The sequence below is a fragment of the Saccharothrix lopnurensis genome, from assembly GCF_042658445.1.
GTDB classification, from domain to species: domain Bacteria; phylum Actinomycetota; class Actinomycetes; order Mycobacteriales; family Pseudonocardiaceae; genus Actinosynnema; species Actinosynnema lopnurensis.
In genome coordinates this window covers 287,313-344,015 of the sequence record NZ_JBHSQO010000001.1, presented here as the reverse complement: position 1 = coordinate 344,015, position 56,703 = coordinate 287,313, and the positions used below count along the sequence as shown (strand labels likewise).

The following is a 56,703-nucleotide window of genomic DNA, read 5'->3' as shown; positions in this document are numbered from 1 at the left end:
CGGCGTCCCGACCAGGCTGGTCGCGGTCGCGGAGAACCAGCTCACGGCCGTGCTCACCTCCGCCGCCGCGGCCGGCGACCTGCCCGACGTGATCGGCTCGATCTCGCTGCCGATCATGAGCCGGCTGCGCACCGACGACCTGCTGGACACCGATGCCGCGGCGCAGGTCGTGGACGCGCTGGGCGCCGGCACGTTCGCGCCGCAGGCGCTGGAGCTGACCCGCCAGGGGGACACCCAGCTCGTCGTGCCCAGCGACGGCTGGGCCCAGCTGCTGTTCTACCGCAAGGACCTCTTCGCCGAGGCCGGGCTGGCGCCGCCCACGTCGTTCGACGCGATCCGCGCCGCCGCCGGACGGCTCGACCGGGGCGAGGTCACGGGCATCACCGCGAGCACGACCCCGGCCGACGTGTTCACCCACCAGACGTTCGAGCACCTCGCCCTCGCCAACGGCTGCGAGCTGGTCGCCGACGACGGGCGGGTGGCGCTGGACAGCCCGGCGTGCGTGGCGGCGTTCCGGTTCTACGCCGACCTCGTCACCGAGCACTCCGCCTCCGGCGACCAGGACGTCGACACCACCCGGGCCACCTACTTCGCGGGCCGGTCGGCCATGGTCGTCTGGTCCTCCTACCTGCTCGACGAGCTCGCGGGGCTGCGGGACGACGCGCTGCCGACGTGCCCCCCGTGCCGGGACGACCCCGCGTTCCTGGCCAGGAACACCGGTGTCGTCGCCGGGCTCACCGGACCGGACGGCGACGAGCCGACCACCTTCGGCGAGACCGCGTCGTTCGCGCTGCTCAAGGACGCCGCGACGGAGGACGCGAAGCGGCTGGTCGAGTACCTGATGGGTGAGGGCTACCGGGACTGGCTCGCCATCGCGCCCGAGGGCAGGGTGCCGGTGCGCGCGGGCACCGCGCGGGAGCCGCGGGCGTACGTCGAGGCGTGGCGCGGGCTGGACGTCGGCGTCGACACCAGGGCCCCGCTGTCCCGGTTCTACGACGCGGAGACGCTGCGGGTCGTGGAGGAGAGCCCGCACAGCTTCCGCCGGTGGGGCTTCGCCGAGGGCCGGGGCGAGCTCGCGGGCGCGGTCGCCGGCCAGCTCGTCGTGCCCAGGGCGCTGGCCGAGCTGGTCAACGGCTCCGGGGACGCGGCGGACGCGGCGCGCTCGGCCCAGGAGCAGGCCCTCGACATCGCCGACGAGATCGGCGGGTAGGCGGTGCGCGCGCCGACCGGGCCACCCCGCACGCTCAAGCAGCGCGACGCGCGCACCGGGGTGCTGCTGCTGACCCCGTCGCTGGTGATCGTCGTCGCGGTGGTGCTGGTGCCGCTGGCCTGGTCGCTGCTGCTGGCGTTCCAGCGGGTCCGGCTGATCGACGTCGGGCGCGCGGACGTGTTCCAGGGCCTGACGCTCGACAACTTCGAGCGCGTGCTCGGCTCGGACGTGCTGTGGGAGAGCCTGCGCACCACGGTCGCCTACACGGTGGGGTCGACGGTCCTGACCATCGCGCTGGGCCTGGTCGCGGCGCTGGCGGTGCGCCGGCCGTTCCCCGGCCGGTCGTTCGTGCGCGCGGCGATGCTCATCCCCTACGTCGCGCCGGTCGTCGCGGTCGCGTTCGTCTGGCGGGTCCTGCTGAACCCGGAGTTCGGCGTGGTCAACAGCCTGGGCAGGCGGCTGTTCGGGTGGGACGACCCCATCGCGTTCCTGTCCCGGACGACCGACCGGGTGGACGTGCTCGGCCTGGACGTGCCGGTGCCGACCGCGCTGCTGACCGTCATCGCGTTCGAGGGCTGGCGCTACTTCCCGTTCGCGTTCCTGTTCCTGCTGGCCCGGCTGTCGGCCCTGCCGCCCGACCTGGAGGAGGCCGCGACCGTCGACGGCGCGACGCCGACCCAGCGGTTCCGGCACGTCGTGCTGCCGCGGCTGATGCCCGTCATCGCGGTGCTCATGGTGCTGCGCGCCATCTGGACGTTCAACGAGTTCGACGACGTCTTCCTGCTGACCGGCGGGGCGGCGGGCACCCGGGTGGTCAGCGTGCGGGTCTACGAGCTGCTCACCGTGCAGCGCAACGTGGGCGCCGCGGCCGCGCAGTCCGTGCTGCTCGCCGTCGTGCTGGCCGTGCTGCTCGGCGCGTACCTGCGGCTGCTGCGCCGTCGGGAAGGGGACAGGCCGTGAACCGCGCCGCACCGCCGTGGACGCGCGACCGCGTGGAACGGGCCGTGCTCGCCGTCCTGCGGCCGGTGGTCATCGTGTTCTTCCTGGTCGCCACCCTGCTGCCGTTCTACTACATGGTCCTGCTCTCGCTGCGGCCCATCGAGGACCTGCTGCTGCGGCCCGACTCGCTGCTGCCCGACCCGGGCGCGCTGACCCTGGCCACCTACGCCGACGTGCTGCGCCCGGTGGTCGAGGGCGGCCAGGGGTTCCTGGAGCTGCTGGGCAACAGCGCCGCGGTGGCGGGCGCGTCGGTGGTGGTGGCGCTGGGGATCGCCGTTCCCGGCGCGTACGCGGTGAGCAGGCTGGAGTTCTTCGGCAGGCGGCAGGTCAGCGCGCTGTTCCTGCTCGTGTACCTGTTCCCCGGCATCGTGCTGGCGATCCCGCTGTTCGCCCTGCTCACCCAGGTGCAACTGCGCGGCTCGCTGGTCGGCCTGGTGCTGGTCTACATCGCGCAGACGGTGCCGGTGGCCCTCTACATGCTGAAGAACCACTTCGCGACGATCCCGGAGGGCGTCGAGGAGGCCGGCCTGGTCGACGGGCTGAGCCGGGTCGGCGTGATCCGGCGGATCAGCCTGCCGCTGGCCGTGCCCTCGCTGGTCGCGACCGGGATCTTCGTGTTCGTGATCGCGTGGAACGAGTTCCTGTTCGCGCTGCTGTTCCTCGTCGAGCGGCGGGACCGGTGGACCGTCTCGCTCGGGCTGGCGCAGCTGTCGGGCAGCGTCGAGGTGCCCACCACCGTGCTCATGGCCGGGTCGGTGGTCATCACGCTGCCCGTCGTGCTGCTGTTCCTCCTCACCGAGCGGCTGCTCTCGCAGGGCCTGACCAGCGGCGCGGAGAAGGGCTGACCCGGTGACGGCGCGCAGCGGGTTCACCACGTCGCCCGGCGAGATCCTGGTGCTCATCCGGTCCGGGCGGGTCCGGACCCGGCGGGAGCTGCGGGACCTGACCGGGCTGTCCCGCTCGACGGTGGCGCTGCGGGTCGACCGGCTCGTCTCCGCGGGCTACCTGCGGGTCGTCGAGCAGCGGCGCGGCGGCGCGGGCAGGCCCACCGAGGTGCTGTCGTTCGACGAGACCGACAAGCTCGTCCTGGCCGCCGACCTGGGCGCGACGCACGCGCGCTTCGCGTTGACCGACGCGGGTGGGCGCGCGCTGGCCGAGCGCGCCGAGGACCTGGACGCGGCGCAGGACCCGGACGTCGTGCTCAAGACCGTGGTCCGCCGGTTCCGCGACCTGCTCCGGGAGGCGGGCCGGGACCGGTCGGAGGTCGTCGGGGTCGGCGTCGGCCTGCCCGCCCCGGTCGACTTCCGCACCGGACGACCCGTGCGGCCGCCGATCCTGCCCGGCTGGCACGACGTGCCCGTGGCCAGGACCCTCGCCGACGCCCTGGGCTGCCCGGCGTTCGTGGACAACGACGCGAACCTGCTGGGCCTGGGCGAGGTCCGGGAGCGCTACCCCGACGTGGACGGCCTGCTGTTCGTGAAGGTCGGCACCGGCATCGGCGCGGGCGTGGTGCTGGGCGGGCGGCCCGAGCGGGGCGCGACCGGCCAGGGCGGCGACATCGGCCACGTCCGCCTCGCCCGGCCGGTCGACGACGCGCGGTGCCGCTGCGGCGCGACCGGGTGCCTGGCCGCGCACGCGAGCGGCGCGGCGCTGGCCCGCCGGCTCACCGAGCGCGGCATCCCGGCCGCGAGCAGCCGCGACGTGGTCCGCCTGGTGGGCGAGGGCGACCCGGACGCGATCTCGCTCGTCCGCGACGCCGGGCGGCTGCTGGGCGAGGTGCTGGCGACCGCGGTGGCCCTGCTGAACCCGACCGTGGTGGTGATCGGCGGCGACCTCGCGCTGACCCGCGAGCACCTCCTCGTCGGCGTCCGCGAGGGCCTGCACGAGCGGACCGTGCCCGCGCTGGCCAGCAGCCTGGCCGTGGTGGAGAGCCGGCTCGGCGACCGGGCCGGCGTGCACGGCGCCCGGCACCTGGTGGTCGACCAGGTCTTCTCGGCCGAGGCGGTGGACGCCCGGCTGGCGCCGGACCCGTGACCTGCTCCCCGTGCTCCCCCGCCGCCAACCCGAAGGAGGGCCGTGCCCGCCGATCCCGCGATCACGCGCACCACGTGCGCCGGACGACCGGCGTGGCTGCTGCGCACCGCCCACAGCGCGATGCTGCTGTCCGTCGCGGACGGCCGGGCGCTGCTGCTCGACCACTGGGGCGGTGACGGCGGGGGCCTGGGCGGGAACTCCTACCTGCCGCACGTGCCGTGGAACCGGCCGTCGCAGGCACACTTCCTCGACGGCGTCCCGCTGGCCCACACCGCCTACGGCGACCCCGCGTACAAGGAACCGGGCCTGGTCGTCGCCCGCGCGGACGGCTCGGCGGTGTCGCGCCTGACCTGGCGCGACGACCGCGTGGAGGACGACGTCCTGGTGCTCGCCTTCGAGGACGCCGCGACGGGCCTGGTGGTGGAGCACCGGTTCGCGGTGCGGGCCGACCACGGCATCGTCGTGCGGGACGCGCGGGTGGTCAACCGGGGCACCCGCCCGCTGCGCGTCGAACGCCTCGCCAGCGCGGTGCTCGGCCTGCCCCCGGCGCGCTACGAGTCGTGGACGCTGCACGGCCGGTGGGGCGACGAGTACCGGCTGACCCGGCGCGGGCTGCCGCCGGGCAAGGTCGTGCTGGAGAGCCGGCGGGGCTTCACCAGCCACGAGGCCAACCCCTGGTTCGCGCTCGCGCGGGTCGGCGAGGAGGGACCGGTCTGGTTCGGCGCGCTGGCGTGGAGCGGCAACTGGTCGATCGTGCTGGAGACCGAGCGCAACGACGCGCTGCACGTGGTCGCGGGCCCGCACCCGTTCGACTCCACCTGGCACCTCGACCCCGGCGAGGACTACCGCACCCCGCCCCTGGTGTGCGGCTACACCGACGAGGGGCTGGACGGGGCCGCCCGGCTCCTGCACCGCCACCAGCGCGACCACGTCCTGCCCGCCCGGCACCGCGGCACGCCGCCCCCGGTGCACTACAACACCTGGCTCTCGACCTCCTTCGACGTCCGCTTCGACCACCAGGTGGCGCTCGCGCGGCGGGCCGCCGAACTCGGCGTCGAGCTGTTCGTGGTGGACGACGGCTGGTTCACCGGCCGCGACGACGACCGCGCGGGACTGGGCGACTGGGTGGTGGACCCGGCGAAGTTCCCCGACGGCCTGGCCCCGCTCGTGGCCGAGGTGCACCGGCTGGGCATGGGGTTCGGGATCTGGCTGGAACCCGAGATGGTCAACCCGGACAGCGACCTGTTCCGCGCCCACCCCGACCGGGTGCTGCACCTGCCCGACCGCGAGCCCACGCCGTCGCGCCACCAGCTGGTGCTCAACTTCGCGCGCGAGGACGTGCGGGAGGACGTGTTCGCCCGGGTCCGCCGGCTGCTGGCCGAGCAGCCGATCGACTTCGTCAAGTGGGACCACAACCGCCCCTACACCGAGGTGGGGTGGCCGCAGGCGCCGGAGCACCGGCGGCGCGAGGTGTGGGTGCGCCACGTCCGGGGCGTGTACGAGGTCATCGGGCGGTTGCGGGCCGAGTTCCCCGACCTGATGATCGAGACCTGCGCGGGCGGCGGCGGCCGGGTGGACCTGGGCATCCTGGGGCTGGCGGACCTCGCGCAGGTCAGCGACAACACCGACCCGGCCGACCGGCTGCGGGTGCAGTACGGGTTCACCCGCGCCTACGCGCCCCGGGCGATGGTCGGCTGGGTGACCGACGCGCCGGAGGCGACCACCGGTCGCACCACCCCGCTGGAGTTCCGCTTCCACGTCGCCATGCAGGGCGTGCTGGGCATCTCCGGCGACGTGCTGGGGTGGGACGAGGACGAGCGGGCGCGGGCGCGGGAGCTGATCGCCGAGTACAAGCGGCTGCGGCCCACCCTCCAGGACGGCGACCAGCACTGGCTGGTGCCGCCGTCGGACACCGGGCCCTGCGCCGTGCAGTACGTCTCCCGCGACCGCCGCGAGACCGTGCTGTTCCTGTACCAGGTGCGCGGGGTCGCGGGCGAGGGCGCGCGCCGCGTCCGGCTGCGCGGGCTGGACGCCGACCGCCGCTACCGGCGGCACGCCGACGGGCTCGTCAGCACCGGGGCCGCCCTGATGGCCGCCGGCGTGCCCGCCGCGTTCCCGCCACCGCCGCCGCCCCGGCACACCGGCGACTGGCGCAGCCGGGTCGAGCTGTGGCGGGCCGCGGAGGTGGCCGGGTGAGGGCGGCGCTGGTCGGCACCGGCTACATCGCCGGGCGGCACGCGGAGGCGCTGACCGGCCTGGGGGTCGAGATCGTCGGTCACGTGGGCCGCGCCGCGCCCGAGCGGGCCGCGCGGTGGGGCGGTCGGCCCTACGCCACCACGGCCGGGCTGCTGGCCGCCGAGGAGGTGGACGCGGCCTGGGTCTGCGTGCCGCCCGACGCCCACGGCGACATCGAGTTCGCGCTCATCGGGCGCGGCGTCCCGTTCTACGTCGAGAAGCCCGTGGGCGTCGACCTGGCCACCCCGCGCCGGATCGCCGCCGCGCTGGCCGAGCGCGGCACCACCGCCTGCGCGGGCTACTACTGGCGCGCCGCGGAGGTGGTCCCCGAGCTGCGCCGGATGCTCGCCGAGACGCCACCGCACCTCGTGCGCGCCGCCTGGCACGGCTCCGTGCCGCCCGCGCCGTGGTGGCGGGTCGCGGCCCGCGGCGGGGGGCAGGTGGTCGAGCAGGCCACTCACCTGGTCGACCTGGCCCGGTTCCTGCTCGGGGAGGCCGAGGTGCTCCACGCCGTCTCCCGGCACTCGGCCCTGCCCGTCCACCCGGACCTGGACGTGGCCACGGTGAGCGCGGCGACGCTCCGGTTCGCCTCGGGGGCGGTGGGCACGTTCACCGCGACCCCCGTCCTGCACGCCACGGTGGACGCGGGCATCGAGTTCTGCTGCGAGGGCCGCAGGCTCACCCTGACCAACCGCGTGCTGCGCCGGGAGGACGCCTCCGGGGTGCACGAGGTCCCGATCGGCCGCGACCCGCTGGTGATCGCCGACGAGCGGTTCCTCGCCGCGGTGCGGCGGGGCGAGCCGGGGCTGGTGGTGTGCGACTACGCGGACGCGGTGCGCACGCAGGAGCTGTGCTGCCGGGTGCGGGACTTCGGGGCGCCCGGCGGGGAGGAGCCCGACCCGGTCTAGGTGTTCTCCGGGGACGGCCAGTGCCGTCCGCGCCGGTTGCGCTGGTGGCGGCCGCGGCGGGCAGCGGCGTCGGGCGGTTCCGCGCGGTCCGGGTGGAGCACCGCGAACTCGCGCGCGGTCATGGTCATGAGCACCAGGTACCTGAACTCGCCCTGCGACAGGTTCGGGTCGAGGAAGCGCTTCTCCTCCCGGAAGCCGAGACCGGCGTGCAGGATCAGGGAGGCGAAGTTGCTGCCGTAGATGCCGACCTCGCAGGTCCGGTAACCGCGCCCGAACATGAGCGCCAGCAGGACTGTCACGGCGTCGGCCGCGTAGCCGCACCGCCGGTGCCGGGGGCCGATCCCGATGCCGTAGCTGAACCGGTCGGAGGTGGCGTCGGACCGGACCGTGGACACCGACCCGACCAGCACCCCGCTGCGCAGCGCCTCGATGGCGAACTGGAGGTCCCCGCCGGGGTCGGGGGTGCGGGTCCGGTGGGCCCCCCAGTGCCGGTAACCGCCGGCCTCCGGCGCCCGGCGGTCGGCGCAGTCCCGGTCGAACCCCATCAGCGTGCGCCGGTCACCGGGGTGGATCTCGCGTAACCGCACCTTCCGCCCCGACCAGCTCGGCGAACCCGACGACGTCAGGTCGACGCGGGCCGGCAGGTCCGGGGGGCGAGTCTGCGGGATCATCGGCCCGGACCCTACCGGATCACGGTGACGCGTCGGCGCTCGCCGAGGCGTGGAACGCGGGTGGCGCCACCACCTGCGCCGACCCGTTCACCGGGGCCGCTCGACGCGTCGAGCGGCCCCGGTGGGCCCGGCTCAGCTCGCGACGCAGGACGCGGTGGGGCCGGTGTTCGTGGTGCGCGACGTGCCGGTGAACCCGAACGCCGTGGTGGCGCCGGCGGCGAGCGCGCCGTTGTGGCCCGCGTTGCGCGCGGTCACCGCCGAACCGCTGCTGGTCACCGAGGCGTTCCAGGCGTTGGTGATGGCCTGGCCGTCCGCGAAGGTCCAGCGGACCGTCCACCCCCTGATCGCCGAGGCGCCCGCGGTGACCCTGACCTCGCCCTGGAACCCGCCCGGCCACTGGTTCACGACCCGGTAGGTGGCGGTGCAGCCGGCCCCGCCGCCGGGCGGCGTGGTGGTGGTCGTGGTCGTCGTGGTGGTGGTCGTGCCACGACCGTAGATGGCGGCTTCCCGGGACGTGGCCCTGATCCCGTTGGCGCCGTTGAAGACGCGCTGGCCCCAGGTGGTGAGCCGGGTCGGGTCGAACTCGGTGGCCATGTCCAGGACCGGGTCGGTGTTGCCGCTCCACGACCAGGCCAGGTAACCCAGGCCCCGCTTCTCCGCCTCGCCCAGGATCGTCTCGTGGTCCACCTCGTTCGCGGCGAACCGCCAGCCGAACTCCCCGATGACCAGCGGCCACCCGTTGGCCCGGAACCGGTCGAGGTAGTCGACGATGCTCGCGGCGGTGTTGAACACCGAGTACATGTGGATCGACAGCACGGTGTTGCGCGCGCTGTCGGCGTCGAGGACCTCCTGCGCGTTGTCCCGCATCACGTACTGCCAGTCCTGGCCCCAGTTCGGCCCGTCGACCATCAGCAGGTGCTGGAACCCGTTGGCGCGCATCTTCCGGATCGCGGCGGCGGTCGCGTCCGTCCACTGGGCGGCGTCGACGTTGCCGATCGGCTCGTTGCCGATGTTGACCACGACGTGGTTCTCCTGGCCGACCAGGGCGCTCTTCTGGCTGATCCAGTAGTCGACCGCCTGGTCCAGCGACGCGGCCGCGGCCTCCTCGCCGTAACCGGTGGTGTCGTGCACCTCCAGCACGCAGATGAGCCGGTTCCGCTTGCACAGGTCGATCACGGCGGCCGTGTCGGTGGACGGGCCCCACCGCTGGCCCGAGCCCAGCACCACCCGCACGGTGTTCGCGCCCAACGCCTTGACGTCGGCGAACGCGCTCGTCCGGCCGGTGAACCAGACGTGCGGGTGGTTGACGCCGCGCATCACGAAGGGCTGCCCGTTGGCCTCGACGATCCTGGTCCCGCTGACGTGCAGGCCCACCGCCGCGCCGGCCTGCGGCAGGGACACCGCCACGAACCCGGCGGCGGAGAGCAGCGCGACACCGATCGCCGCGAGCGTTCGTCTCATGACCTTCCTCCAGTCGAACACCGTTGTCCAACAACGCTTCCGGTCCGATCAGGACCCGGGCGATCGTTGACGAGCCTGCTCGGTGAACGCGCGTTCGACAACCCGTCGAACGCTTCGACACGCACGTCCGGGTGAAAAGCTTCGAACGCCCGGTTCGAACGCCGTCGAATCCGGACGCCACCGTTGACCACCACCCCGGCGGCTGCCACAGTTCGTTCCACCGTCGTCGGGAACCGCACTTCCGCGCTTTCGCCGCAGCGCGCCGGAGAACGGGCGACGAAGCCCGGGGAAGAGTGTCGATGGTGAACAGGACGCGGTGGGCCGCGGTGGTGGTCGCGCTGGTCGGGCTCCTGGTGGGGAACGCGGGTTCGGCGCAGGCCGCGACCTGGTCCTCCACCGACAAGTGGGGCACCTGGTCCAACGGTGGGTACACGGTCCGCAACAACGTCTGGGGCAGCGGCACCGGCCCGCAGACGATCTGGGCCAACTCCTACGGCAACTGGGGCGTGTGGGCGAACCACCCGAACACCGGTGGCGTGAAGTCCTACCCGCACTCGGCCAGGAACGTCGGCCGCAAGCTCAGCGGGTTGAGCAGGCTGTCCAGTTCGTTCGACGTCACCCGCCCCGGCAGCGGCGCCTACGCGACCGCGTACGACATCTGGGCCGACAACCACGCCTACGAGGTCATGATCTGGGTCAACAAGCAGGGCGCGGTGGGCCCCATCGGGGCGCGCGAGACCACCGTCTCGGTGGGCGGCCACACCTGGGACGTGCACCGCGGCTCGAACGGGTCGAACCAGGTGTTCTCCTTCGTGCGCACGAGCAACACCAACTCCGGCACGGTCGACGTGCTGGCGGTGCTGCGCTGGATCGGCACCCGCGGGTGGTACGGGGACGTGACGATCGGGGACGTGCAGTTCGGCTTCGAGATCACCTCGTCCGCGGGCGGGATGGACTTCAGGTCCAACAGCTTCTCCATCACCACCTGACGGTCGCGGCCCCGGAGGGGGCCGGGAACGCGGGGGGAGGGCCGGCCCGATCGGCCGACCCTCCCCCAAACCGTCCACACAGGACGGTCGTTCACCACGTCAGCGGCGCTTCTTGCCCGCCTTCTCCAGGGTCGTGCGCAGGGCGTGGTAGGCCGGCTTGCGACCGAAGTCCTCGGTCATGACCGTGGCCGAGCCCTCCCCCTCGAAGAACACCGGGACCCACGAGTACCTGTCGGTGAAGCCCCAGATGGTGAAGGAGTTGCAGTCGTCCACCTTCAGGCAGGCGTCGAGCGTGCGCTGGTAGTAGTCCGCCTGCTGCGCCAGCTGGGCCTCGGTGGGCGTGCCGCTCTCCGGCAGGTCCATCCGCACGTCCAGCTCGGTGATCGCGGTCTCCAGCCGGAGGTCGTCGAAGCGCTGGAGGTTGACCTGGAGGTCACCCGGGAAGCCGTACCGCGTGCTCAGGTGCGCCTGGGCGGAGAACCCGTGCACGGGCACCCGCTGGGCGCGCAGCTCCTTGATGAGCGCCAGGTAGGCGTTGCTCTTGGCGTTGACGCTCTCCACGCCGTAGTCGTTGAAGAACAGCTTCGCCCTGGGGTCGGCCTGGTGGGCCCAGCGGAACGCGTCCGCGACGATGCCCGGACCCAGCTCCCTGATCCAGATGTTCTCGCCGCGCAGCTGGCCGGCCTCGTTGAAGATCTCGTTGGCCACGTCCCACTGCTGGATGCGGCCCTGGTAGCGGCCGACCACGGTGAGGATGTGCTCGCGCAGGATCTCGCGCAGCTCCTCCTTGGTGAAGCCGCCCTGCTCCAGCCAGGCCGGGTTCTGGCTGTGCCACAGCAGGGTGTGGCCGCGGACGACCTGCCCGTTCTGCCGGGCGAACTTGACGATCTTGTCCGCCATGCCGAAGTTGTAGGTGTCCCGGTCGGGGCGGAGGTAGTCCCACTTCATCTGGTTCTCGGGCGAGACCGAGCTGAACTCCGCGGCCAGCAGCTTGCGGTACTGCTGGTCCGAGGTGAACGGGTCGGGGTAGGGCTGCTCCTCGTGGTGACCGCCGCCGGCCGCGGCGGTGCCGATGTAGAAGCCCTTGGGGGCCGCCTCGCGCAGGGTGTCCTTCTTGGCGTGGCCCGGCTGGTGGGCGGCTGCCGGCGCGGCCGAGGCCACGAGCGTCAACGGCACCGACAGCGCCACCGCGGCGACTGCGGCGGTGACCAGGTGGGTCGACTTCATCAGGGTCTCTCGCTTCCTCGCGATGTCACTTCGAAACTTTCGTTGTACTGGTTGAAATATTTCGAGTTGCCGGACCCTAAGATGACGGGCGCATTACCGTCAAGGGTCGGTCCCGCGCAGGTCGCGGCCCGCACCGCACCGGGCCGCCGTCAAGAGGACTTGCGCAGGTGCTTTCGAGCCGAACGCGAGAGCCCTTCACCCAGAACCCGCCCGACCACCACGCCCACCGCCGCGACCAGCGCCGCGCGCGACGCCCGGACCACGGCGCCGCGGCCGGGCCCGTCGACCACGTCGAAGCACTTCGGCGCGGCGCGGTGGTCCGCGGCCACCGCGAAGGCCCGGCACCCCCGGCCGTGCGCGTGGCGGGCGTGGGCGAGCAGGGCGGCAGCCACCGCGCCGCGGCCGGGCGGCACCGCCCGGCTCGGCACGCCCAGCTCGGTGAGCGCGCTGCCCACCAGGTCCGGCCCCGGGCCCGCACCGGTGTAGCAGGCCAGCGCGTGGTGCACCGGCCCGGCCGCGCGCAGCACCGCCGCGACCCGCGCGCGCACCAGCTCCGGCCGCGGCGCGTCCGGTCCCACGACACCGTCCACGTCGATCAGCAGCACCCGGTCCGCGGCTCCCACGGCGTCGATCCTGGCGTCGGGCGGGCCGACCGGCCTGTTCCCCCATCGGGTGATCCGCACGGGACCTGAACTCGGCACCCGGCGCCCTCGCCCCTCGGCCCAGCCCTCGCACCTCGCACCCCGGGCATCGCACCTCGCACCTCGCGGTCCGGGCATCGCGGTCCGGGCATCGCGGTCCGCGGCCAGTCCGCGGCTCAGCGCACCCGCCCTCCACGCGCTCGGCGACGGCCGGCAGCAGGGGCGCGCGGGTGGTGGACGCGCGTTGGGCGAGTCCGGGCCGTGCCGGCACGTCGGCCATCCGCCGCTCGACCGCGACGCGCTCACCCCGGGGGTGGAAGCCGGTGACCGCGACGGGCGCGGCGTAGCCGGTGTAGCGCAGCCACGCCGCGGTGACCACCAGGTCGCGGTCCTCGGCGGGCACCGTGACCGACAGCTCCCGGGCCCGCGCCGCCACCGCCCGGGTGTGCCGCCACCGGTCCCCCGGGCCCGCCGACAGCCGTTCGGCCGGCTCGCCCGCAGCCGCCGGTCCGCACTCCCGCACTTCCCCCGCGATCACCCGACAGGACTGGCCGGTGAGCGGGTCCGGTGATCGAACGGCCGGTGAAATCCGGCGGCGAACCGGTGAACCCGCCCGGGGGCGGGTGTCCGGTGTGGAGCGACGGCGCTCAGGGCGGGCCGAGGTCGAGCGACAGCGCCGACAGGCACGCGGCGACCACCAGCGCCGCCACGGTCGGCGGCACGGCGGGGTCGACGGGCCCGGTCGCGCCCTGTCGGGACCGCGCGGCCACGGCCAGCACCACCGACGTGGCGGCGACGAGGACCGCGGGCAGGGTCGTCCACCCCCACCGCTGCCGGACCGCCACGTGGAGCAGCAGCAGGGCGCACGCCGCGGCCGCCATCGCGGTGCGCCGCCAGGCCAGGACCGTGCGCTCCGGCTGGAGGCCCGGATCGCGCTCCCGGCTCACGCGAACACGACCAGCACCGCCGCGAACCCGGCCAGCACGAGCACGGCCGCGGTGAGCACGACCAGCACGCGGTTGCGGGGCAGCGCGGCGCCCGACCGCATGGCCGCCTGCACCCGCCGCCACCGCGGGAAGCTCGTGCCCGCCACCAGCACCGCCAGCGCGAGGCACCCCACGGCCAGCGCGGTGGTCGCCCACGGCACCTCGAACGGCGGCACCAGCTGCCGCACCGCGACACCGGCCGCCAGCAGGCCCAGCGCGGTGCGGATCCAGGCCAGGAAGGTGCGCTCGTTGGCCAGGGTGAACCGGTAGTCCGGTTCGTGGTCGGTCTGTGGCCGTTCGGCCGCCATCGGCGCTCCTCGGGGTCGTGCCTGCCGCGCCGGGCCGTGCTCCGCCGGTCGCCCCGGGAACGCTATCGTCGCGGGGGGTCGGACCGCCTGATCGGCGCCGGTCGGACCACGGAAAGCGGAGGCGCGCGTGAACGGCTCGGGGAGGTGGCTGCCCGCCGGGGACCGTCCCGGGCGCGGCGCCTGGTTGGGGCCTCTCTCGCTGGGGTTGAGCCTGCTCAGCTGGCCGATCCCGGCGGGCGGCGCGGCGGTGGCGGTGGTGGCCGTGGGGTTCGGGGTGCTGTCGATGTCCACCCGGACCGAGTACCGGGTCGACTGGACCGCGGTCGTCGGCGTCTCCGTCGGCCTGCTCCAGCTGGCCCTGTCGCTGATGCTGCTGGTCATGGCCGCCAACGGGCACTGAGCGCGGGTCGTGGCGCACGGCGCGGGGATTGGGCGCCGGGGCGGTCGGGTACCCCACCACCGACAGCCATCGACAACCGGGAGGACGACATGATCGGGTTCATCGTCGCCGGCTTGGTCATCGGCGCGCTCGCCCGACTGATCAAACCCGGCAAGCAGCGCCTGGGCATCGTGGCGACGCTGCTGCTCGGGCTGGTCGGTTCGGTCATCGGCGGCACGATCGCCAACCTGCTCGGCACCGGCGGCGTCTTCGAGCTCAACGTCCTGGGCTTCATCGTCGCGGTGATCGCGTCCGTGCTGCTCATCGGCGTCGCGGAGGGCATCGCCGGCGGTCGCCGCACGAGCCCGCGGTAAGCGCCCACGCCACAACGACACCACGCGGTGTGCGGGAACCCCCGCACACCGCGTTTTCGGCTGCGCGAGCGGATGCGCCACGTGATCGGGTGAGCGCTAACAGCTACGGGTTTCAAGCTCTTGCCCGCGTTCGTGTTAGCGATAACATGCGGAGCGCACGCCGACTCGCGCACCGAAGGGCCGCCCGATGCTCCGCTACCCCCTGCTGCACCCGCCGCTGCTCTCCGCCCTGGCCACGGCCGGCCACGGCAGCCGGGTGCTGCTCGCGGACGCGAACTACGCGCACCGCACCAACGTCCACCACCGCGCCGAGCTGGTGCACCTCAACCTGCGCCCCGGCCTGCTCACCGTGGACCAGGTGCTGGAGCCGCTGCTCACCGCCGTCCCGGTCGAGGCCGTGCACACCATGCGCCCCGACGAGGGCGGCACTCCCCCGGCGTGGGCGGACTACGAGCGCCTGCTCGGCCCCGAGCTGCCCCTGCGACCGCTGGCGCGGCAGGACTTCTACGACGCCTGCCGCGGTCCCGAGCTGGCCGTGTGCGTGGCGACCGGTGACGGCCGCCTCTACGCCAACGTCCTGCTGACCATCGGCTTCGTGGCCTGACGCTCAGGCCCCGGCGTGCGGGGGCAGCACCGCGACCGGGCACGCCGCCCGGTCCACCACCGACTGGCTGACCGACCCGAACAGGGCTCGGCGCACCACCCCCGCCCCGTGGCTGCCGACCACCAGCAGCCCGGCGGTCCGGGCGGCCGCGAGCAGCACCTCCACCGGCGGCCCCGGGACGACCTCCACGCGGGCGCGGACCCCCGGGTGCAGGCGCGCGCACTCCGCCAGGTCGGCGTCCTCCTCGACCCGGTACGGGACCGCGCCGTCGGCCACCGCGTGCACCGCCAGGAGCCCCACCCCGGCGCGCTCGGCGAACTCGTGCGCGAACCGGAGCGCCCGACCGCCGATCGGCGAACCGTCGACCCCGACCACCACCGGACCGCCCTCACCGCGCGCCTCCCCGGCACCTCCCGGGGTACCGCCTTCCCCCGCGCCCTCTTCCCCGGCGCCCTCTTCCCCGGTGCCCTCTTCCCCGGCGCCCTCTCCCCCGGCGCCCCCTTCCCCGGCGCGCACCACCACCACCGGCCGGGCGCACGCCTGCACGACCTGCGCCGCGGTCGAGCCCAGCAGGACGCTCGTCACGCCACCGCCGTCCGAGTGCCCGACCACGACGAACGCCGCGCCCTCCGCCGCCCGCACCAGCACGTCCGCCGGATCGCCCGGCACCACCTCGGCCCGGACGTCCACCGCGCCGCGGGCCCGGCACCGCCGCGCCACGTCGTCGAGCAGGTCGCGCGCCCACTGCCGCATCGCCTCCTCCCCCGCGACGTCGACCGGCTGGTGCAGGTGGACCTGCTCGTAGAGCGGCCACCGCAACCCGTGGACCAGCAGCAGGGGCAGCCCCCACAGCGCCGCCCGCCGGGCCGCCCACTCGGCCGCCCGCGCGGCCCCGTCGGTGCCGTCGACCCCCACGACGACCTGCTCACCGGACATCGGCGTCTCCCTTCGGCCCTGGGCCCAGCGGGGTCCTGCCCACGGTTACCCGGTGTCAACCCGCAGCGGTGACCCCTTCGGCGCAACACGGTCCGCGCAAACGGCCGGTATCCCACCACCGGGTGGTTGCGGGTGCCGCTTCCCACGCCGTACGGTCGCGATGTCCACGCGACAGCGCTACGCGGAGCGACGAATCGGGTTGAACAGGGGCTCGGTTGCCGGTTCTCGTACCGACCGAGGAGTGCCGCTTGGGTGACATCACCACCACCACGACCGTCAGCACGGGCGACCGGTGGGGCGTGCCCGTGGTCGGGCTCGTCGGCGAGGTCGACATGGTCTGCGAGGTCCCCGCGCGGGCCGCCCTGGTCGAGCAGCTCGACCGCCGCCCCGCCGGACTGGTGCTGGACCTGACCGCCGTCGACTTCTTCGGCTCCACCGGGATCCGGCTGCTCGTCGAGGCGTGCGGGCGGGCCGAGCGCCACGGGACGGCCATCGCCGTGGCCACCAGCCGGCGCGCGGTCCTGCGCACCCTGGAGATGACGCTGGTCGACGAGCTGGTGGACGTCCACCCCACGGTGCCCGACGCCCTGGAGGCGCTGCGGGCCGCCGGCGTCCCGTTCCCCCGGCAGCCCGCCGCCTGCCGCTGAAGGACCCCCGCACGCCCCGGCGCCGACCACCGCGGTGCGGTCCGGCACCCCCGCGCCGACCGCGCCGGCGCGGTCCGGTCACCGGAACACCGAAAACGCCTTCCGCGAGGCCCCGACGGGGCTAGCCTGGTCGCCCGTCCACATCGTGGACACCTCCGGTCTTCTCGCTGAGAGGAGGTCTCGGTGGCCCCGCCGGACTTACCGAACTCGTCCCGCACCACCGCACCGACCGCTTCCTACGTCAACGTCGTCGCGCACCAGGACGACGACATCCTGTTCCTGAACCCGGACCTGGCGAACTCGATCGCCGCCGGGCGGCCCAACACCACCATCTACCTCACCGCCGGCGAGGCGACCCGGCCGCTCGGGTCCGGCCGGCCGGACGACCCGCCGTTCGACGAGTGCGGCAGCCGCGGCGACCTCGACCGCGAGGACTACGCCCGGTGCCGGCAGCTCGGCATCCGCGCCGCGTACGCGCACATGGCGGACGTGGCCGACGAGTGGACCGAGGACCTGCTGACCGCCGACATCGGCGACACCTCGTTCACCGTCGAGGTGCACACCCTGGTCGACCACCCTGACCTCAGGCTGGTGTTCCTCGACCTGCCGGAGTGGGGCAACCTCTCCGACGACGTCACCGTCCCCGAGGACGAGGGGCACACCCCGACCCACCGCGGCGCGAGCCTGTACCACCTCTGGTCCAACGAGCGCGGCGCGCGGACCATCGTGCCCAGCGGCTCGCTGCTGTACGACTCGGACACCCGCAACTGGTTCCCCGACCGGGACCACCTGATCTCGTTGCTGCGCCACCTGTTCGCCTGGCTGCGGCCGACCGTGGTCCGCACCCAGGACCCCGACCCGGACCCCCGGCACGAGGACCCCGCCTGGCTGCACGACCACAGCGACCACGTCAGCGGCGCCCGCTTCGCGACCGAGGCCGCGTTCGGCTACGACGGTCCCGACGGCCGCCCGGTGGCGCGGGTGGTGCCCTACCGCTGCTACAACATCCAGCACTCGCAGGTGAACCTGGACGCGGGCCGGCGGGCGGACAAGGCGGCCACCTTCTCCGCGTACGAGGGCTGGGACACCGACTCCGCCCTGGAGGGCATCTACGCGGCCTGGACGCAGCGGATGGTCTACCGCCACACCACCGGGACCACGTGGGCGGGGCTGAACGAGGACGGCCGGCCGCAGGTGTTCGCCGCGCAGGGCAACCGGCTGGTGACGTGGTGGCGGAAAGCCTCGGGCCAGTGGTCGGGGCCACTGGCCTACAAGGTGCCCGGCCCGCTCGCGCCGGGGGTGTCGGTCACGACGAACGAGGACGGCCGGCTCCAGGTCTTCGCCCGCAGGCTGGACGACCACGAGATCGTCACGACGTGGCAGGTGGCGGTGAACGGCGCCTTCGCCGGCTGGGCCGGGCTCGGCAACCCCAACGGGGGCACCGACCTGGCCGCCCAGGTGGGGACGCCGGTCGCGAAGCTGACCGCGGACGGCCGAATCCGGGTGTTCGTCAAGAACGGCGGCGGCGGGTTGAGCGTCCTGGCGCAGGCCGAGCCCGACGGCGCGTTCGAGGACTCGTGGCAGGACGCGGCCGGCTCGGGGTTGCAGGACGGCCTCGCGGTCGGGCTGGACCGCTCCGGCGGCGTCGACGTCTTCGGCTACGCGGTGCAGGACGGCGTCGGCCGCATCCGGCACTGGTCCGCGCCGCCGCCGGACGAGGACGGCCCCGTCGGTCCCTTCGCGCCCCGACCCGACCTGGTCTCGTTCGAGTCGTCCGGCCCGCCGTCGCTGGCCACCACCTGCGACGGCGAGCAGGACGTCTTCTACCGGCTGGCGGCCAACGACTCCGGCGACCTGGCCGGCTGGGTCGGCCACACCCGGCAGCTGCCCGACGGCGGCTGGACCGCGCTGGGCGAGACGACCTCCGGCCACGGCGGGGTGGGGCAGCCCGCCGTGGCGGACGCGCCCGGTCCCCTCCGGGAGGATGGGCGGATCGCCGTGTTCACCACGAACCGCGGCGGGGGCGTCAGCGCCACCCGGCTGACCGCGCCGGACGAGGAGCCCGAGCCGGAGTGGGCGGACCTGGGCGGCTTCATCATCGGCCAGCCCGCCGCCCTGGTCGACCAGGAGGGCCGGATCGCCGTGTTCGGGTTGACCGACGACGGGGGCGTGGTGGTCCGCGAGCAGTCGGAGGCGGGGCGCTCCGCGCCGTTCGACGAGTGGACCGCGCTGCCCGCGCCCTAGCCGCTCGGCCGCGACGGCGGCGGGCACCGCCGGCGCGACGGGTCGGCGCACCCGCGGGTGAACCTTGCGATCACCTTGCGACGGCGGCGGTGGCCGGTTCCGTGGGGGAGGATCGGGGGTGACATGGACTCCTCCCCCACCGAGCGCGACGCACCGCCGCCTGCCACCGCGCGCGCCACCGGCCGGCGGCCGGACCCCGACCGGTGAGGGGGGTGCACCGGTTCTCGCTGCGCTGGCGCGTGGCGATGGTGCTCGGCATCGGGTCGCTGCTGCTGACCAGCGTGCTCGCCCTGGTGGTGTGGAACCTGGCCTCGGGCTACATGCTGCGCCAGCGCGAGCAGAGCGCGGTGCGGCAGGCCGAGGTGAACGTGCGCCTGGTGGACGAGTCGCTGCGGACGGGCTCGCACGGGCTGGAGGAGCTGCTGACCGGGCTCACCGCGAGCCCGGACACCACGATCCTGCTGTTCCGCCCCGGCCGGGTGCTCACCAGCGGCAGGCAGGTCGACGCGTCCGTGCTGCCGCCCCCGCTGCTGCGGATGGGCCGCGAGGGCGTGCCCGCCGGCCAGCGGCTGATCGTGGACGGCATCCCGGTCTACGCGGTGACCCTGCCCATCACCAACGCCGAGGGCGTGTACGTGGAGATGGCGCCGATGGTGCAGCTGGACCGGACGTTCCGGTTCCTCAGCGCGGTGCTGGTGACCACGACCGTGGCCAGCGGCCTGCTCGGGGTCATGCTGGGTTCGTGGGCGAGCAGGCGCGCCCTGCGCCCGCTGACCGCGTTGACCGCCGCCGCGTCGCGCATCGCGGGCGGCGACCTCAAGGCCCGGCTGCCCGAGCAGTCCGACCCGGACCTGACGCCGCTGGCCACGACGTTCAACGCCACCGCCGACGCGCTGGAGCGGCGCGTGCTGCGCGACGCCCGGTTCGCCGGCGACGTCAGCCACGAGCTGCGCTCCCCCCTGACCACCATGGTCAACGCCGCCGAGGTGCTGCGCCGCCGCCGCACCGAGATCCCCGGCACCGCCGGACGGGCGCTGGACCTGCTCACCTCCGAGGTCGACCGGTTCGCCCGCATGGTGGTGGACCTGCTGGAGATCTCCCGCGCCGACCAGCAGGTGGACGACCCGACGCCGGAGCCGATCGACCTGGCCGCGCTGGTGACGAACGTGCTGGCGGCGCGGCCGGGCGCGCCGGTGCCGCTGGAGGCCGACGGGACCTCCCCGCACGTGCTGGGCGACCGCCGCAGGCTGGACCGGGTGGTGAGCAACCTGCTGGACAACGCCGCGCGCCACGCGGGCGGCGCGGTGCGGGTGGCGGTGCTGCGGCGGGCCGGGCAGGCGCGGCTGGAGGTGGACGACGAGGGGCCGGGGGTGCCGGTCGAGCTGCGCGAGCGGATCTTCGAGCGGTTCGACCGGGGCACGCGGGCGGGCAGCCGCGGCACCGACACCGGCAGCGGCCTGGGCCTGGCCCTGGTCGCCCAGCACGTGCAGCGCCACGGCGGCTCGGTCCGCGTCGAGGAGCGGCCCGGTGGCGGGGCCAGGTTCGTCGTGGAGATACCGGAGGCGCAGCTGTGACGACCCGACCGCGCGGGACCACGAGGGCGGCGCTGCTGCTGTGCGCGGCCGCGGTGGCGCTGCTGACCGGCTGCGGCGTCACCGCGCAGGACCAGCCGCAGCCGCTGGTGACCTCGCCGGTCAACCCGGCGCCGACGCCGACGCTCACCCAGCGGCCGGACCCGACCACCTCGTCCGCCGCCACCACCACGACGACGGCCACCACCTCCTCGACCTGACGACCCGGACGGCGGTGGGTCGATCGTCAGGGACTCGTCAGGTCGAACACCTGCGGCTTCCCGCAAGATGGAGGGACAACCAGGACAAACCGGGAGCAGCCGTGGTCAACCGTCACCAGCAGGACCCGTACCTCCGCCAAGCCGTGGACGAACTGACCGCCGAGTACCGCGGGCGGTTGCCGCGCAGCGTGGTCGCGCGCACCGTGCTCGGCGCGCGCCAGGACCTGGAGGGGCAGATCCAGCCGGAGGCGCTGGCCGAGATGCTGCACCGGCTCGCGCGCTACCGGCTCGACGCCACGATCCTCCCGCTGGTCGGGACCTGCTGACCCGGTCTCCGCGCACCCCGCCACGACCGGCGGGCACGCCCTGCTGGGCCGATCCGGTGGCCGGTCCGGGCAGCGCCCCTCCGGTGACCCCGCCCGTGGTCTGCTGTAGCGGGGTGAGGCGCCGAGGGTGCGGGGGCGGGGATGGACGAGCAGCGACCGGGCGAGGAAGAGCGAGGGGCCGAGCCGACGCCGCAGACCAGGCCGGCACCGCACGCCGGGCCGGCACCGGAGGTCGAGCCGGCGCGACGGGTCCGGCCAACACCGCCGACCGGATCAGCACCGCAGGCCGACCGGGTGGGCGGAACACCGGGCACCTGGTCACCGGACGGCGCGGACCGGCCCGAGGCCGTGGCGCGGCAGGAGTGGTTCGACGACACCCCGACCGACCCGAGGCTGCCCGTCCTGCCCCCACCGCCACCCGCGCGGTCGAGGGCCGCCGCCGTGCTGCTGAACCTCACCGGGATCGGGGTGGGGTACGCCTACCTGGGCCGTCGGGTGCGGGCGTGGGTGGCGGCCGTCGTCGCGGTGGCGCTGGTGCTCATCGCCTGCTCGATCGACGCGGCGGAGTCGCCCCGGCTGTGGCTCGCGGTCGCCGTGGTCTGGCTCGCGGCCCTGGCGCTCGACGCCCACCGGCTCGCCGCGCGGCACCCGCGCCCGCACGACCGGTCCGCCAGGACGGCCGCGGTGCTGGCCGGCGCGCTGGCCGGGGTGGTCGACGCGGGCGCGGACGCCGGGTACGGCCTGGCCGGGCGCGCCGCCCGCGACGACGCGACCGCGGCGCAGGCGGCCGGCGACTGCGCGACCGCCACCGCCGGGTTCGACGCGGTCACCGGCCCCTACCGGCTGGCCCCGGGCGCCGACGTGGCCGGGGCGAGGCGGGCGCGGGTCGAGTGCGAGGACTACCAGCGGGCCGTCGAGTCGCGGCAGGGCGACCGCCACCCCCGGGCGGTGGCCGGGTTCCTGCGGTTCCGGCAGGACCACCCGGACAGCGTGCTGGGACCGTTCGCCCGCGAGAACCTGGTCGAGTCCTACGCGGCCTGGGCCCGGGAGCTGACGGAGGACCAGCGGCTCGACGACGCCGTCGTCGTCTACCGCGACCTGGTCGAGGAGGAGCCGTCCTTCCGACCCGAGGCGGCCCGGACCTACCTGCTGCTGGCGCGCACCCCCTCGTCGACCGAACCGGTGGAGCGCGCCCGGGAAGCGGTGGGCGCGCTGCTGGTCGTCGTGGACGAGTTCGGGGACACGCCGGCCGCCGCCGAGGTGCCCGGCGCGCTCGACGCCGCCTACGCCGAGGCCGCCGCGCCTTACGCGCGCGGCGAGTTCTGCAACGCCCTGTCGCCGCTGGAGCACTTCGCGGAGCTGACCCACCAGGCCACCGGGAAGGTGGCGGGCGAGGCCCGGGACGCCCTGCCGCGCGCCGTGCTGGAGTGCGGGCTCGGGCAGCTGCGCGAGGGGCGGTCGGGGAACGCGGTCACCACGCTGGAGCGGTTCGTCACCGCCTACCCCGGGCACGGCGACGCCGCGCAGGCCCGGTCGGCGCTGATCTCGGCCAAGGTCGCGGTCGGCACCGGCGCGCGGTTGCCGGTGCCCGCGCCGCTGGGCGCCGCCGGTCCGGTGCGGGTGACGTTCTACAACGGCGTCAACGCGCCGGTCAGCGTGCGGGTGGCCGGGTCGACCGCGCACGAGTTCGACCTGCCCGCCTGCCCGAGCTGCCCGCCGTCGTTCGCACCGGGCACGGGCGGCGCCGCGTGCCCCTCGTTCGCCGGGCTGCCCGGCCACACCATGGGGCTGAACGCGGGCGAGCACCACGTGCTGGGCGAGTACCTGTCCGCGACGGACCTCGCCGAACCGCTCGACGCGGGCGGTGGGCCCGACCTGTACTGCCTCTACCTGGTGCGGGCGTCCTGACCGGCGGCGGGGTCAGTCGGGCAGGGCGACGCGCGGGCTCACCGCGCCCCGCAGGTCGAGCCACGCCGTGCCGGGACCCCGGTTGACCCTCGCGGGTCGTGGCCGAGCGCCACCAGGGCGTCGGCCACCACCTCCACGAACCCCGTCGGCCCGCAGGCGAAGCCGCCGTAGGAGTGGACCAGCGCGTGGTCGGCCGCGGTGTCCACGTCGGCAGGCAGGTGTCCGGGGAGACGCCCCGCCAGGTCGTACCCGGCTTGGACCACCGGGCGACGCAGTGGATGTCGGTGGTGGTCGACTCGGCGGGCAGGCCCGTCACCTCCCGCCACGACCAGCCGTGCTCCTCGCCCGTCTCGGTGGTGACGGTGAACCGCCACCGGTCCCGGTCCACGCGCGGGGTCGGGCCCGCCGACAGGACCGGGAAGTCCTCGGTCAGGTGCCGGCCGGGCGGGAGGTCCGCGGCCGCCCGACGCCTGCCGCGGAAGCCGGGCGAGAGGCGTTGTTCGCCCAGGAGGTCGCGGCGGTGGAGGCGCACTTCGCCCGGCGATGACCCGAGGTTCACCCGAACGTGGAATTGCCCCGCACCACACCCCTCCCCCGCGCCTATCGTCCGATCAGGACGAACGTGGAGGTGCGCGGTGCGGGTCCAACCGTTGCTGGTCCTGGCCCTGGTCGGCGGGTCGATGGGCGCGGACCAGGTGCGCGCCGACCAGGTGCGCGCCGACGAGGTGCGCGCCGACCGGGAGGCCACCGTCGAGGTGGTGACCAGGCGCAACCTGATGTCCGCGCCCGTGACCCCGGCGGTCGGCAGCGGCTTCGTCAGCGGCGGCGACCTGTTCGACGCCGGCGGGGACGACCGCGTCGGCGAGGGCTTCTCCCACTGCGGCGTCCTGGCGGTCACCACCGGCCTGCCGCCCTCGGTGACCGCGCACTGCACCTCGACGTTCCGCCTGCCCGACGGCGAATTGCACCTGTCCGGCCTGCGGGACTACCGGTCCATCGCGGGCGGCTTCGAGGACACCGCGGTGGCCGTCGTGGGCGGCACCGGCGCCTACGCGAACGCCCGCGGCGAGGGCCGGGCCACGCGGTCCGGCTCCGCCGACGTGGGGTACCGGTTCACCTTCACCATCACCACCGGTTGACCCGCGACCACCGACCACGGTTAGAGCGAGCCGCTGAACGACAGCGCGCCCACCGCCGCCCGCGCCACCTCGGCCAGCGCCCGGTGGTCGACCTTGTTGCGCGCGTTGCGCGGCAGCCGGTCCAGCACCCGCACCACCCGCGGCTGCTTGTACTGGGCCAGTTCCCGCCGCGCGTGCTCCCGCACCAGGCCGACCAGCCCGCGGTCGACACCGGTGGGGGTCACGAACGCCACCAGCGCGGTGACGCCGCACGCGTCGGGCACCCCCACCACGGCCACGTCCGCGACCGCCGGGAGGGCGCGCAGCACGGTCTCGACCTCGGTGGTGGCCACGTTGATCCCGTCCACCATGACCAGGTCGCGACCGCGCCCGTGGACCACGACGTGCCCGTCCGCGTCCAGGGTGGCGCGGTCGCCGGTGTGCGTCCAGCCGTCCCGCACGCCCTCGGCCTGCGCCACCGGGTCCTTCACGTAGAGGCAGCCCGAGGCGCCCCGCACGGCGAGCCGGCCCGGCCGGCCCACCGGCACCTCGTGGCCCTCGTCGTCCAGCACGCGCACCCGGAAGCCCGGCATGGCCCGGCCGAGGGTGTCGCGGCGGTGCGCCGCGCCCCGCGGCGTGCCGATCACCGGCGCCATCAGCTCGGTCGTGCCCAGGTGGTCCACCAGCGGCGCGCCGGTCGCCTCCAGCCAGCCGTCCCGGGTGCCCTGGTCCAGCTTCTCCCCGCCGCTCAGCGCGATCCGCAGGCCGGGCGGGACCGGCGCGCCGGTCCGCAGGCCCCGCCGGTACAGGCCGGGGGTGCTGGCGAACACCGTGGCCCGGTGGCGGTGCGCCGCGTCGAAGAAGGCGTCGAAGTCGTCGTCCTCCACGAACAGCGCCGCCGCGCCCCGGGTCAGCGGCGCCAGCACCAGCGCGCCCAGCAGGTAGCCGAAGGCGATGGACCCGTTGCTCGCCACCAGGTCGTCGGGCGCCAGGTCGAGCATCCGGTGGTGGTTGAGCGCGGCGAAGACCAGGTCCCGGTGCAGGTGCATGGCGCACTTGGGCGCGCCGGTCGACCCGGAGGTGAAGTCGACCACGGCGACGTCGTCGGCGCTGGTGCGCACCGGGGCGAACACGGCCGGGCCCGCGTCGACCTCGCGGCCGAACTCCGTGGGCTCCGCGCCGAACAGCAGCACGTCCACCCGCTGCGCCAACTCCGCCAGGTCCGCGGCGTACCGGGCGTCGGCGACGACGAGGTCCACCTCGGTCAGCTCGGCGATCGGCGCGACCTCCCGCGCCCGCACGCCCCACGGCACCGGCACGACCACGCCGCCCGCCCGGAGCACGCCGAGGTAGCAGGCCGCGTACCAGGGCGTGTTGGGCCCGTGGAGCAGCACCCGGTTGCCCGGCCGCAGCCCCCAGCGGCGCACCAGCGCGCCGGCGACCTGGTTGGCGCGGGCGAGCAGGTCGTCGTGGCTCCAGGTGCCCGAGTCGGTGACCAGGCAGCGCCGGCCGGCACCGCCCCGGACCGCGTCGTCGAGCACGCCGGCGGCGTTGAGCGGGCGCCGGTGGTCGGTTTCGGGCACGAGGTCGGGCGCGGGCGCGACGTCCAGCAGCCAGCCCCGGGTGGTGGTGTCCTCGTGGGCGCTCGGTGCTAGCTCCACGTGCCGATCACCTCCTTGACCGTGGTGAGCGCGGCGCAGTGCTCGGCCGCGTAGGTGAGGGCCATCAGGTGGTGGTCGGCCGAGAAGTCGCCGAGCGCGTCGGCGACCAGGAAGGTCTGCACGTCGTTGCTGAACGCCTCGACCGCGGTGATCAGCACGCCCGCGTGGGCGTAGACACCGCACAGCAGCAGCTGGTCGCGGCCCGCCGCGCGCAGCCGGGCGAGCAGGTCGGAGCGGAAGAACGCGCTGTAGCGCCACTTCGTGAACCGCCAGTCGTCCGGTTCGGGGTGCAGCTCGTCCACGATCCCCCGGTCCTCCGGCAGGCCCGTCATGCCCTCGCCCCAGAAGTCGCGGAACAGGCCCCGGTCCTCGGGGCTCATGTCGCCGGGCTGGGCGGTGTAGGCCACCGGCACGCCCGCGGCGGCGCAGCACTCGCGCAGCAGGGCGGCGTTGCGCACCACGTGGCCGCGCAGCGGCTCCGGCACCGGCCGCAGGAAGTAGCGCTGCATGTCGTGGACCAGCAGGACGGCCCGGCCCGGGTCAGGTGTCCACGCGACGGGACCCGGCGGCAGGTCGCCGGCCGCGGGCAGCGGGTACGGTTCGATCACGGGGATGCCTGACACGGTCGCTCTTTCCTCGGTGCGCCTGGGGCCTCACATCAACCCACACCCGTTCCCCGGTCGCCGCACGTCAAGACCGCGGCCGTGCGGAGTCCACCCGGATGAGCGACGATCGGGCCGCAGAGGTGTTCGAGCGGCGCGGACGCGGTCTGGCAGGCTGCACCGCGAGCGCCGCGCGGCGCGGTGCGCTGGGAGGACGGGCGACGTGGGTGCAGGGAACCGCCGCTGGGCTGACCGCGGTGACGCCATCGGGCACGGTCTGAGCTGGTTGGCGCGCTGGAGCACCCGCCTGGCGCTCGCCGCGGTCGGCTTCGTGATCGTGTCCTGGGTGATCGGCAAGCTCTGGGTGATCGTCATGCCGGTGCTGCTCGGCCTGCTGATCACCACCGTGCTGTGGCCGCCCACCCGGTGGCTGCGCTCGCGCGGCCTGCCGCCCGCGCTGGCCGCGACGGTGGTGCTGCTCGGCGGCCTGGGCGTGCTGGGCGGCGTGGTCGCGCTGATCACCACCTCGATCGCCTCGGGCGTCCCCGAGATCGCGGACAGCGCCACCCAGGCCCTCCAGCAGGCCCGCGAGTGGCTGGCCGGGCCGCCGCTCAACCTCGGCACCAGCCAGCTCAACGACCTGGTCGAGCAGGGCACCGACCAGCTCCAGTCCAGCGTCGGCTCGATCGCCAACGGCCTGCTCACCGGCGCGGGCCGGGTCACCTCGGGCGTGGTGACCGGGGTGGTCGCGCTGCTGCTGGCGTTCTTCTTCGTCAAGGACGGCCCGCGGTTCACCCCGTGGCTGCGCGGCGTGGTCGGCGAGCGCGCGGGCGCGCACCTGACGGTCGTGCTGGAGCGGGTGTGGGACACGCTGGGCGGCTTCATCCGGACCCAGGCCGTCGTCAGCCTGGTCGACGCGGTGCTGATCGGCCTGGGCCTGGTGGTGCTCGGGGTGCCGCTGGCCGCGCCGCTGGCGGCGCTGACGTTCCTCGGCGGGTTCGTGCCCATCGTCGGCGCGTTCGTCGCGGGCGCCCTGGCCGTGCTGGTCGCCCTGGTCAGCAACGGGCTGACCACCGCGATCATCATGCTGGCGATCGTCGTGGCGGTGCAGCAACTGGAGGGCAACGTGCTCCAGCCGATCCTCCAGTCCCGCAGCCTGCGCCTGCACGCCGCGGTGGTGCTGCTGGCGGTGACGGCGGGCAGCAGCCTGTACGGGATCGCGGGCGCGTTCCTGGCGGTGCCGGTGGTGGCCACGGCCGCGGTGGTGCTGCGCTACCTCAGCGAGGTCATCGACCGGCACAGCGGTGCGGAGGAGACGCCGCCGACGCCGCCGTCCTCGGAGCCGGAGGGCGCGTCCGCGCGGACGAAGGGCACGGCGGACGGAACCTCGCACGGCTGATCAGGTGGCCTGAGCAGGGGGCCCGGCCGGGGACGTCCCCGGCCGGGCCGACCTCTCAGGCCCGGTGGCGCGGCAGCGGCCCCACGTCGGCCCGGCCACAGCGCCGCGTCCGCTGACCGGGGCCCGGTCGACCGGCCGGGCGGTCGGCCACCACGCCGGTCGCGAACGCGTAGACCGACTTGTGCGGCACGTCGACGACCAGTTCACGGCGCGGCCACGTCCGGGGTGGCGCGCCGACACCGGTGGCGTTCTCCAGGATCTGGTCGTTGCTCAACCGCACGGCCGTGAACAGCGCGGAGGCCACCGGGCCCCGCATCCCCGCGTTGGCCATGAGCGACCGCACCACGCCCGCCACCGCGCCCGTTTCACCATGCCCTTTTCACCATGCTTTTCGGCTACCCCGGGTGAGCGCACCTACCCATGTCGTTCCTGTGTTCGAGGTCGCCCCCGTTCGGGTAACCCGACCGGGAATGCCCACGCGTCACGCTCCGTTGCACCAGGTGTCGCCCGACAAGGGCTCGGACGAGAGCCGCCGAAGCCGTCGCGGATCACCCGACAAGTACATCGCCGACACGTTCACCACTCCCCCGTGCCCTCAAGAGCGGGCCGACCCCAGAAGGAGAAGGCATGTCCTCGACCGCGACGAAGACCCGCCCCCAGCGCGCCGACACGTCGCGCCGGGAGTGGTCCCAGGACGCCGACCTGGTCGGCCACTACCTGCGCGAGGTCGGCGGCACACCGCTGCTGACCGCGGAGCAGGAGGTCGACCTGGCCCGGCGCATCGAGGCCGGCGTGTACGCCGCCGAGCTGGTGCGCGCCGCCGACGCCGGCGAGAGCCCGGCCATGGAGTTCGACCGGCGCCGCGCGCTGCGCGAGGTCGTGGCGGACGGCAGGCGCGCCAAGGACCACATGATCCGGGCCAACCTGCGCCTGGTGGTGTCGGTCGCCAAGAAGCACGCCTACCGCGGCCTGCCGTTCCTGGACGTGGTCCAGGAGGGCAACCTGGGCCTGATCCGCGCGGTGGAGAAGTTCGACTACGCCAAGGGCTACAAGTTCTCCACCTACGCGATCTGGTGGATTCGACAGGCGATCGAGCGCGGCGTGGCCGAGCAGACCCGGACCGTGCGGCTGCCCGTGCACGTGTTCGAGGAGCTGTCCAAGCTGCGCAAGGTCGAGCGCAAGCTGCGGCTGGAGCTGGACCGCGAGCCGACCCCCGAGGAGATCGCGAACGCCGCGGGCGCGCAGCTGCCCAGGGTGCTCGACCTGCTGGCCGCCGGCCGGTCCGCGATCAGCCTGGAGACCCCGGTCGGCGACGACGGCGGCACGTCCGTGGCCGACCTGATCGAGGACGCCGAGGCGGTGCAGGCGCACGAGGTGGTCGAGCACAACGGCATGGTGTCCGAGCTGCTCAGCCTGGTCGACACGCTGCCGCCGCGCCAGGCGCTGATCCTGACCCTGCGCTACGGCCTGACCGACGGCCGGCCGCGCACGCTCCAGGAGGTGGCCGCCGAGGTCGGGCTGACCCGGGAGCGCATCCGGCAGCTGGAGAAGGAGTCGCTGCGGCTGCTGCGCAGCCCGGAGCGCAGCCAGGCGCTGCTGGCCTGGACCGGCTGACCACCACCGGGGTCACTACCCAAGCCCACCACCCCGGGCCCACCACCCCGGGCCCACCACCCCGGGCCCACCACCCGGACTTACCCCCGAGGGCCCACCACCGGCCCCCGGGCCCGCCACCAGCCCAACCGGACCGGTCGGCGCGGATCGGCCCACGCGGCTGGTTCATGCCGACCGGTCCGTTTTGTCCCAGGGCCCTGACCTGGGACGTCCCGGGGTGCGGTTTGAATTTCCGCCCAGTGGCAAATCACCGCGCATGTCGATCGCCCGGAGCTTCGAACGCATCCGCATCGCCTACTCCAACGGAGAGCGGCGACCACTGGCCGGCTACCTGTCCGCGATGAGCACGTACGCGGGCCTGATCGGGACGGCCGTGCTGGTCGGCCGACGCACCGGGGCCCGGCTGCCCGACCGGGTGTCGGCGGGTGACGTGCTGCTGCTGTCGGTGGCCACCCACAAGGCGAGCCGGTTGCTGACCAAGAGCTCGATCACCGCCGCGCTGCGCGCCCCGTTCACCCGGTTCGAGGAGCCCGCCGGCGTGGCCGAGGTCAACGAGTCGGTGCGCGGCGAGGGTGTCCGGCACGCCGTCGGCGAGCTGGTGACCTGCCCGTTCTGCTCGGGCGTCTGGATCGCCACCGCCCTGACCGCCGGTCACGTGCTCGCGCCGCGCGCCACCCGGATCGGCATGACCACGCTGGTCGCGGTCGCCGCCTCCGACTGGCTGCACCTGGGCTACGAGGCCGCCAAGCAGCACCTCGCGAAGGGCTGAAACCCGGTCTCCGCCCGTATCGGCGGGCCCGCGGCGGGTAGCCCACCGCGCGAGGAGGGGACATGACCGAACAGCGAACGCGGACAGTGGTCGCCGAGGTGAGCCGGCCGGGCCGATCGACCCGGCCGGTTGGACCGACGCGACCGGACCGACCGTGACCGGGGAGCTGCCGCCGCCCGCGCCGCCGCGCAGCGCGCTGACCCTGCGGCTGTGGCTGGCGGGCTTCGGCATCGTGTTCAACGGGGTGGCCGCCGTGCTGGCGTGGCGGGCCGGGTTGACGTGGTTGGCGGTGCTGCTGGGCGTGCTCGTCGTCGTGCTGGTCGTCGACCTCGGCTGGGTGGTCCACCGCAAGCGGCGCGGCGACCCCGGCTGATCGCGGCGGCCGGCGGAGGTTCACGGCGCGGCGACCCCGGCTGATCGCGGAGCCTGCGGAAGTCCCCGCTCGACCCGGTACCCGGGAAGTGCCGGACCTCGGCACCCGGGAGGTGCCGAACCCCGGTGGCCTGGAGGATGCCGAACCCCGCTTCCCGGGAGGTGGGGGTCCCGATGGCGCAAGCCGTCCGGGGGCGGTTCGGCACCACATCGCGGGAGATGGCTCCCGCGCCCACCAGCCGAACCGCCCCCTGGCCGATCGCCCGCGCGGAGGGACGGGAAGCCGGCCAACCCCACGCCGACGACTCCCCGCCCGCGCTCCGCGCGCGACCGACCGGATCCGGAGCAGCGTCCACACGGGACAGGGTCCTCGCGGGTGACACCGCCGACAACGCGTCGCGGGCGGCCGACGCGTCCGGGTGGACCGGTTCTCCGTTGACGCAACGGGTTGCCGGACCGGCGTTCCGACTCCCTCCCGCCAGTGCGCCCCGGGGGCCCGCGGCGCCTCTGTCCCCTTGAGTGCAGCACAGTGGACGGTGTCCGTCCGGTCGAGAGGGCGCATCCGGCGCCATTCCACTCGTGTGAGTGACGAAACTCCCGCGCCGACGCGCTTCCCCTGTCCCGCAAGGGTCCCACCCCTCGGAACGGGACATCACACGATCGCGTGGATGATCTTCACGGCAGCCGCTCGATGGTCATTCGCACCCCTGCGGAGCTGCGAGCATGACCGGGCACGGTCCTCCAGCGAAAGCAGGCCCACCATGACGACGATGCCGGAATCCCGGGCCACTCCGGTCCACTGGACGTCGCGCCCGCTGCCCGTCCACCTGGTGGGTTCGCTGCCGCGACCGCTGTGCGAGGACGCGGGCACCGCGATGAGCTGGTTCCTCCGCCACCGCGACGGCGCGGAGCTGACCGCGCTGCCCTACGACCGGGACCCGCGCTGGATCATCGACTGGCTCGACCGGCTGGCCGCCGTGCCCGCGCTGGAGCAGGTGCGCGGGGGCGCGAGCCGCGGTTACGCCGACATGCCCTGCTACCGGGTCCGGCCGGGCCACCGGTTGACGCCCGGTGACGTCGCACCGGGCCGCACGGCGCAGGCCGAGGCGGCGTTCGCGGCGCTGGACGCGATCGGCGCCACCGACGTCCGGGTGCAGGTGGGCATCCCGCACGCGCTCGACCTGGCGCTGTTCGGCTCGGGCTCGGTGGAGGCGGCCCGCGACTGGCTACCGGCCGTGCAGGAGGCGGTGATCGGCGAGGTCGCCGCGCTGGCCGCCGCCTGGGGGGACCGCGTGCAGTTCCAGCTGGAGACGCCGGCCGTGCTGGTGGCCTACCACCGGACCGCGCGCGAGGCGTGGCCGCTGTTGACCCGCGACCTGAGCGGGCAGGTGTCGGAGGTGCTGCGGGCCGCGCCGCGGGGGTGCTGGGTGCTGCACCTGTGCTACGGCGACCTGGAGCACGTGCCGGTGTTCGCCCCGTCCGACCTGGAGTCCGCGGTCGAGTTCCTCAACGGGCTGGCCGACCTGCTCGCCCGGCTCCGCCTGCCGATGCCGACCGTCCACCTGCCGGTGACCAGCGGCGACGCCGCACCGCCCACGGACCCGTGGTTCTTCGCGGCGCTGCGGCGCCTGCGGCGGGGCGTGAACGTGATCGCGGGCGTGGTCGCCGAGGCGCACCCGGAGGAGACGAGGCGGGCGCTGCGGCTGACCGTGGAGGCGCTGGGCGCGCCGGTCGCCGGCGTGGCGGCGGCGTGCGGGCACGGCAGGCGGACGCCGGAGGAGGCGGTGGCCAACATGGAGCTGGCGGCCGCGCTGGCACGGGAGTGGAGCCCGCTGCTGACGCCGCGCGGGGAGGGCTGACGAGCCGCCCGACCCACACCGCCGGCCCAACCCACCCCCGCGTGATGCCGCCCGAGGGGCGGCATCACGCGGCCGGCGGCATCACCACCGGCGCTCTCACCCGACCAGCGCTCTCACCCAACGAACGTCCTCACCCACCCAGCGGCGTGTGGCCCGGGTCGACCGGCTCCCGCACCGGCCCCGGCGGCGTCCCGTCCCCGAACGGCCGACCACCCAGCGCCTCGCGCCCGTGCGGCGTCACCCACCCCGACAGGTCCGGTCCACCCGGCACGATCCCGTTCGGGTTCAGGTCGGTGTGCACGACGTAGTAGTGCCGCTTGATCTGCTGGAAGTCAACCGTGTCCCCGAACCCCGGCGTCTGGAACAGGTCCCGCGCGTACCCCCACAGCGCCGGCATCTCGACCAGCTTGTTCCGGTTGCACTTGAAGTGACCGTGGTAGACCGGGTCGAAGCGCACCAGCGTGGTGAACAGCCGCACGTCCGCCTCGGTGATCGTGTCCCCGACCAGGTACCGCTGCCCGCCCAGCCGCTCCTCCAACCAGTCCAGCGCCGTCCACAGGCGCGCGAACGCCTCGTCGTAAGCCTCCTGCCCACCCGCGAACCCGCACCGGTAGACGCCGTTGTTCACCTCGGTGAACACGCGCCGGTTCACCTCGTCCAGCTCGTCGCGGTGCGCCTCGGGCAGCAGGTCGGGCGCGCCCTCCCGATGGTGCGCCCGCCACTCGGTCGACAGGTCGAGGGTGATCCGGGCGAAGTCGTTGGTCACCACCGCGCCGGTCGTGGTGTCGACGAGGGCCGGCACCGTGATGCCGCGCGGGTACTCCGGGTCGCGCTTGAAGTACGCCTCCTGGAGGCGTTCGATGCCCAGCACCGGGTCCCGCCCACCGGGGTCGAGGTCGAAGGTCCACGACCGCTCGTCGTGCGTCGGGCCGGGAAGGCCGATCGACAGCGCGTCCTCCAGGCCGAGCAGCCGCCGCACGATGATCGCCCGGTTGGCCCACGGGCACGCGCGCGCCGCGACCAACCGGTACCGGCCCGCTTCGACGGGGAAGCCGTCCCGGCCGTCGGCGGTGATCCGCGTGGTGAGGTAGCGGGTGTCGCGGGTGTACTCCTTGCCCTTGACCGAGTAGGTGCCACCCCTGCCGTGCTCGGGGTTGGGGTCGGCGGCCGGGGCCTTCGAGGCGTCGTTCACACGGGTGAGCGTAGCTCGCGCCCAGGGCACCCGCCGCCCGCCGGAACCCCGCGCCAGGACCCGGTTCCCGTCCCGTGACCCGGCGCGTTCCGCCCGGCTAGTAGGGTTGTCCCATCCGCCGCGGCTCTGCCTTGACGACGGCCGCGCTGTGCGGCTGAACGGAGCACCGGGAGTGTCATGAGCAGCTGGTGGGGCCAGGAGCAACTGGTGGTCGACCACGGGCAGGACGGCGGCGAGGGCGTCGACGAGGCCGTCACCCGGTGCCGACGCGCGCTGCGGGACACCCCGGTCGCCCACCCCCGCCGGGCCCCCGGGGCCGAGGCGCTCGGCAACGCCCTGGCCAGGCGGTTCCACCTCGGCGACAACGCCGCGGACCTCAACGACGCGATCACCGCCTACCGGGACGCGCTCAAGGCGCCGAACGCCGACCAGGACTGGGACCGCACCGCCTGCCAGGTCGCGCTGGCCGACCTGGTGGGCCGCCGCTACGCCAGGACCGGTCGGCGCGCCGACCTGGACGAGGCGATCATCCGCTACCGCACCGCCGTCCGGCGGACCCCGCGCACCCGCCCGGCCCGCCGCACCTACCTGATCCGCTTAGCCGAGGCGCTCACCGTCCGCGGCAGGCTCACCGGCAGCACCCTGGACCTGGCCGAAGCCGCCGACGCCACCGCCGAGGCCGCCGCCTAGCCCACCCGCGAGTCGTACGTCCGGACCCACCGTGTCGTACGTCCAGGACCCCCGAACCACACGTTCGCAACCCCCGAAGTCGATCATCCACAGTGGACCGCACTGGGCCGACCGGGCGACCTGGGTGTGACCGGTGCGCCCGGTGGGAACAAGTCCCGTTGTCGATCGGCACCGGAGGCGATCATGCGCGTGCTCGTGCTCACCGCAACAGCGCTGCTGGCCACCTCGGGGTGCGGCGGGTTGGGCGACCGGCCGGGCGACGCCCCCAACGCCCTGGTCACCATGGGCTTCGGCCTCCCGGACGAGCACGCCACGGCCCGGGTGGAGGTGTTCCGCCGGGCCCACCCCGACATCGACCTGCGCATCAACGAGGGCGCGTTCGACGAGCAGCAGTTCCTGTCCGCCGTGGCCGCGGAGGACCCGCCCGACCTGGTCTACGCCGAACGCTCCAAGCTCGGCAGCTACGCGGCCCGCGGCGCGGTGCAACCGCTGGACGACTGCCTCGCCCGCCACGACGTCGACCTGGGCCAGTTCCGCGAGGCGGCCCTGCGCCAGGTCACCCACGACGACCGCGTCTACGGCGTGCCGGAGTTCTCCACCCTGCGGGTGATGATCATCAACAACCCGGTGGTGCGCGAGGCGGGCCTCGCCCCCGCCACCCTCACCACCGCCGACTGGTCCGCCCTGCCCTCGCTCACCGACCGGCTCGCCCGCGTCGACGGCGGCAGGATCCGGCGCATCGGCTTCGACCCCAAGGTGCCGGAGTTCCTGCCGCTGTGGGCCAAGGCCAACGGCGCGGAGCTGGCCGGCCCCGGCGCCCGCCTGGACGACCCGCGCGTGGTCGAGGCGGTCCGCGCCACCACCGACCTGGTCGACCGCCAGGGCGGCTGGGCGTCGTTCAAGGCGTTCCGCGACACCTTCGACCTGTTCGGCGCGGCCAACCACTACGCGACCGGTCAGCTGGCCGCGATGCCGATGGACTCCTGGTACCTCAACACGCTGGCCACCAACTCCCCCGACGTGGACGTGACGGTGGCGCCGTTCACCGACCGGGAGGGCAACCCGCTCACCGACTCCAACGGCTCGGCGTGGGCCATCCCGAAGGGCGCCCGGCACCCCGGCACGGCCTGCGACTTCATCGCCGCCGTGACCGCCCCGGACACCTGGGTCACCGCCGCGCGGGCCCGCCGCGACGCGCTGGCCACCGCCGGCAAGCCCTACGGCGGCACGTTCACCGCCAACCGGGTCGCCGACGAGCGGATCCACCGCGAGGTGTTCGACCCCGGCGACAACCGGCTGCTGCGGGAGGGCGTGCCGACCGTGCTGGCGTTGCAGGAGAGCGCGTTCGCCGTGCCGCCGAGCCCGGCCGCGAGCGAGCTGGTGCGGGCCTGGGAGGGCGCGGTGAACCGGGTGCTGACCGGGCAGCAGGAACCGGAAGAGGCGATGGCGCAGGCCCAACGCGAAGCCGAGCGCGCGCTCAAGCGCGTGGGCGGGAGGTAGTGCCGTGTCGGTCACCAGACGCGAGGCGCGCGCCGGCTGGCTGTTCCTGTCACCGTGGATCATCGGTTTCCTGGCCTTCACCGCGGGCCCGATGGTGTTCAGCCTGTGGTTGTCGCTGACCCACTACGACATGCTGGAGCCACCGTCCTACGTGGGGCTGGACAACTACCGCGAGATGGCCGTGGACGACCGGGTCGGCACCGCGCTGTGGAACACGGTGTTCTTCACGGTCCTGCACGTGCCGTCGCAGATCGTGCTGGCGCTGGGCCTGGCGAGCCTGCTGCGCCGCGCGGGCCGGGCCGCCGGGTTGTTCCGCACCGTCGTCTACCTGCCGGTGATGACGCCGCCGGTCGCGCTGGCCGCGATGTTCCTGCTGCTGCTCAACGGCCAGAACGGCGCGGTCAACGAGCTGCTGGGCTGGTTCGGCTTCACCGGCCCGAACTGGACCACCGACCCGACGTGGATCAAGCCGGGCCTGGTGGTGATGAGCCTGTGGACGGTGGGCAGCACCGCGGTGCTGTACCTGGCGGCGCTGACCCGCGTGCCGCTGGAGCGCTACGAGGCGGCGCGGCTGGACGGCGCGAGCCCGTGGCGGCAGTTCTGGCACATCACGCTGCCGGGCATCAGCGGCACGGTCTACTTCACCGCCGTGGTGAACACCATCGCCTCGCTCCAGGTCTTCACCGAGGCGTACGCGATGTTCTTCGGGGCGCGCGCCAAGCAGTCCGGCGAGGGCGACGCGGCGCTGTTCTACGTGATCCACCTGTTCCAGGAGGCGTTCGGGTCGCTGCGCATGGGCTACGCCTCGGCGCTGGCGTGGGGCTTGTTCGTGGTGATCGCGGTGGTCACGGCGGTCCAGGTGCGCCTGTCGCGCCGGTACGTCCACTACGACGGGGAGCGGTCGTGAAGCGGCTCGGGGTGTGGGCGGGACTGCTGGTCGTCCTGTCGGCGTTCGGCTACCCGTTCTGGTGGCTGGTCAGCGCGTCGCTGAAGGACCGGGCGCACGTGTTCGACAACGCGCTGCTGCCGCGCCCGTTCTCGCCGGGCAACTACGTCGAGGTGTGGCGGGCGGTGCCGCTGCTGACCTGGATCGGCAACAGCGTCGCGGTCGGGTTGGCGGCGGCCGCGGCGGCGACGGTCGCCAGCGCGCTGGTGGCGTTCGGCTTCGCGATGTTCCGCTTCCGGGGGCGCGACGCGCTGTTCGGCGTGGTGCTGGCGACGATGATGCTGCCGGCCGCGGTGACGATGGTGCCGGTGTACCTGGAGTGGCACGCGCTGGGCCTGGCCACCACGCAGATCCCGCTGTGGGCGCAGAACCTGTTCGGCTCGGCGTTCTACATCTTCCTGCTGCGCCAGTTCTTCCTCGGCCTGCCGCGCGAGGTGTTCGACGCGGCCAAGGTCGACGGCGCGAACGCGTGGCGGTTGTTCACCGGCATGGCGCTGCCGCTGGCGCGACCGGGCCTGGTGGTGGTGTTCGTGTTCGAGCTGAAGGCCGCCTGGACCGACCTGATCAAGCCGCTGATCTACCTGCGCGAGCCCGAGCTCTACACGCTGCCGCGCGGGTTGAAGGCGGTGCTGGACCGGTTCGGGGAGGGCGGGGAGGCGCAGTGGGAGCTGGTGCTCGCGGCGAGCGCGATCGCCACGGTGCCGATGGTGCTGCTGTTCCTGGTGGCGCAGCGGTACTTCGTGCGCGGCACGGTGACCCAGCACGTGGAGTGACGCCCGCGCGGGCCGGACCCGCCGCACACCGCGGCGGGTCCGGCCCGACCGGTCGGGCGCCTCACCCCGTGGGCGTGACCTGCGGTGGGACCTGCTCCGGTCGGCCCCGCTCCGGTTGACCCTGCTCCGGTCGGGCGCGCTCCGGCTCGACCGGCCGCAGCCGCGGCAGCCACACCGGCAGCAGGGCGATCGCGATCGCGGCGGGCACGACGATGCCGGTGAGGGTGACGAACAGGTTCCCCGCCGGGGTGAAGTGGAACGGCACCTCGGTCGGGCCGCTCATGCCGACGATCCACAGCGGCGCGCAGTACCACGCGGCCGTCAGGACCAGCAGCGCCCGGGGCAGGGCGGTGGCGCGGCGCCACCCGGCGGTGGCCAGCCAGATCAGGGCCGGCATCACCCACACGGCGTGGTGCACCCACGTGACCGGCGAGACCAGCTGCGCGGCGAAGGCGATCACCAGCAGTCCGACCACGTCGTGGCCCCGGTGCCACGCCCACACCGCCGCCGCCAGGCACGCGACCGCCACCACCCCGGCCACCAGCAGCGCCCACAGCGGCGCGGTCGACTCACCGAGCACGCGCGCGAGGAACCCCGGCAGCGAGTGGTTGACCACCAGGTCGTTGGTCATGACGCGCGTGGCGTCGTAGAAGGTGCCCTGGAACCAGTAGGTCCGCGAATCGGCGGGCAGGAGGGCGAACCCGACCAGCGCGGTGGCGGCGAACGCGGCCAGCGCCTGGTAGGCCGCGCGGCGGCGGCCGGTGAAGAACAGGTAGGCGACGAAGAACAGCGGGGTGAGCTTGATCCCGGCGGCGATGCCGGTGGCGATGCCCCGGTAGCGCTCGGGCAGCGACGGCAGGAAGTCCAGCAGGACCAGCGCCATCAGCACCAGGTTGATCTGCCCGAGCAGCACGTTGAGCTGCACGGGCGCCAGCAGCGACGCGCCGGCGGTGCAGGCGGCCACCAGCACGGCCGTGTGCCGCCGGGCGGTGGTGGCGCCGGTGATGCGCAGGGCCAGCCAGATCGACGCGCTCAGCGCGAGGTAGCCGGCGACCGTCCAGGTGAACTGCGCGGCCACCGCCGGCAGCAGCGCCGTCGGGACCGTCAGGACGGCGGCGAACGGCGAATAGGTGAACAGCGCGCCGTTGAGGAAACTCGTCCCGTACAGCGGCAGGCCGGCCAGGACGGCGTGCCCGGCCCCCTGGTACACGGCGAAGTCGTTCATCCAGAACGGGATGAACGGACCGAAGATCAGGAGGGCCTGCACGGCGAGCGCGATCGCGATCGCGGCGACGGGGCCCAGGACGGTGAGTCGGCGTGGATCGGTGGAGATCATGGTCGGTCGTCCTCCACGGCAGCGGGAATTCAGCACGCCCGTGACCGGCCCCGGAAATTCACCGGCCTTCGCCACCGCGCACTGGAATAAATCTTCGACCCTGAGGCTACAACGGCCCGAACGGCCAAGTTGTCTCACGGAACGGTAGAAAGTCAACCCTGGAGCGTGAAGGCTAACAGAGATTTCTACTCGTCGAGTGACCGCCGTAAATGATTTTTTATCGAAAGTGGCAGGCAAGGGGCGACAGCCTGCGGGATAATTTGGTGAACAATATCCGCATCAGCGTCGCCCCGCCTCCGCGCCCAGCTGGAACGGCAACGACCCCATCCACAGGTTCTCGGAGTCCGGCAGCAGACCGGTCGGCAGGTCCGCGCGGCGGCGGACCTTCAGCTTGCGGTACACGCGGGTCAGGTGCTGCTCCACGGTGCTGATGGTGATGTAGAGCCGGCGCCCGATCTCGCGGTTGGAGCAGCCCAGCGCCGCCAGGACCGCGACCCTGCGCTCGGCGGAGCTCAACGTGGCCAGGTCGTCCGGCTCCTCGTCACCCCCGGTGGCGGGCTCGGCGCCACCGTCACCCGCCGGGGCCGGGTCCAGCTGGGGCAGGAGGTGGCGGCGGCACAGCGCACCCGCCCCGCACGCCTCGGCCACGTGGACCGCGCGCTTGGCGATGACCTCGGCCGCGCCGGTCTCGCCCAGCTCGTCATGCGTCGTGCTCAACGCGGCCAGGGCCAGGGCCAGCTCGACCTGGTCGCCGGAGTCCTGGAGCAGCACCACCGCCTCGCGCAGCACGGCCAGCCGCGGCTTCGCCCCGGTGGCGGCGGCCAGCAGCCTCAGGGACGCGCCGCGCACCCGGGGCACGTCCGCCCCGGGCCGGTCGAGCTGCGCCAGTGCGAGTTCACCCGCCCGCTCGGGGCGCCGGAGGCGCACCAGCGCCTGCGCCAGGTCGGTCCGCCACGGCAGCAGCGCCGGCAGGTCGAGGTCCCGGTCCACGGCCAGGGCGCCGCACTCGTCGAAGTCCGCGAACGCCGCGTCCGGCCTGCCCGCCGCCAGGTGCGCGTGGCCGCGCGCCCGCAGGTACACCGCCCAGCTCGCGGTGTCGCGGGCCGCGATCGGCACGCTGCGCCGCAGGTGGGCGCGCGCGTCGTCGTGCTTGCCCTGCCACGCCGCGGACAGCACCAGCGCCGCCAGCGGCGAGGCGATCGCCGGGCCCCAGTCGTGCGGGGCCAGCGCGGTCAGGGCGAGCCGGGCGAGCCGCTCGGCGGTGGCCAGGTCGCCCTCCATGAGCGCCAGGTGGGCGCGGGCGTCGGCGAACACGGCCTTCCACGCCGACGCCTGCCCCGGACCGACCTCCTCGCGCAGCGCGTCGCACCACTGGCGCGCCCGGGCGACCATGCCGCACGCGCCGAGCGCGAGCAGGGCGTGCACCGCCAGCTCGGGCGCGCTGTCGGGCGCCCACCGGCTGCGGAGGACCCACTCGGCGTACGCCGTCACCTCTTCGCGGTGGTCGCGCGCCGGCGCCGCGCCGCGATCGCCGGGGAGCACCGCGGCGGCCACGGTCGGGTGCGCGGCGCGCACCCAGTCCAGCAGCACCCGGTGCTCGGTCATCTCCGGGGCGCCCGCCGGCCGGACGGCCCGCGCGGCGGCCTCCTCCAGCGCCCGCAGGGTCTCCTCGGCGCCCGCGGTGTCCCCCTGCCAGAGCTGGTAGCGCAGCAGGGCCCTGGTGTCCCGCGCGGTCAGGTGCCCCTCGCGGGCGGCGCGCCGCAGCGCGGGCAGGAGCCGGGCGACGACGGACGGCGAGGTGCGCCACTGCACGGCGGCAAGCGCGGCGGTCAGCCCGGCGGCCGCGGTCGGGTCCTCGCCCCCGATGGCGGTGCGGGCCAGCTTCAGGCAGTCGGCGGCGCGGTCGAGGTGCTGCTCGGCGAGCGCGCCCTCCGCCGCGTCGCGCAGCACGGACACCGCCCACGGCGCGTCGGCCGAGCCCGCCGCCACCAGGTGCGCGGCGATGTCGGCGCTGGGCAGGCCCTCCGCGAAGAGCAGTTCGGCCGCGGCGCGGTGCAGCCGGGTGCGCTCGGCCGCGGGCAGGTCGTCCAGCACCGCCGCCCGCACGGCCGGGTGCCGGAACCGGCCGTCGTCCAGCAGGCCGGCGTGGTCCAGCGCGGTCACCGCCTCCGCCGCGAGCGGGACGCCCGGCAGCCTGCCCAGGACCTCGGGCCCGGGGTTCTCCCCGAGCACCGCGATCGCCCGCACGACGTGGAGCAGGTCGGGACCCCAGCGGCGCAGGCACGCCAGCACGGCCTGGCGGAACGCCTCGCCCACGACCACGTCGTGGTCGGGGTGGTCGCGCCGCGCCGCCAGGTGGTCCTGCACGAGCGCCTTGACCAGCACCGGGTTCCCCCCGGTCACGGCGTGGTAGAACGGCGCGCACCGGCTCGCGGTGGCGGGGTCCAGCGCGTCGGACACCAGCCGCGCGACCCCGCGCCGCGACAGCGGGGCCAGGCGCACCCCGGTGTACCACGGCATCCTGGTCAGCTCCGCCAGGGCGAGCGCGCTGCCCCGACCGGGGTGGTCGGACGCGGTGAGCACGACCGCGATGCGCGCTCCCCCGACGCGGCGCACGAGGTAGAACAGGGTGTGCAGGCTGAGCGGGTCGGCGTGCTCCACGTCGTCCACCACCAGCACCACCGGCCGCGTGCGGGCCAGGTCGAGCAGGGCCTCCCCGGCGTCGCGGACCAGGTGCGGCGAGTTCCGGGCCCGCTCGGCGGTGTCCGCACCCGAGTGCGCCACCGCGCCCAGCCCGGCCGCGGCCCCGCCCGCCATCGCGGTGGCGAGCTGGGACAGCACGCCGCCCGGCAGGCCGCGCTCGTCGCGCGAGCAGGTGGCGGCGAACACCAGCGCGCCGGCTGCGCGGGCCGGCTCGTCGAGCGCGTGGACGAGCGCGGTCTTCCCCCCGGCGCCGGGACCGCTCACGAGCACGACCTGCCCCCGCCCGTCGACCGCCGCGGCGATCAGCACCGTCAGCTGACCGAGGACCTGCTCGCGTTCCACCAGGCGCACAATTCCTCCCAGCCCCTCGTAACCGCCCGCGACCGGCCGTACGGCACCGCGCCGCTCCCCCGTTGTCCGGCGTCGGGTGGACGACCGGACAACCGCACGAGGCGTGAGCATAGAGGAAGTGGAAAATCTTTTGGGGCTTCCGGGGAGGGAATAACCCTCACCCGAAAGAGATGACACATCCCGGTGACTCGACCCCTATTTACCCGAAAGGTTCTCGCATTCACGCCTGCGACCACGACGACTCACCCGAAAAATCGTAGTGGGCGTTCGCCATGCATTACCGTCCGCAATCACGGTAATCCGGCGGCGAAAGGTAAGCCACCCGATCAGGTGGATACTCCCCGTTCGACCCATCGCTCCGCACGGGGTCGCGGCACCACGACCGCCCCGCGGGCGACGCGCTCGACGGCCGCGCCCAGGGCGGCCACCACGCGGTCGTCGAACCCGCCCGCGGGCACACCGGCGAGGTCGGCGTGCTCGTCGGTCAGCGCGCGCCGCACGAACGCGGGCACGGCCGCGCGCAGCTCGGCGGGCACGTGCCGCTGGTAGAACCCGATGGTGTCGCGGGTGAGCACCTCGGCCGCCCCGCTGCGGTCCCACTCGTGGTCGCGGACCTCGTCCCACAGCTCGCGGGCCTCGGCCGCGGAGTCCGGCAGGTACTCGTCCGGGACGCCGAGGAAGTGGGCGACGACCCGCCAGGCGTAGTGGTGGTCCTCCCGCTCCTCCGGGGTGGTCGGGACGCCGACGCGGTCCAGCGCGTCCAGGCCGCCGACGGACAGCGTGAGCACCGCGCCCGCGACGTGCAGCTGGGACAGCGGCGGGTCCGCGCCGGGCCACCGGCCCGCCCTGGGCAGCAGCCGCCGCACCGCGGCGTGGGCCAGGCGGGTCTGCCGGCACAGCGGGACGATCCGGGCGCCGCTGAACGCCTCGGGGTGGGCCAGGCCGGTGAACAGCCGGGCGGCGCGGGTCAGCCGCCGGTGCGGCGGGCCGAGTTCGCGCGCCGCGTGCAGGGCGCGCGCGTTCGGGGGCGACAGGTAGGTGGCGACGAGCCCGGCGGTCGCCTGCACGGCGGCCAGGCCGGTCCCGTGCCGCCGGAAGAACGACGCGATCCGCCGCAACCGCTCGGGCCGCACCCACGGCGGCAGCCGCGGGGCGGCCTCCAGGAACGCGCGCACCGACGGCGGCGCGGCGGCCGGTCCGCCGGGGGCCGGCGGCGGACCGGCCGACCCGGTGCGGGCCGGTCCGGGGCCGACCGGTCCCGGATCGACCAGCCCGGTGCCGACCGGTTCCGCGTCGACCGGTCCGGTGCCGACCAGCCCCCTATCGACCAGCCCCGCGTCCACCAGTTCGGCGTCGACCAGTTCGGCTACGGCGGTGTCGGCGCGGCGGTCGCCCATGGAGCTGAGCGCGTCGCGGTAGGTGAGGTAGGACAGGCGCACGTCGGCTCCGTGGTCGGGGGGCGTTCCGGCCCCCGACCCTCCCAGGACCGGGCGACCCGGCAACCGGACGTCGCCGAGTTCACCCGTTCCGGTCCCGTACCGGGGAAACCGGTACTAGAACTGCCTCAGCCGGAGGGAGAGCTTGCACCCCCCGATCCGGCTGTCGGTGTTCAAGCCGATGGTGATCGGCGCGCCGGGGCGAACCGAGTGCCACTCGTCCTGCGGGAGCGAGTTGACGCACTGCTGCTTCCCGTCCTCGACCTCGGCCCAGAACCGGATGTCGAGCGCGACATCGGTTCGCCCGGACATCGCGAAGGTGAGGTTGCAGTAACCTCCCCGGTCATCGGTGTCGGCCCTGATCGCGGACCCGAACGTGTGGGTCGACGTAATGGGGAGCGGGAACACCCCCTGGTTACCGCACTGCCCCGAATGGCCCCCCGGGCTCACCGCCCAGCCGTAGGTCAGCGCGAGCCCGGTGAGGTTGCTCGCCAGATCGCGGACGCCGAAGGCGAGCAGGCAACCACCGCGCCGGCTGTCGGTGTCGACGAGGAGCGAGTTGGTCCAGTCCGGCGACGGCGCCCACTGCTGCCCCGGGCTGACGCACTGCTTGTCGTGCCCGTCGTAGTTGAACGAAATTCCCAGCTCCGCGGGCGTTGACGCCGCCCTGGGGCCCGCTGCGGCGGTGCCGGCGGTGACCGTCGTGGCCAGTGCCAGTCCGCACGTCAACATCGCGAGAACCCTACCCGGTGAACGTCCCACTCGTGCTCCTCCGCTGTGTGCGATCACTGCCCCCTCCGGGGCCGAACCCGGCACCGCGCGATCTCGATTTCCCGGGGCACGCCACTTCCGTGAAAATCCCCAGGACATCCCCGGCGGCCGGGCCGGACGCCACTCTCCAGAAAACCGCACCGCCGGACAAGCCACTGTTCGGGCGAGGCGCACCACCGCAAATTTCCACCACTGCGGAGCGGTTGTCGGTGCGGAATTCCGCATTTACCCGCGACTCACCGCAGTACGGCGGAGAGGTCGCACTTTTTTTTCACCGCCGCGGGTGATGCGGCGATCGGCACCGGGGTGCCGGCGGGCACGCCCGGCCGCCGGTGTGACGCAGACCCCGAACGGGATCAACTCGACGGTCCGCGGCGTTGTACCGGGTGATGACGAACATTCTCCGCTTCCGCGTCCTCGGCGACTCGCTCGCCTTCGGCGTCGGGTGCACGAGCGCCGAGCAGACGTTGGGCCACCGCCTGGCCGACGTGCTGCGGGCGGACGGTCACCGGGTGGACCTCGGGGTCCACGCGGTGTCCGGCGCCCGGTCGATCGACCTGGCCGAGCAGGTGCGCGAAGCCCTGCCCGGCGGCGTCGACCTGGCGCTGCTCGTGATCGGCGCCAACGACCTGACCTCGTTCACCCCACCCGCGATCGGCGCCCGCCTGCTGCACGACGTCGTCGCCAACCTCCGCCGAGCCGGCGCCCGGGTCGTGGTGGCGACCGCGCCGGACCTCGGCATCGTCTCCCACGTGCCGCCCGCCTACCGCGAGCTCGTCTCGCGGGCCAGCGAGATGTACGCGCGGGCCCAGGCCGACGCCGTCCGGATCGCCGGCGGCACGGTCGCGACGGTCGGCCCCGAGCTGTTCACCAGGTTCAAGACCGACCCGGCGCTGTTCTCCGGCGACCGCTTCCACCCCTCGCCCACCGGGTACGCGCTCATCGCGGACGCCCTCGCGCCGCACGTGCGGGACGCGGCCGCGAACCGCGCCGCGTAGGTCACGGAACGGCCTGCTCGACCTCCACCAGCTCGGTCAGGCCGCACACCCGCAGCAGCGGGACCAGCAGGCGGGCGGCCACGATCCGGATGTGGTCCGAGTGCTGGAACAGCACGTTGAGCGCGGCGCTGTCGAGGTAGTCGATCCCGGTGAGGTCGACCGTCAGCGGCGTGCCGCGCTCGACGCCCGCCGCCACCGCGTCGGCGAACCCGTCGACGTTGGACAGGTCGATCTCGCCGGACGCCGTCAGCAGCGGCGTGCCACCGGGCGTCCGGGAGGGGACCAGGGCGAGTTCTGCGGTCATGGGGAGATCCTCACGTCCATCTCGACGGTGGTGCCGGTCGGTCCGGGTTCGACCGCCACGTCCGCCACGAGCGCGCGGATCAGTTCGAGACCCCGGCCCCGGTAACCGGTGGTGTCCGGCACGGCCCGCTTCCAGTGCCCGTCGTCGGTCACGGTCAGGCGCAGCCGGTCCACCGCCACGGACGCCTCCAGGCGGATCACCCCGGGAGGCAGGTCGCGGTAGGCGTGCTCGACCGCGTTGGCGCACGCCTCCCCCGCCGCGATGAGCACGTTCTGGACCTGCTCCTCGTCCAGGCCGCAGCGGGCGAGCCAGGCGCGCAGCGCGTGCCGCGTGGGCGCGAGCTGCGAGGTGTGCGCCGGGAACTCCACCACCAGCGGCGCGGGGTGGCGGTAGACCAGCAGCGCCACGTCGTCCTCGTAGCCGTCGTCCGGGGCCAGGTCGGTCATCAGCCGGGTGGCCAGCTCGTCCACCGGGCTGGTCCGGCCGTCCCGGACCGCGGTGGCCACCTCGGTGATGCCCTCGTCCAGCGGGCGCCGCCGCCGCTCCACCAGGCCGTCGGTGTAGAGCACGAGGGTGGCGCGGGCCGGCACGACCGCGGTGGCCTCGGGCCTCGGCCGCTCCGGGCGCACCGCCAGCGGGATCGAGCGGCCGCCGTCGAGCAGCTCGGTGACACCGTCGGGGTGGGCCAGGATGCCCGGCGGGTGGCCCGCCGCCGAGTAGACGAGCTCGCCGCCGGCCGGGTCGAGCACGCCGCAGAACACGGTGGTGGACAGCGCGCCGGGCAGGGTCGCGGCGAAGCGGTCCAGGGCGCTGAGCGCCTGGGCCGGGCCGGAGTTCTGGAGCAGCAGCGCCCGGCACGCGCTGCGCAGCTGGCCCATCACGGTGGCCGCCTGGAGGCCGTGGCCGACGCAGTCGCCGACCACGATGCCGATGCGCCCGTCGGGCAGCCCGATGGTGTCGTACCAGTCGCCGCCGACGCGCAGCGGCCGCGTGGCGGGCTCGTAGCGCACCGCGAAGCCGTCGTGCAGGTGCGGCGGGCCGAGGATCGTGTGCTGGAGCGCGAGCGCGGTCTCCCGCTGCTGGTCGATCTGGTGCACGCGGTGCAGGCCCTGGCCGAGGTGCCCGGCGAGCAGCACCAGCAGCGTCCGGTCCTCCGCCGAGAACGGCCGGTTCTCCCCCAGGTCGACCCAGATGACGACCACGCCGCGCGGGTGCTCCAGCGCGATGCCCGCGTGCCCCGTCCCGTCCGCGTGCGGGACGAGCGGCGGCGCGGCGCGCATGGCCTCGGTCGACGCGCGCAGCGACGGCGGCAGGTCGCCCCACCGGGTGTCGCCGCCCGCGCACACCACCTCCGGCTCGACCTCCGCGCCGAAGGTGACCGCGACGGCGCGCCGCGCGCCCCACAGCGAGCGCAGCTCCTCCAGCGCGCCGCCCAGCGCCTCGGCCACCGTGTCCGCCCGGGACAGCCGCAGGCTCAGCGCGGCCATCGCCGAGTCCCGCTGCACGGCGTAGTGCTCCGCGGTGACGTCCCGGAACGTGCCCACGAACATGCGTCGGCCGGTGTCGGGGTCGTGGACTCGGCTGTAGGCGGCGGCCACCCACAGCCGGTGCCCGTCGCGGTGGTCCACCGGGATGGTGCCGGAGCCCGCGCCCTTGTGCAGCATCGTGGACAGCCCGGCGCCGACGTCCACGCCCTCCTCGGGGAGCCACGGGTGCGGCAGCGCGTAGGGCAGCCCTTCCGGGCCGTGGCCCAGGATCTCGGTGAACGCGGCGTTGATCTCGACCACCGTGCCCTCCTCGTCGCTGACGAAGAAGCCCTCGTGCAGCGAGTCGGTCAGCGCCGTGCGCCACGCCGCGTGGTGGTTGCGCAGCCGGGCCAGCTGCACGTTCGCCCGCACCCGGGCCAGCAGGTCCGCCGCCGAGAACGGCTTGACCAGGTAGTCGTCCGCGCCGGCCTCCAGGCCCTCGATGGACGCCTCCTGGCCGGCGCGCGCGGACAGCAGCAGCACCGGGACGCCGGCCGTGCGCTGGTCGGCGCGCAGGGCGGCGACCAGCTCCAGGCCGTCCAGGCGGGGCATCATCACGTCGCTGATGATCAGGTCCGGCCGGTGCAGGCGCGCGGCGTCCAGGGCGGCGCGGCCGTCGGTGACCGTGGTGACCGCGTAGGCGGGCGTGAGCAGCCGCCGGAGGTACGCGCGCATGTCGGCGTTGTCGTCGGCGATGAGCACCCTGGTCGGGGCATCGCCCGCGGAGGTGGGCGGGACCGCGCCGCGGCCGTCGCCGTCGCCGTCGCTCGCGAGGGGGGCGGCGGGGGCGTCCTCGACGGGCAGCCAGCGCAGCGCCTCCTGCACGAACGGCTCGGCCGTGCTCGACACCGCGGCCGGTCCGCCGGGCACGCCCGGCGCGATCGCGTCCGCCGGCAGGTGCGCGGAGCCGAACGGCAGCCGGATGGTGAACTCCGTGCCCACGCCCTCGGTGCTCTCGGCGGTGATCGTGCCGCCGTGCAGGCCGACCAGCTCGCGCACCAGCGCCAGGCCGATGCCGCTGCCCTCGTTGGAGCGGGACCGGACGTTGGCGATGCGGTGGAACCGCTCGAACAGCCGCGGCTTCTCGTGCTCGGGCACACCGGTGCCGGTGTCGGCGACGGTCAGCACGGCGTGGCCGTCCGCCTCGCCCAGCGAGACGCGGACCGAACCGTCGAAGGTGTACTTGAGGGCGTTGCTGAGCAGGTTCAGCACGACCTTCTCCCACATCTCCCGGTCCACGTGCACGGGAGCGCCCAGCGGCGGGCAGGTCACCTCGAACACCAGGCCGGCGCGCTCGACCGCGGACCGGAAGACGCTGGCCAGCTCGGCGGTGAACGCGGCCAGGTCCACCGGCTCGTAGCGCGCCCGCGTCCGGCCCGCCTCGATGCGGGAGAAGTCGAGCAGCGTGTTGACCAGCTTGCCCAGCCGCAGGCCGTTGCGGTGGATCGCCTCCAGCTCCTCGCGCACCCGGTCGTCGGCGTCGGCGGGCAGCCGCTCGCGCAGCTCCTGCACCGGGCCCATGATCAGGGTCAGCGGGGTGCGGAACTCGTGGCTGACGTTGGAGAAGAACGCGGTCTTCGCGCGGTCCAGCTCGGCCAGCTCCTCGGCGCGGCGCTGCTGGTCCTCGTAGGCGATCGCCGCGTTGACCAGTGCCGCGGTCTGCCGCGCGACCAGCTGGAGGAACGCCTCGTAGGCGTCGTCGAGCGACCGGCCCGCGCTCGCGGCCAGCACCATCACGCCCACCGGCTCGCCGCCCGCGTCACCGGCCAGCGGCAGCACCATCGCCTCGGTGGGCGGGGTGCTCCAGCCGCCCGGAGGCAGTTCGCCGAACCGCTCGACCACGTCCCGCACCACCACCGGGTGACCGGTCTCCAGCACCTCGCGCAGCGGCCACCCGGCCGCGCCCCCGCGCCGGGTCCCGGGAGGACTGGTCGCGACCAGCGCGGGCTCGTCCGCCCCCGGCCGGCACAGGTGGACGGCGGCGAACGGCACGTCCGCGCCCGCCCGGCCCAGCACGTCGGCCACCAGGTCGCACGCCTCCGCCACGCTGCGCGCGTTGCCCGCCTGCGCCCCGAGGTCGTGCAGCACGGCCAGCCGCCGTTCGCCGACCACGCGCTCGGTGGTGTCGCTGACCGCGGTGAACACGCCCCGCACCACGCCGTCGTCGTCGTGCAGCGGGCTGTAGGAGTAGGTCCAGTAGGTCTCCTCCGAGTAGCCGTGGCGGTTGACCGGCAGCAGGAGGTCCTCGGACCAGGTCGCCTCGCCGGAGTCCATCACCGACCGCAGCATCGGGCCGATGGTCTGCCAGATCTCGCTCCACACCTCCTCACCGGGCTTGTCCAGCGCGGGGTGCTTGCTGCCCAGCAGCGGCAGGTAGGCGTCGTTGTAGAGGAACCTCAGCTCCTCGTCCCACCACACGATCATGGGGAAGCGCGAGGTGAGGCAGATCCGCACGGCCGTCTTCAGCGCGGCGGGCCACGTCTCCGGCGCGCCGGTGGCGCCGCGCGCCCACGGGTGCGCGCGCATCCGCCGGGCCATCTCGCTGCGGCCGGGGAACACCAGGTCGGTCGGGGTCACCGCGGCACCTCCCCCGCTACGGCGCCGTGGGACCGGGGTGAGGGCCGCACGTCACCCCTCGGAGGCGCGGACGACCGCGCACGTGTGTTCGGGGAAGCTGACACCGGTCACCCCAGGCTGATCGGTCGGGCACATGCCAGGCATCTTTCCCCGTGCGCGCACGATCTACACGACAGGACGGCGGGTTCACGCCGACCGTGTCGGGTGACCGGGTCCGACGACCGGGTCCGGGCCGAGTTGCGCCGGACGGGCGGTCCGGGTTATCCACGGTCGTGACCGTTGCCGAGAACGACCCGTCGCCGCCGGCGACGCCCACCGCCGGGCGCGGACGGGCCGGGCTGCTGATGTTCGCCGTGTTCGCCGCCGCCCAGGCGACGATGGTGCTGGCGTCGGTGGTGGTGTTGCTGCCGTTCACCGCGGCCGATCCGGCGCTGCTCGACGACGGCGGTCTGCCGCCCTGGCCGCTGCTGACGCTGCTGGTCGTGCCGATCACGCTGGCCGCGCTCGTCGCGGTGGCCGGGACGGCGTGGCTGGGCGGCGGGCCGCGGGCCGGGCGGGCGCGGCGCGAGCTGGCGTTCCGCTGGAACTGGCGCGACCTGGGCATCGGTCTCGGGCTGGGCGCGGGCGGGCTGGCGCTCACCCTGCCCGCGGCGGCGCTGTGGGCGAGGTGGGTCGGCGACGAGCAGGCCACGTCCGCGGTCGGCGACGCGTTCGCCGGTCGTGAGCTGGGCCCGCTGCCCGCGGTGGTCGCCTTCCTCGCCGTGTGGCTCATCGCGCCCCTCGGGGAGGAGGTGCTGTTCCGGGGCGCGCTGTGGCGGGCGCTGGAGCGGTGGGGCTGGAACCGCTGGGTGGTGTTCGCGGTGACCAGCGCCGTGTTCTCCCTGGCCCACCTGGAACTGCTGCGCACCCCGCTGCTGCTGGTGCTGTCCATCCCGCTGGGCCTGGCCCGCCTGCTCACCGGCAACCTGCTCGCCTCGGTGGTGGCCCACCAGGTCAACAACTTCCTGCCCGCGGTGGCCCTGCTGCTGGTCACGACCGGCGCCCTGCCGGGGTGAGCCTGCCGGGCCGACCCCAGCCCGACCGGCCCGCCACCCGTCCCGGTGGCGGGCCGGGGCCCCGTCAGTCCTTCCAGGGCATCTCGCCGCGCATCCCCTCGTGGATGGCGTAGGCGTTCTTGACCGCCGCCTTCAGCGCGCCCTCCACCCACCGGCGGTGCCGCCGGTCGCACGCGTCGTTGGCGAACCACACCCGGTTCACCGGCCGGATGACGTCCTCGTAGAAGCCCTCGCTCATCTCGAAGGCGCGGAACAGCGGGCCGATGCCGCAGGCGTACCAGTCCAGCGCCCAGTCCTTGTAGACGCCGAACTCGAAGGTGTCCCTCGCCTCGGGGTGGATCTTGGACAGGTCCTCCAGCGCCTGCGCCACGCACTCGTCGCCGGCCAGCGGCGTGTAGGGCATGCTGTCCTGCTCCCAGCAGTAGGACGCGATCATCACGCCCTTGCGGAACCGGCGGTCCTGCCCGGCCGGCGGGTAGACCACGTTGCGGATCGCCAGGTCGGTGACGGTCAGGCCGTGGGTGATGCCGTACCCGCTCTCCCACCAGCGCTCGCTGAACTGCATGAACAGCTTGTGCGCGCGGCCGTAGTAGGTGTTGCGGATCGCGTACCACTTGTCCGAGTCGAGCCCGCTGATCTCCATGTGGCGCAGGCTGGCGAACGGGACGGTGACGATGCACTCGTCGGCGGTGACCACGTGCGACTGGCGGCCGGTCCGGTAGTGCACGCGCACGTCCTCGTCGCCCTGGTCGACGGCGTGGACCTGGGCGCCCAGCCGGATGTCGTCCATCAGCCGTTCCTCGAACGCGCGCGGCAGGCTGTCCGCGCCGTCGACGATGTAGACGAGGTCGCCGAACACGTCCTCGTAGAAGTGCGAGAACCACTCGACCAGCGAGAAGTGGTAGCGGCCCTCCAGGTTGAACAGCGGTCCGAGCATGGACAGCGCGCCGTCGCTGAGACCGCGCTCCTTGAGGTAGCCGAGCAGGGTGTACCGGTCGTAGTCCGTCAGGATCCGGTGCCACGCCTTGTCCTGGTCCTCCTGCTCCATGATGTCGACGAGCGGCTTCACCGTGTGCCGCAGCAGTTCGTGCGGCGCTTTGTCCGCCTCGTCGGGCAGCAGGTCGAAGTTGAACTGGTCGGCGCTGAAATCCCGGCGGCGCACGCCTTTTCCCTGGAGGTACACGAACGTGTCCTCGTCGTACATCGGGAACGGCTGGGTCGCCAACCCGAACCGGTCCCGGATCAGGTGCTGCACCAGGGGGTGCTGCTCGGGGAAGCGCATCGCGCCGAACTCGCCGTACATGTCGCCCGCGAACCCGCGGTGGGTCAGGATCCGGCCACCGAGCCGGTTCTGCCCCTCCAGGATGGTCACCTCGTGACCGGCCTCCTTGAGCAGCAGACCGGCGGTCAAGCCGGCCATCCCCGCGCCGACGACGACGATCCGCCGCTTCGGCGCCGAGCTTTCCGGCAAACCCTCCCGGAGCAGGTCGAGGACTTCCAGCGTCATGAGGTCACCTCACCGTTGTGCGATATCCACCGCGTACCGCGGAAATGACAGGAGAGGCGGCCATCCTCGAATATGGACCGTACTCGCGCGGATGACGGACGACCACACCCCGATGGAGTGAGCCTGGTTTACCGTGGAATAAGGAAAAAGAACGCGTGGAACGCGGTCCCGGGGTGCCGGACGGATGCGGCTGCCACCGAACGGGTCGCCGAGGTCACCCGGTCAGGTGGCGGGCGCGTTCTCGGGCCGGCCCGGGTGTTCCCGGACGGGTGACGGGGTCGCGCCGGGCGCACCCGGTCGCGACGGCGCCCCGGCCGGTCCGCGGGAAGCGGTCGGCCGGGGCGCCTGGGCCACGCCGGGGCGCGGCGGTCTAGGTCAGGACGAGCGACAGGCCGTAGGCGGCCAGGATCGGGTTGACCTCCTGGTAGAAGGTGGTCCCGCCGGTCGAGCAGTTGCCCGAGCCGCCCGAGGTCACGCCCTGGGCCTGGTTGGAGCTGAGCCACGAGCCGCCGGAGTCGCCGGGCTCGGCGCAGACGTTCGTGCGCGTCAGGTTGTAGATGGTGCCCTGCGGGTAGTTCACGGTCTGGCCGCGGGCCTGGATGTAGTTGCACCGCACGCCGGTGGTCGAGCCGGAGCGGCACACCCCGGAGCCCACCGGGACCTGCGCGGAGCCGCGCACGTAGTACCAGTAGCCGTCGTAGCCCTCCATGTAGCCCCAGAGGTTCACGCCCGCGACGGTCCGCACCCACGCGTAGTCGTAGTAGGGGAACGTGGAGCCCGCGAAGTAGCCGTAGAGCGCGCCGTACTGGTCGGTGGCCTGCGCACCGGGGGTGCCGCAGTGGCCCGCGGTGACGAAGCCGCCGTGCACGGCGAAGCCGATGGAGCACCGGCCCGCGTTGTTGATCCAGTACGGCCAGCCGCCGACGACGTCGGCGTACGGCACGGGCGAGTGGTCCTCCTCGACCACGCGCACGGCGCCGTGGACGGCCTTCGCGGTGGCGAGGAAGGACTCCACCGCCGCGTCGACCCGGTGGCGGTTGACCGTGACGACGACCGCGTTGGTCCGCACGTCGACGTACCAGCCGTTGACACCCGCCGGCGCGGCCTTGCCCGCCTGGCGGTCGATGGCCGTCTTGGCGGCGTCGAGCTGGGCGTAGGTGTGGGCGACGGGCACGACGGTGACGTCGAGGCCGGTCCTGGCGGTGGCGGCCTCACCCGCGACCGCGACCGCGAGCCTGCCGGTCGCGGGGTCGAACCAGCTGCCCGCGTACGAGGAGCCGTAGAGCTTGCGGGCGAGGAGTTCGGCGCCCCGGGCCTTCTCCTCCTGGGCCAGGCGCGTCTCGACGCCCTGGGAGGTGAGGCCGAAGTCGCGCTTCATCGCCTCGGCCATGCCGAGGGACGCGCGGGGCGCCGAGGTCGAGGAGGTGGCGGCGACCTCGGCCGGGGCGGCGGTCGCGGGCAGGGACGGGACGGCGAGGCCGACCGCGAAGACGACCGCGCCGACTAATCGGACAGTGCGTGAAGAAGTCACTTGAGCAGCCCTTTCACACCTGGGAGCAGGGGGTGCACCGGCCGTTCGCCCGGGGGGTTGGTGCGCGGAGTTCCGAGACGGGCCGGTTTCGGTATGAATAAACCAGATGATCAACCATAAGGTTACTTTCTCACTCGATGCACCCGTACCGCCGAGTCGGTGGTGTTCCCGGCGCGGCCCGAGCGGACCGACCGGCGATCGATCACCCCTGGTGACGTTCGTGCCGGGCATCGGGCGGGTAACCCCCGGGCGGACGCTCGTCCACCGTTCGCGGACGCGACACCGCCGTCCGATCGGAGCCAGGCCGGCACATCGAGGTGGAGCCTTGTCCGGTGAAGTCGGAATAACTTTCACTTCCAGCCGCGCGGACGAGGCTCACGAACCTCCACCGCGGGTGTCCGCGCCGGCCCGGGGACTGCGCGCGGGCTGGGCGATGGTGGCCGTGTTCCTCACCGCCGGCGCGGTGCTGCTGCTGGTCGCGGCGCTCGTGCTGCTCCCCTTCGCCTTCGCCGACCCCGAGGTGCTCGACGGCCCGCTGCCGTCGTGGCCGCTGCTCGCCCTGCTGGTCGTGCCACCGTCGCTGGCGGCGCTGGCCGCGCTGGTGGGCACCGTGGTGGTCGGCGCGGGCCCGAGAGCCGGGCGCGTGCGCCGCGAACTGGCCCTGCGCTGGGACCCCGTCGCCGTCAAGAAGGGCGTCCAACTGGGCTTCGGCGGCCTGCTGCTCGCGATCCCGGCCGCGGCGCTGTGGACCGCGTGGGTGGGCGACGACCAGGCCACCTCGGCCGTCGGCGAGGAGTTCACCGACCGGCTGCTCGGCCCGGTGCCCGCCCTGGTCGCGTTCGCCGCCCTGTGGCTGCTCGCCCCGCTGGCCGAGGAGGTCCTCTTCCGGGGTGTGCTCTGGCGGGCGCTGGAGCACTGGCGCTGGAACCGCTGGCTCATCTTCACCGCCACCACCGCGGTGTTCGCCGTCGCGCACCTGGAACTGCTGCGCACCCCCCTGCTGCTCCTGCTGTCGGTGCCCATCGGGCTGGCGCGGGTGTTCACCGGCAACCTGCTCACCTGCGTGGTGGCCCACCAGGTCAACAACTTCCTGCCCGCCGTGGCGCTCCTGCTCACCACCACCGGCGTGTGGTGACCGCCACCGGAATTGTCGGGGGTCGCCGATAACGTCCGCGTCGAGCGGAAGGAGGGGGACCGTGGGGGACCCGGACGAGGTGGTCGAGCGGTTGCGGCGGATCTGCCTGGCGCTGCCCGAGGCGGTCGAGGAGCCGGCGTGGCGGGGCACGCGGTGGCGCATTCGCGCCACGACGTTCGCGCACGTGCTGGAGGTCGAGGGCGGTGACCCGCCGTCGTACGCGAAGGCGGCGGGCACGGACGGGCCGGTGAGCGTGATGACGTTCCGGTCGGAGGGGGCGGAGCTGGGCGCGCTGAGGCACGCCGGTCACCCGTTCTTCTCCGTGACGTGGGCGGAGAACGTGATCGGCGTGGTGCTGGACGAGGACGTGGACTGGGAGGAGGTCACCGAGCTGGTGACCGAGAGCTACTGCGCGTCGGCGCCGCAGAAGCTGGTGGACCTGGTGCACCGGCCGGCCGAGGTCTGACGGGGCGCCGAGCCCCGGAGGCGGCACGTTCCGGGACGACCCGTGCCGCCTCCGGGGTTCCCGCTTGCCCATCCCACCGGAAGACATCTAGAGTTCTAGATGTGTCAACCGATGAGATGTCGTTGATGGCCGAGCCCGACGCGACCGGCCGGTTCGGGCGGTTCGGGGGCCGTTACCTGCCCGAGGCGCTGGTGCCCGCCGCCAAGGCGGTGGAGGCGGCGTTCCGCGAGGCGTGGTCCGACCCCGCGTTCACCACCGAGTACCACCGGCTCCTCACCACCTACGCGGGCCGCCCGACGCCGGTCACCGAGTGCGCCCGACTGTCCGGTGCGCTGGGCGTGCGCGTGTTGCTCAAGCGGGAGGACCTCGCCCACACGGGGTCGCACAAGATCAACAACGTGCTGGGCCAGGCCCTGCTCGCCCGCCGGATGGGCAAGCGCAAGCTGATCGCCGAGACCGGCGCCGGCCAGCACGGTGTCGCCTCCGCGACCGCCGCGGCGCTGCTGGGCCTGTCCTGCACCGTCTACATGGGCGAGACCGACGTGCGGCGCCAGGAGCTGAACGTCTTCCGCATGGGGCTGCTGGGCGCGGAGGTGGTGCCCGTCGCCTCGGCCACCGGCACGGGCACGTTGAAGGAGGCGACCAACGCCGCGCTGCGCGCCTGGGTCGGCGAGACCGAGGAGGCGCACTACTGCATCGGCTCCGTCATGGGCCCGCACCCCTACCCGTGGCTGGTGCGGGAGTTCCAGCGGGTGATCGGCGACGAGGCCCGCGCCCAGTGCGCCGAACTGCTGCCGGCCGCGGTGCCGGACGTGGTGGTCGCGTGCGTCGGCGGCGGGTCGAACGCGGCGGGCACGTTCGCCGGGTTCGTCGACACGCCGGCCGGGCTCGTCGGGGTCGAGGCCGCGGGCGGCAGCGCGGTCGACAAGGGCGTGCCCGGCGTGCTGCACGGGTTCACGTCCCACTTCCTCCAGGACGAGTCGCAGGTGCTCGAAGCGCACTCGATCTCCGCCGGCCTCGACTACCCCGGCGTCGGCCCGGAGCACGTGCACCTCGCCGAGACCGGGCGCGCCCGCTACCCCGGCGTCACCGACGAGCAGGCGCTGCGGGCGCTGGAGCTGGTCACGCGGTTGGAGGGCATCCTGCCCGCCCTGGAGTCGGCGCACGCCCTGGCGTGGGTGGTCGACGCCGCCGCGACCGGTGAGCTGCCGCCCGGCTCGACTGTCCTGGTCACGCTGTCCGGCCGGGGCGACAAGGACGTCCAGCAGATCAGGGAGGCCCTGCGATGAGCGTTGCCGGTGTGGCCGAACACCTCAGGGCGGCCGGCCGACCCCTGCTGGTGCCCTACGTGATGGCCGGGGTCGTGCCCGACTGGGTCGACCTGGTGCGGGACGTGGCGGCGGCCGGGGCCGACGCGGTCGAGGTCGGGCTGCCCTTCTCCGACCCGATGCTCGACGGCCCGACCGTGCAGTGGGCGGCCGCGCGGGCGCTCGAACGGGGTGGGCGGCCGCGGGCCCTGCTCGACGAGCTGGCCGGGCTCGACCTCGACGTGCCGCTGGTCGTGATGACCTACGCGAACGTGGCGACCACGCTGGTGCCGGAGCACGGGGTGGCCGGGTTCGTCGACCACCTG

General features: G+C 74.3%; 51 protein-coding genes and 2 pseudogenes (2 of these 53 running past the window's edge). 32 read left to right on the top strand and 21 right to left on the bottom strand.

The genetic code is table 11. The annotated features are described in order from the left end of the window. The 6 genes in view from ACFP3R_RS01515 to ACFP3R_RS01490 are tightly spaced (at most 42 nt apart) and all read left to right on the top strand, a layout consistent with a single transcriptional unit that may run on beyond the window. Positions 1-1,210, top strand: partial view of an ABC transporter substrate-binding protein gene (locus ACFP3R_RS01515; protein ID WP_380631969.1) — the 3' portion only. 179 nt of this gene lie to the left of the window's left edge; 1,210 of the gene's 1,389 nt are visible here — the last part of the coding sequence; its start codon lies off the left edge, out of view; the stop codon is at positions 1,208-1,210. A gap of 3 nt (positions 1,211-1,213) precedes the next feature. Further along, a complete protein-coding gene (locus ACFP3R_RS01510; protein ID WP_380631967.1) occupies positions 1,214-2,170 on the top strand; it encodes a carbohydrate ABC transporter permease in 957 nt (318 codons plus the stop codon). Beyond that, positions 2,167-3,054, top strand: a complete 888-nt coding sequence (locus ACFP3R_RS01505) for a carbohydrate ABC transporter permease (RefSeq protein ID WP_380631965.1) — start codon at positions 2,167-2,169, stop codon at positions 3,052-3,054. Before ACFP3R_RS01510 ends, ACFP3R_RS01505 begins: the two co-directional genes overlap by 4 nt. Positions 3,055-3,058: 4 nt before the next feature. After that, entirely contained in the window at positions 3,059-4,243 is a 1,185-nt protein-coding gene (locus ACFP3R_RS01500; RefSeq protein WP_380631964.1) for an ROK family transcriptional regulator, read from the top strand. A gap of 42 nt (positions 4,244-4,285) precedes the next feature. Further along, the gene (locus ACFP3R_RS01495; RefSeq protein ID WP_380631962.1) at positions 4,286-6,439 is read left to right on the top strand and encodes an alpha-galactosidase; all 2,154 of its coding nucleotides are present in this window, start codon (positions 4,286-4,288) and stop codon (positions 6,437-6,439) included. Beyond that, a complete protein-coding gene (locus tag ACFP3R_RS01490) occupies positions 6,436-7,386 on the top strand; it encodes a Gfo/Idh/MocA family protein (RefSeq protein ID WP_380631961.1) in 951 nt (316 codons plus the stop codon). The genes ACFP3R_RS01495 and ACFP3R_RS01490 overlap by 4 nt, the downstream gene beginning before the upstream one ends. Here ACFP3R_RS01490 and ACFP3R_RS01485 read toward each other — a convergent pair. Both ACFP3R_RS01485 and ACFP3R_RS01480 read right to left on the bottom strand, forming a co-directional pair. Beyond that, positions 7,383-8,057 carry a GNAT family N-acetyltransferase gene (locus ACFP3R_RS01485; protein ID WP_380631959.1) on the bottom strand — a complete coding sequence of 225 codons (675 nt, stop codon included), beginning with the start codon at positions 8,055-8,057 and terminating at the stop codon, positions 7,383-7,385. The two genes, ACFP3R_RS01490 and ACFP3R_RS01485, sit on opposite strands and share 4 nt — an antisense overlap. Before the next feature lie 132 nt (positions 8,058-8,189). Continuing rightward, entirely contained in the window at positions 8,190-9,518 is a 1,329-nt protein-coding gene (locus ACFP3R_RS01480; protein WP_380631957.1) for a cellulase family glycosylhydrolase, read from the bottom strand. 299 nt (positions 9,519-9,817) lie between these two features. Between ACFP3R_RS01480 and ACFP3R_RS01475 the strand changes: the two genes are divergently transcribed. Then, complete coding sequence (locus tag ACFP3R_RS01475; RefSeq protein WP_380631955.1) at positions 9,818-10,507, top strand: glycoside hydrolase family 12 protein; 690 nt, start codon at positions 9,818-9,820, stop codon at positions 10,505-10,507. A gap of 99 nt (positions 10,508-10,606) precedes the next feature. Here the strand turns inward: ACFP3R_RS01475 and ACFP3R_RS01470 are convergent, their stop codons facing one another. The 4 genes from ACFP3R_RS01470 to ACFP3R_RS01455 form a co-directional block, all read right to left on the bottom strand. Continuing rightward, a complete protein-coding gene (locus ACFP3R_RS01470) occupies positions 10,607-11,734 on the bottom strand; it encodes an endo-1,4-beta-xylanase (protein WP_380631954.1) in 1,128 nt (375 codons plus the stop codon). A gap of 149 nt (positions 11,735-11,883) precedes the next feature. Beyond that, positions 11,884-12,357: a hypothetical protein gene (locus tag ACFP3R_RS01465; RefSeq protein ID WP_380631952.1), complete on the bottom strand. Its 474-nt coding sequence runs from the start codon at positions 12,355-12,357 to the stop codon at positions 11,884-11,886. 665 nt (positions 12,358-13,022) lie between these two features. Next, positions 13,023-13,322: a DUF202 domain-containing protein gene (locus ACFP3R_RS01460; protein WP_380631950.1), complete on the bottom strand. Its 300-nt coding sequence runs from the start codon at positions 13,320-13,322 to the stop codon at positions 13,023-13,025. Continuing rightward, the gene (locus tag ACFP3R_RS01455) at positions 13,319-13,669 is read right to left on the bottom strand and encodes a YidH family protein (protein WP_380631948.1); all 351 of its coding nucleotides are present in this window, start codon (positions 13,667-13,669) and stop codon (positions 13,319-13,321) included. The genes ACFP3R_RS01460 and ACFP3R_RS01455 overlap by 4 nt, the downstream gene beginning before the upstream one ends. A gap of 127 nt (positions 13,670-13,796) precedes the next feature. Here ACFP3R_RS01455 and ACFP3R_RS01450 point away from each other — a divergent pair, with 127 nt between their 5' ends. The 3 genes from ACFP3R_RS01450 to ACFP3R_RS01440 all read left to right on the top strand — a co-directional run bounded on the left by ACFP3R_RS01450 (position 13,797) and on the right by ACFP3R_RS01440 (position 15,026). Beyond that, entirely contained in the window at positions 13,797-14,069 is a 273-nt protein-coding gene (locus tag ACFP3R_RS01450; protein WP_380631947.1) for a hypothetical protein, read from the top strand. Between the two features lie 89 nt (positions 14,070-14,158). After that, positions 14,159-14,422 (top strand): GlsB/YeaQ/YmgE family stress response membrane protein, encoded by a 264-nt coding sequence (locus ACFP3R_RS01445; protein ID WP_380631946.1) that lies wholly within the window; start codon positions 14,159-14,161, stop codon positions 14,420-14,422. Between the two features lie 187 nt (positions 14,423-14,609). Beyond that, positions 14,610-15,026 carry an RbsD/FucU family protein gene (locus ACFP3R_RS01440; protein ID WP_380631944.1) on the top strand — a complete coding sequence of 139 codons (417 nt, stop codon included), beginning with the start codon at positions 14,610-14,612 and terminating at the stop codon, positions 15,024-15,026. Between the two features lie 3 nt (positions 15,027-15,029). Here the strand turns inward: ACFP3R_RS01440 and ACFP3R_RS01435 are convergent, their stop codons facing one another. After that, entirely contained in the window at positions 15,030-15,962 is a 933-nt protein-coding gene (locus ACFP3R_RS01435; protein WP_380631942.1) for a universal stress protein, read from the bottom strand. Positions 15,963-16,210: 248 nt separating this feature from the next. Between ACFP3R_RS01435 and ACFP3R_RS01430 the strand changes: the two genes are divergently transcribed. The 6 genes from ACFP3R_RS01430 to ACFP3R_RS01405 all read left to right on the top strand — a co-directional run bounded on the left by ACFP3R_RS01430 (position 16,211) and on the right by ACFP3R_RS01405 (position 22,879). Further along, positions 16,211-16,609 carry an STAS domain-containing protein gene (locus tag ACFP3R_RS01430; protein ID WP_380631940.1) on the top strand — a complete coding sequence of 133 codons (399 nt, stop codon included), beginning with the start codon at positions 16,211-16,213 and terminating at the stop codon, positions 16,607-16,609. A gap of 183 nt (positions 16,610-16,792) precedes the next feature. After that, positions 16,793-18,853 (top strand): DUF8189 domain-containing protein, encoded by a 2,061-nt coding sequence (locus tag ACFP3R_RS01425; protein WP_380631938.1) that lies wholly within the window; start codon positions 16,793-16,795, stop codon positions 18,851-18,853. Positions 18,854-19,056: 203 nt separating this feature from the next. Continuing rightward, complete coding sequence (locus ACFP3R_RS01420) at positions 19,057-20,427, top strand: HAMP domain-containing sensor histidine kinase (protein ID WP_380631937.1); 1,371 nt, start codon at positions 19,057-19,059, stop codon at positions 20,425-20,427. Beyond that, positions 20,424-20,645, top strand: a complete 222-nt coding sequence (locus tag ACFP3R_RS01415; protein WP_380631936.1) for a hypothetical protein — start codon at positions 20,424-20,426, stop codon at positions 20,643-20,645. Before ACFP3R_RS01420 ends, ACFP3R_RS01415 begins: the two co-directional genes overlap by 4 nt. A 101-nt stretch (positions 20,646-20,746) precedes the next feature. Beyond that, entirely contained in the window at positions 20,747-20,971 is a 225-nt protein-coding gene (locus ACFP3R_RS01410) for a hypothetical protein (protein WP_380631934.1), read from the top strand. 294 nt (positions 20,972-21,265) lie between these two features. After that, positions 21,266-22,879 carry a tol-pal system YbgF family protein gene (locus tag ACFP3R_RS01405; RefSeq protein ID WP_380631933.1) on the top strand — a complete coding sequence of 538 codons (1,614 nt, stop codon included), beginning with the start codon at positions 21,266-21,268 and terminating at the stop codon, positions 22,877-22,879. A gap of 38 nt (positions 22,880-22,917) precedes the next feature. Here the strand turns inward: ACFP3R_RS01405 and ACFP3R_RS01400 are convergent, their stop codons facing one another. Both ACFP3R_RS01400 and ACFP3R_RS01395 read right to left on the bottom strand, forming a co-directional pair. Next, on the bottom strand, positions 22,918-23,142 hold the full coding sequence (locus ACFP3R_RS01400; RefSeq protein ID WP_380631931.1) for a hypothetical protein: 225 nt from the start codon (positions 23,140-23,142) through the stop codon (positions 22,918-22,920). Further along, positions 23,106-23,267: pseudogene (locus tag ACFP3R_RS01395) on the bottom strand (sulfite oxidase-like oxidoreductase); the annotation flags it as partial. The pseudogene ACFP3R_RS01395 and the gene ACFP3R_RS01400, both read right to left, overlap by 37 nt. A gap of 247 nt (positions 23,268-23,514) precedes the next feature. Between ACFP3R_RS01395 and ACFP3R_RS01390 the strand changes: the two are divergent. Then, positions 23,515-24,018, top strand: a complete 504-nt coding sequence (locus ACFP3R_RS01390; RefSeq protein WP_380631930.1) for an allene oxide cyclase barrel-like domain-containing protein — start codon at positions 23,515-23,517, stop codon at positions 24,016-24,018. Between the two features lie 20 nt (positions 24,019-24,038). Here the strand turns inward: ACFP3R_RS01390 and ACFP3R_RS01385 are convergent, their stop codons facing one another. Continuing rightward, entirely contained in the window at positions 24,039-25,658 is a 1,620-nt protein-coding gene (locus ACFP3R_RS01385) for an AMP-binding protein (protein ID WP_380631929.1), read from the bottom strand. Further along, positions 25,649-26,281, bottom strand: coding sequence for an isochorismatase family protein (locus tag ACFP3R_RS01380; RefSeq protein ID WP_380631927.1), 633 nt, complete (start codon positions 26,279-26,281; stop codon positions 25,649-25,651). The genes ACFP3R_RS01385 and ACFP3R_RS01380 overlap by 10 nt, the downstream gene beginning before the upstream one ends. A 202-nt stretch (positions 26,282-26,483) precedes the next feature. On the opposite strand from ACFP3R_RS01380, the gene ACFP3R_RS01375 reads away from it, so the two are divergent. Continuing rightward, on the top strand, positions 26,484-27,659 hold the full coding sequence (locus tag ACFP3R_RS01375) for an AI-2E family transporter (protein WP_380631925.1): 1,176 nt from the start codon (positions 26,484-26,486) through the stop codon (positions 27,657-27,659). A gap of 55 nt (positions 27,660-27,714) precedes the next feature. On the opposite strand, the pseudogene ACFP3R_RS01370 reads toward ACFP3R_RS01375, so the two are convergent. Then, positions 27,715-28,032: pseudogene (locus ACFP3R_RS01370) on the bottom strand (hypothetical protein); the annotation flags it as partial. A 254-nt stretch (positions 28,033-28,286) separates the two neighbouring features. Here ACFP3R_RS01370 and ACFP3R_RS01365 point away from each other — a divergent pair. The 4 genes from ACFP3R_RS01365 (at position 28,287) to ACFP3R_RS01350 (ending at position 32,273) form a co-directional block, all read left to right on the top strand. Continuing rightward, positions 28,287-29,273 (top strand): sigma-70 family RNA polymerase sigma factor, encoded by a 987-nt coding sequence (locus tag ACFP3R_RS01365; RefSeq protein WP_380631924.1) that lies wholly within the window; start codon positions 28,287-28,289, stop codon positions 29,271-29,273. Between the two features lie 256 nt (positions 29,274-29,529). Further along, positions 29,530-30,042, top strand: coding sequence for a DUF1360 domain-containing protein (locus tag ACFP3R_RS01360; RefSeq protein WP_380631922.1), 513 nt, complete (start codon positions 29,530-29,532; stop codon positions 30,040-30,042). A 154-nt stretch (positions 30,043-30,196) separates the two neighbouring features. Beyond that, positions 30,197-30,415: a DUF6343 family protein gene (locus ACFP3R_RS01355; RefSeq protein WP_380631920.1), complete on the top strand. Its 219-nt coding sequence runs from the start codon at positions 30,197-30,199 to the stop codon at positions 30,413-30,415. A gap of 769 nt (positions 30,416-31,184) precedes the next feature. Next, complete coding sequence (locus tag ACFP3R_RS01350; RefSeq protein WP_380631918.1) at positions 31,185-32,273, top strand: hypothetical protein; 1,089 nt, start codon at positions 31,185-31,187, stop codon at positions 32,271-32,273. Between the two features lie 130 nt (positions 32,274-32,403). On the opposite strand, the gene ACFP3R_RS01345 is transcribed toward ACFP3R_RS01350, so the two are convergent. Next, positions 32,404-33,348 (bottom strand): glutathione S-transferase family protein, encoded by a 945-nt coding sequence (locus ACFP3R_RS01345; RefSeq protein ID WP_380632123.1) that lies wholly within the window; start codon positions 33,346-33,348, stop codon positions 32,404-32,406. A 294-nt stretch (positions 33,349-33,642) separates the two neighbouring features. Between ACFP3R_RS01345 and ACFP3R_RS01340 the strand changes: the two genes are divergently transcribed. The 4 genes from ACFP3R_RS01340 (at position 33,643) to ACFP3R_RS01325 (ending at position 37,374) form a co-directional block, all read left to right on the top strand. Continuing rightward, the gene (locus ACFP3R_RS01340; RefSeq protein ID WP_380631916.1) at positions 33,643-34,155 is read left to right on the top strand and encodes a hypothetical protein; all 513 of its coding nucleotides are present in this window, start codon (positions 33,643-33,645) and stop codon (positions 34,153-34,155) included. A gap of 183 nt (positions 34,156-34,338) precedes the next feature. Then, positions 34,339-35,655 carry an ABC transporter substrate-binding protein gene (locus tag ACFP3R_RS01335; protein ID WP_380631914.1) on the top strand — a complete coding sequence of 439 codons (1,317 nt, stop codon included), beginning with the start codon at positions 34,339-34,341 and terminating at the stop codon, positions 35,653-35,655. A gap of 4 nt (positions 35,656-35,659) precedes the next feature. Beyond that, on the top strand, positions 35,660-36,562 hold the full coding sequence (locus tag ACFP3R_RS01330; protein ID WP_380631912.1) for a carbohydrate ABC transporter permease: 903 nt from the start codon (positions 35,660-35,662) through the stop codon (positions 36,560-36,562). Further along, on the top strand, positions 36,559-37,374 hold the full coding sequence (locus ACFP3R_RS01325) for a carbohydrate ABC transporter permease (RefSeq protein WP_380631911.1): 816 nt from the start codon (positions 36,559-36,561) through the stop codon (positions 37,372-37,374). Before ACFP3R_RS01330 ends, ACFP3R_RS01325 begins: the two co-directional genes overlap by 4 nt. A gap of 61 nt (positions 37,375-37,435) precedes the next feature. On the opposite strand, the gene ACFP3R_RS01320 is transcribed toward ACFP3R_RS01325, so the two are convergent. The 4 genes from ACFP3R_RS01320 to ACFP3R_RS01305 all read right to left on the bottom strand — a co-directional run bounded on the left by ACFP3R_RS01320 (position 37,436) and on the right by ACFP3R_RS01305 (position 43,932). Further along, on the bottom strand, positions 37,436-38,710 hold the full coding sequence (locus ACFP3R_RS01320; RefSeq protein ID WP_380631909.1) for a glycosyltransferase 87 family protein: 1,275 nt from the start codon (positions 38,708-38,710) through the stop codon (positions 37,436-37,438). 279 nt (positions 38,711-38,989) lie between these two features. After that, positions 38,990-41,764: a helix-turn-helix transcriptional regulator gene (locus tag ACFP3R_RS01315; RefSeq protein WP_380631907.1), complete on the bottom strand. Its 2,775-nt coding sequence runs from the start codon at positions 41,762-41,764 to the stop codon at positions 38,990-38,992. Positions 41,765-42,090: 326 nt separating this feature from the next. Then, the gene (locus tag ACFP3R_RS01310; protein WP_380631905.1) at positions 42,091-43,203 is read right to left on the bottom strand and encodes an oxygenase MpaB family protein; all 1,113 of its coding nucleotides are present in this window, start codon (positions 43,201-43,203) and stop codon (positions 42,091-42,093) included. A gap of 114 nt (positions 43,204-43,317) precedes the next feature. Further along, a complete protein-coding gene (locus ACFP3R_RS01305; protein ID WP_380631903.1) occupies positions 43,318-43,932 on the bottom strand; it encodes a hypothetical protein in 615 nt (204 codons plus the stop codon). Between the two features lie 428 nt (positions 43,933-44,360). Here ACFP3R_RS01305 and ACFP3R_RS01300 point away from each other — a divergent pair, with 428 nt between their 5' ends. Next, positions 44,361-44,969, top strand: a complete 609-nt coding sequence (locus ACFP3R_RS01300) for an SGNH/GDSL hydrolase family protein (protein WP_380631902.1) — start codon at positions 44,361-44,363, stop codon at positions 44,967-44,969. Between the two features lies 1 nt (position 44,970). On the opposite strand, the gene ACFP3R_RS01295 is transcribed toward ACFP3R_RS01300, so the two are convergent. Beyond that, positions 44,971-45,273: an STAS domain-containing protein gene (locus ACFP3R_RS01295; RefSeq protein ID WP_380631900.1), complete on the bottom strand. Its 303-nt coding sequence runs from the start codon at positions 45,271-45,273 to the stop codon at positions 44,971-44,973. Then, on the bottom strand, positions 45,270-49,376 hold the full coding sequence (locus ACFP3R_RS01290; protein WP_380631898.1) for a SpoIIE family protein phosphatase: 4,107 nt from the start codon (positions 49,374-49,376) through the stop codon (positions 45,270-45,272). Before ACFP3R_RS01290 ends, ACFP3R_RS01295 begins: the two co-directional genes overlap by 4 nt. A 272-nt stretch (positions 49,377-49,648) precedes the next feature. On the opposite strand from ACFP3R_RS01290, the gene ACFP3R_RS01285 reads away from it, so the two are divergent. Further along, a complete protein-coding gene (locus ACFP3R_RS01285; protein WP_380631896.1) occupies positions 49,649-50,431 on the top strand; it encodes a CPBP family intramembrane glutamic endopeptidase in 783 nt (260 codons plus the stop codon). 64 nt (positions 50,432-50,495) lie between these two features. Here ACFP3R_RS01285 and ACFP3R_RS01280 read toward each other — a convergent pair whose 3' ends face one another. Next, positions 50,496-51,938, bottom strand: a complete 1,443-nt coding sequence (locus ACFP3R_RS01280; RefSeq protein ID WP_380631894.1) for a flavin monoamine oxidase family protein — start codon at positions 51,936-51,938, stop codon at positions 50,496-50,498. Positions 51,939-52,308: 370 nt separating this feature from the next. After that, complete coding sequence (locus tag ACFP3R_RS01275) at positions 52,309-53,469, bottom strand: S1 family peptidase (protein ID WP_380631892.1); 1,161 nt, start codon at positions 53,467-53,469, stop codon at positions 52,309-52,311. Between the two features lie 394 nt (positions 53,470-53,863). Between ACFP3R_RS01275 and ACFP3R_RS01270 the strand changes: the two genes are divergently transcribed. The 4 genes from ACFP3R_RS01270 to trpA form a co-directional block, all read left to right on the top strand. Beyond that, the gene (locus tag ACFP3R_RS01270; RefSeq protein ID WP_380631890.1) at positions 53,864-54,604 is read left to right on the top strand and encodes a CPBP family intramembrane glutamic endopeptidase; all 741 of its coding nucleotides are present in this window, start codon (positions 53,864-53,866) and stop codon (positions 54,602-54,604) included. Positions 54,605-54,665: 61 nt separating this feature from the next. Further along, positions 54,666-55,070, top strand: a complete 405-nt coding sequence (locus ACFP3R_RS01265; RefSeq protein ID WP_380631888.1) for an MmcQ/YjbR family DNA-binding protein — start codon at positions 54,666-54,668, stop codon at positions 55,068-55,070. A 116-nt stretch (positions 55,071-55,186) separates the two neighbouring features. Further along, positions 55,187-56,359 carry a tryptophan synthase subunit beta gene (gene trpB / locus ACFP3R_RS01260; protein WP_380632121.1) on the top strand — a complete coding sequence of 391 codons (1,173 nt, stop codon included), beginning with the start codon at positions 55,187-55,189 and terminating at the stop codon, positions 56,357-56,359. After that, positions 56,356-56,703 carry the 5' portion of a tryptophan synthase subunit alpha gene (trpA, locus tag ACFP3R_RS01255; protein WP_380631887.1) on the top strand. It continues 462 nt past the right edge of the window, so 348 of the gene's 810 nt are visible here — the first part of the coding sequence; the start codon lies at positions 56,356-56,358; the stop codon falls past the right edge of the window. The genes trpB and trpA overlap by 4 nt, the downstream gene beginning before the upstream one ends.

Excerpts from the sequence above, each read along its gene's own strand:
- ACFP3R_RS01485 (WP_380631959.1), bottom strand. The coding sequence starts at position 8,057 with ATGATCCCGCAGACTCGCCCCCCGGACCTGCCGGCCCGCGTCGACCTG.
- ACFP3R_RS01480 (WP_380631957.1), bottom strand. The coding sequence starts at position 9,518 with ATGAGACGAACGCTCGCGGCGATCGGTGTCGCGCTGCTCTCCGCCGCC.
- ACFP3R_RS01475 (WP_380631955.1), top strand. The coding sequence starts at position 9,818 with ATGGTGAACAGGACGCGGTGGGCCGCGGTGGTGGTCGCGCTGGTCGGG.
- ACFP3R_RS01470 (WP_380631954.1), bottom strand. The coding sequence starts at position 11,734 with ATGAAGTCGACCCACCTGGTCACCGCCGCAGTCGCCGCGGTGGCGCTG.
- ACFP3R_RS01455 (WP_380631948.1), bottom strand. The coding sequence starts at position 13,669 with ATGGCGGCCGAACGGCCACAGACCGACCACGAACCGGACTACCGGTTC.
- ACFP3R_RS01445 (WP_380631946.1), top strand. The coding sequence starts at position 14,159 with ATGATCGGGTTCATCGTCGCCGGCTTGGTCATCGGCGCGCTCGCCCGA.
- ACFP3R_RS01440 (WP_380631944.1), top strand. The coding sequence starts at position 14,610 with ATGCTCCGCTACCCCCTGCTGCACCCGCCGCTGCTCTCCGCCCTGGCC.
- ACFP3R_RS01435 (WP_380631942.1), bottom strand. The coding sequence starts at position 15,962 with ATGTCCGGTGAGCAGGTCGTCGTGGGGGTCGACGGCACCGACGGGGCC.
- ACFP3R_RS01365 (WP_380631924.1), top strand. The coding sequence starts at position 28,287 with ATGTCCTCGACCGCGACGAAGACCCGCCCCCAGCGCGCCGACACGTCG.
- ACFP3R_RS01360 (WP_380631922.1), top strand. The coding sequence starts at position 29,530 with ATGTCGATCGCCCGGAGCTTCGAACGCATCCGCATCGCCTACTCCAAC.
- ACFP3R_RS01350 (WP_380631918.1), top strand. The coding sequence starts at position 31,185 with ATGCCGGAATCCCGGGCCACTCCGGTCCACTGGACGTCGCGCCCGCTG.
- ACFP3R_RS01340 (WP_380631916.1), top strand. The coding sequence starts at position 33,643 with ATGAGCAGCTGGTGGGGCCAGGAGCAACTGGTGGTCGACCACGGGCAG.
- ACFP3R_RS01335 (WP_380631914.1), top strand. The coding sequence starts at position 34,339 with ATGCGCGTGCTCGTGCTCACCGCAACAGCGCTGCTGGCCACCTCGGGG.
- ACFP3R_RS01320 (WP_380631909.1), bottom strand. The coding sequence starts at position 38,710 with ATGATCTCCACCGATCCACGCCGACTCACCGTCCTGGGCCCCGTCGCC.
- ACFP3R_RS01305 (WP_380631903.1), bottom strand. The coding sequence starts at position 43,932 with ATGTTGACGTGCGGACTGGCACTGGCCACGACGGTCACCGCCGGCACC.
- ACFP3R_RS01300 (WP_380631902.1), top strand. The coding sequence starts at position 44,361 with ATGACGAACATTCTCCGCTTCCGCGTCCTCGGCGACTCGCTCGCCTTC.
- ACFP3R_RS01295 (WP_380631900.1), bottom strand. The coding sequence starts at position 45,273 with ATGACCGCAGAACTCGCCCTGGTCCCCTCCCGGACGCCCGGTGGCACG.
- ACFP3R_RS01280 (WP_380631894.1), bottom strand. The coding sequence starts at position 51,938 with ATGACGCTGGAAGTCCTCGACCTGCTCCGGGAGGGTTTGCCGGAAAGC.
- trpB (WP_380632121.1), top strand. The coding sequence starts at position 55,187 with ATGTCGTTGATGGCCGAGCCCGACGCGACCGGCCGGTTCGGGCGGTTC.